Annotated in this window: 52 protein-coding genes and 1 tRNA gene (2 of these 53 cut by a window edge); 17 read left to right on the top strand and 36 right to left on the bottom strand. The window is 64.6% G+C overall.

Translation table 11 applies throughout. The annotated features are described in order from the left end of the window. On the top strand, positions 1-6 hold the 3' portion of the coding sequence (gene acnA, locus AC1MEM_RS10800) for an aconitate hydratase AcnA (protein WP_499477176.1). Its footprint begins 2,703 nt before the window's first position; 6 of the gene's 2,709 nt are visible here — the last part of the coding sequence; its start codon lies off the left edge, out of view; it ends in the stop codon at positions 4-6. Positions 7-256: 250 nt separating this feature from the next. Here the strand turns inward: acnA and AC1MEM_RS10795 are convergent, their stop codons facing one another. The 3 genes from AC1MEM_RS10795 to AC1MEM_RS10785 all read right to left on the bottom strand — a co-directional run bounded on the left by AC1MEM_RS10795 (position 257) and on the right by AC1MEM_RS10785 (position 3,889). Continuing rightward, positions 257-781: a GNAT family N-acetyltransferase gene (locus AC1MEM_RS10795; RefSeq protein ID WP_499477174.1), complete on the bottom strand. Its 525-nt coding sequence runs from the start codon at positions 779-781 to the stop codon at positions 257-259. Beyond that, positions 781-1,461 (bottom strand): Fe2+-dependent dioxygenase, encoded by a 681-nt coding sequence (locus AC1MEM_RS10790; protein ID WP_499477173.1) that lies wholly within the window; start codon positions 1,459-1,461, stop codon positions 781-783. Before AC1MEM_RS10790 ends, AC1MEM_RS10795 begins: the two co-directional genes overlap by 1 nt. Before the next feature lie 109 nt (positions 1,462-1,570). Continuing rightward, on the bottom strand, positions 1,571-3,889 hold the full coding sequence (locus AC1MEM_RS10785; RefSeq protein ID WP_499477172.1) for a TonB-dependent receptor: 2,319 nt from the start codon (positions 3,887-3,889) through the stop codon (positions 1,571-1,573). 304 nt (positions 3,890-4,193) lie between these two features. Here AC1MEM_RS10785 and AC1MEM_RS10780 point away from each other — a divergent pair, with 304 nt between their 5' ends. Beyond that, positions 4,194-5,456: a DUF2863 family protein gene (locus tag AC1MEM_RS10780; RefSeq protein WP_499477171.1), complete on the top strand. Its 1,263-nt coding sequence runs from the start codon at positions 4,194-4,196 to the stop codon at positions 5,454-5,456. Between the two features lie 90 nt (positions 5,457-5,546). On the opposite strand, the gene AC1MEM_RS10775 is transcribed toward AC1MEM_RS10780, so the two are convergent. The 4 genes from AC1MEM_RS10775 to AC1MEM_RS10760 form a co-directional block, all read right to left on the bottom strand. Further along, positions 5,547-6,017, bottom strand: a complete 471-nt coding sequence (locus AC1MEM_RS10775) for a CYTH domain-containing protein (RefSeq protein ID WP_499477169.1) — start codon at positions 6,015-6,017, stop codon at positions 5,547-5,549. Between the two features lie 3 nt (positions 6,018-6,020). Next, the gene (locus AC1MEM_RS10770; protein WP_499477168.1) at positions 6,021-7,142 is read right to left on the bottom strand and encodes a M14 family metallopeptidase; all 1,122 of its coding nucleotides are present in this window, start codon (positions 7,140-7,142) and stop codon (positions 6,021-6,023) included. 104 nt (positions 7,143-7,246) lie between these two features. Next, positions 7,247-7,609: a hypothetical protein gene (locus AC1MEM_RS10765; RefSeq protein ID WP_499477166.1), complete on the bottom strand. Its 363-nt coding sequence runs from the start codon at positions 7,607-7,609 to the stop codon at positions 7,247-7,249. A 206-nt stretch (positions 7,610-7,815) separates the two neighbouring features. After that, a complete protein-coding gene (locus AC1MEM_RS10760; RefSeq protein ID WP_499477165.1) occupies positions 7,816-8,106 on the bottom strand; it encodes a KGG domain-containing protein in 291 nt (96 codons plus the stop codon). Between the two features lie 352 nt (positions 8,107-8,458). Between AC1MEM_RS10760 and AC1MEM_RS10755 the strand changes: the two genes are divergently transcribed. The 8 genes from AC1MEM_RS10755 (at position 8,459) to AC1MEM_RS10720 (ending at position 17,312) form a co-directional block, all read left to right on the top strand. After that, positions 8,459-9,355, top strand: coding sequence for a hypothetical protein (locus AC1MEM_RS10755; RefSeq protein WP_499477164.1), 897 nt, complete (start codon positions 8,459-8,461; stop codon positions 9,353-9,355). Between the two features lie 337 nt (positions 9,356-9,692). Next, positions 9,693-11,468, top strand: coding sequence for an ABCB family ABC transporter ATP-binding protein/permease (locus tag AC1MEM_RS10750; RefSeq protein WP_499477163.1), 1,776 nt, complete (start codon positions 9,693-9,695; stop codon positions 11,466-11,468). A gap of 59 nt (positions 11,469-11,527) precedes the next feature. After that, positions 11,528-12,535, top strand: a complete 1,008-nt coding sequence (locus AC1MEM_RS10745) for a glycosyltransferase family 2 protein (RefSeq protein WP_499477162.1) — start codon at positions 11,528-11,530, stop codon at positions 12,533-12,535. A 7-nt stretch (positions 12,536-12,542) separates the two neighbouring features. Next, a complete protein-coding gene (locus AC1MEM_RS10740) occupies positions 12,543-13,511 on the top strand; it encodes a glycosyltransferase family 4 protein (RefSeq protein WP_499477160.1) in 969 nt (322 codons plus the stop codon). Beyond that, positions 13,508-14,845, top strand: a complete 1,338-nt coding sequence (locus tag AC1MEM_RS10735) for a glycosyltransferase (RefSeq protein ID WP_499477158.1) — start codon at positions 13,508-13,510, stop codon at positions 14,843-14,845. Before AC1MEM_RS10740 ends, AC1MEM_RS10735 begins: the two co-directional genes overlap by 4 nt. Then, entirely contained in the window at positions 14,842-15,642 is an 801-nt protein-coding gene (locus AC1MEM_RS10730) for an SDR family oxidoreductase (RefSeq protein WP_499477156.1), read from the top strand. Before AC1MEM_RS10735 ends, AC1MEM_RS10730 begins: the two co-directional genes overlap by 4 nt. Before the next feature lies 1 nt (position 15,643). Continuing rightward, on the top strand, positions 15,644-16,207 hold the full coding sequence (locus AC1MEM_RS10725) for a D-glycero-alpha-D-manno-heptose-1,7-bisphosphate 7-phosphatase (RefSeq protein WP_499477155.1): 564 nt from the start codon (positions 15,644-15,646) through the stop codon (positions 16,205-16,207). After that, the gene (locus AC1MEM_RS10720; protein WP_499477153.1) at positions 16,194-17,312 is read left to right on the top strand and encodes a glycosyltransferase family 9 protein; all 1,119 of its coding nucleotides are present in this window, start codon (positions 16,194-16,196) and stop codon (positions 17,310-17,312) included. Before AC1MEM_RS10725 ends, AC1MEM_RS10720 begins: the two co-directional genes overlap by 14 nt. A gap of 88 nt (positions 17,313-17,400) precedes the next feature. Here AC1MEM_RS10720 and AC1MEM_RS10715 read toward each other — a convergent pair. The 8 genes from AC1MEM_RS10715 to AC1MEM_RS10680 form a co-directional block, all read right to left on the bottom strand. Then, positions 17,401-17,477, bottom strand: a tRNA-Pro gene (locus AC1MEM_RS10715). Positions 17,478-17,679: 202 nt separating this feature from the next. After that, positions 17,680-19,566: an MFS transporter gene (locus AC1MEM_RS10710; protein WP_499477152.1), complete on the bottom strand. Its 1,887-nt coding sequence runs from the start codon at positions 19,564-19,566 to the stop codon at positions 17,680-17,682. A 188-nt stretch (positions 19,567-19,754) separates the two neighbouring features. After that, the gene (locus tag AC1MEM_RS10705) at positions 19,755-20,798 is read right to left on the bottom strand and encodes an AbrB family transcriptional regulator (RefSeq protein WP_499477628.1); all 1,044 of its coding nucleotides are present in this window, start codon (positions 20,796-20,798) and stop codon (positions 19,755-19,757) included. Between the two features lie 47 nt (positions 20,799-20,845). Then, positions 20,846-21,922: an ABC transporter ATP-binding protein gene (locus tag AC1MEM_RS10700; protein WP_499477151.1), complete on the bottom strand. Its 1,077-nt coding sequence runs from the start codon at positions 21,920-21,922 to the stop codon at positions 20,846-20,848. Positions 21,923-21,949: 27 nt separating this feature from the next. After that, positions 21,950-23,764, bottom strand: coding sequence for an ABC transporter permease (locus AC1MEM_RS10695; RefSeq protein ID WP_499477150.1), 1,815 nt, complete (start codon positions 23,762-23,764; stop codon positions 21,950-21,952). 100 nt (positions 23,765-23,864) lie between these two features. Further along, a complete protein-coding gene (locus AC1MEM_RS10690) occupies positions 23,865-24,962 on the bottom strand; it encodes an ABC transporter substrate-binding protein (RefSeq protein WP_499477149.1) in 1,098 nt (365 codons plus the stop codon). Between the two features lie 40 nt (positions 24,963-25,002). Continuing rightward, complete coding sequence (locus tag AC1MEM_RS10685; protein ID WP_499477147.1) at positions 25,003-25,962, bottom strand: Bug family tripartite tricarboxylate transporter substrate binding protein; 960 nt, start codon at positions 25,960-25,962, stop codon at positions 25,003-25,005. Between the two features lie 50 nt (positions 25,963-26,012). Next, on the bottom strand, positions 26,013-27,071 hold the full coding sequence (locus AC1MEM_RS10680) for a porin (RefSeq protein WP_499477146.1): 1,059 nt from the start codon (positions 27,069-27,071) through the stop codon (positions 26,013-26,015). A gap of 149 nt (positions 27,072-27,220) precedes the next feature. On the opposite strand from AC1MEM_RS10680, the gene AC1MEM_RS10675 reads away from it, so the two are divergent. The 3 genes from AC1MEM_RS10675 to AC1MEM_RS10665 all read left to right on the top strand — a co-directional run bounded on the left by AC1MEM_RS10675 (position 27,221) and on the right by AC1MEM_RS10665 (position 29,737). Then, the gene (locus AC1MEM_RS10675; RefSeq protein WP_499477144.1) at positions 27,221-27,913 is read left to right on the top strand and encodes a response regulator; all 693 of its coding nucleotides are present in this window, start codon (positions 27,221-27,223) and stop codon (positions 27,911-27,913) included. A 5-nt stretch (positions 27,914-27,918) separates the two neighbouring features. Beyond that, positions 27,919-29,409 (top strand): sensor histidine kinase, encoded by a 1,491-nt coding sequence (locus AC1MEM_RS10670; RefSeq protein ID WP_499477142.1) that lies wholly within the window; start codon positions 27,919-27,921, stop codon positions 29,407-29,409. A gap of 118 nt (positions 29,410-29,527) precedes the next feature. Further along, positions 29,528-29,737: a hypothetical protein gene (locus AC1MEM_RS10665; RefSeq protein ID WP_499477141.1), complete on the top strand. Its 210-nt coding sequence runs from the start codon at positions 29,528-29,530 to the stop codon at positions 29,735-29,737. Between the two features lie 7 nt (positions 29,738-29,744). Here AC1MEM_RS10665 and AC1MEM_RS10660 read toward each other — a convergent pair whose 3' ends face one another. Continuing rightward, positions 29,745-31,064, bottom strand: a complete 1,320-nt coding sequence (locus AC1MEM_RS10660; protein ID WP_499477139.1) for a homoserine dehydrogenase — start codon at positions 31,062-31,064, stop codon at positions 29,745-29,747. Between the two features lie 20 nt (positions 31,065-31,084). Further along, positions 31,085-32,311 carry a pyridoxal phosphate-dependent aminotransferase gene (locus AC1MEM_RS10655; protein WP_499477138.1) on the bottom strand — a complete coding sequence of 409 codons (1,227 nt, stop codon included), beginning with the start codon at positions 32,309-32,311 and terminating at the stop codon, positions 31,085-31,087. Between the two features lie 188 nt (positions 32,312-32,499). Between AC1MEM_RS10655 and AC1MEM_RS10650 the strand changes: the two genes are divergently transcribed. The 3 genes from AC1MEM_RS10650 to AC1MEM_RS10640 all read left to right on the top strand — a co-directional run bounded on the left by AC1MEM_RS10650 (position 32,500) and on the right by AC1MEM_RS10640 (position 35,558). After that, positions 32,500-32,886 (top strand): Mth938-like domain-containing protein, encoded by a 387-nt coding sequence (locus AC1MEM_RS10650; RefSeq protein WP_499477136.1) that lies wholly within the window; start codon positions 32,500-32,502, stop codon positions 32,884-32,886. A 247-nt stretch (positions 32,887-33,133) separates the two neighbouring features. Further along, a complete protein-coding gene (locus tag AC1MEM_RS10645) occupies positions 33,134-33,556 on the top strand; it encodes a peroxiredoxin (protein ID WP_499477626.1) in 423 nt (140 codons plus the stop codon). A 223-nt stretch (positions 33,557-33,779) separates the two neighbouring features. Then, complete coding sequence (locus AC1MEM_RS10640) at positions 33,780-35,558, top strand: PhoH family protein (RefSeq protein WP_499477134.1); 1,779 nt, start codon at positions 33,780-33,782, stop codon at positions 35,556-35,558. Positions 35,559-36,456: 898 nt separating this feature from the next. Here the strand turns inward: AC1MEM_RS10640 and AC1MEM_RS10635 are convergent. From AC1MEM_RS10635 to rpsF, 9 genes are all read right to left on the bottom strand, one after another. Next, a protein-coding gene (locus AC1MEM_RS10635; RefSeq protein WP_499477133.1) for an IS3 family transposase occupies positions 36,457-37,634 on the bottom strand; the annotation gives its coding sequence in 2 pieces (ribosomal slippage) (positions 36,457-37,367 and positions 37,367-37,634; 1,179 coding nt in all). Between the two features lie 693 nt (positions 37,635-38,327). Beyond that, on the bottom strand, positions 38,328-41,066 hold the full coding sequence (locus AC1MEM_RS10630; protein WP_499477131.1) for a bifunctional diguanylate cyclase/phosphodiesterase: 2,739 nt from the start codon (positions 41,064-41,066) through the stop codon (positions 38,328-38,330). Positions 41,067-41,181: 115 nt separating this feature from the next. Next, positions 41,182-42,192, bottom strand: coding sequence for an inorganic phosphate transporter (locus AC1MEM_RS10625; RefSeq protein ID WP_499477129.1), 1,011 nt, complete (start codon positions 42,190-42,192; stop codon positions 41,182-41,184). Between the two features lie 23 nt (positions 42,193-42,215). Beyond that, a complete protein-coding gene (locus AC1MEM_RS10620; protein WP_499477128.1) occupies positions 42,216-42,842 on the bottom strand; it encodes a DUF47 domain-containing protein in 627 nt (208 codons plus the stop codon). A gap of 73 nt (positions 42,843-42,915) precedes the next feature. After that, the gene (locus tag AC1MEM_RS10615) at positions 42,916-44,301 is read right to left on the bottom strand and encodes a replicative DNA helicase (protein WP_499477127.1); all 1,386 of its coding nucleotides are present in this window, start codon (positions 44,299-44,301) and stop codon (positions 42,916-42,918) included. Positions 44,302-44,442: 141 nt separating this feature from the next. After that, the gene (rplI, locus tag AC1MEM_RS10610; RefSeq protein ID WP_499477126.1) at positions 44,443-44,895 is read right to left on the bottom strand and encodes a 50S ribosomal protein L9; all 453 of its coding nucleotides are present in this window, start codon (positions 44,893-44,895) and stop codon (positions 44,443-44,445) included. A 36-nt stretch (positions 44,896-44,931) separates the two neighbouring features. Beyond that, the gene (gene rpsR, locus AC1MEM_RS10605) at positions 44,932-45,222 is read right to left on the bottom strand and encodes a 30S ribosomal protein S18 (protein WP_056332995.1); all 291 of its coding nucleotides are present in this window, start codon (positions 45,220-45,222) and stop codon (positions 44,932-44,934) included. Positions 45,223-45,258: 36 nt separating this feature from the next. After that, a complete protein-coding gene (gene priB, locus AC1MEM_RS10600) occupies positions 45,259-45,552 on the bottom strand; it encodes a primosomal replication protein N (RefSeq protein ID WP_499477125.1) in 294 nt (97 codons plus the stop codon). Positions 45,553-45,596: 44 nt separating this feature from the next. After that, the gene (rpsF, locus tag AC1MEM_RS10595; RefSeq protein ID WP_499477124.1) at positions 45,597-45,992 is read right to left on the bottom strand and encodes a 30S ribosomal protein S6; all 396 of its coding nucleotides are present in this window, start codon (positions 45,990-45,992) and stop codon (positions 45,597-45,599) included. Positions 45,993-46,223: 231 nt separating this feature from the next. Here rpsF and lexA point away from each other — a divergent pair, with 231 nt between their 5' ends. Then, positions 46,224-46,859, top strand: coding sequence for a transcriptional repressor LexA (lexA, locus tag AC1MEM_RS10590; protein WP_499477123.1), 636 nt, complete (start codon positions 46,224-46,226; stop codon positions 46,857-46,859). Between the two features lie 49 nt (positions 46,860-46,908). Here the strand turns inward: lexA and AC1MEM_RS10585 are convergent, their stop codons facing one another. The 10 genes from AC1MEM_RS10585 to AC1MEM_RS10540 form a co-directional block, all read right to left on the bottom strand. Further along, the gene (locus AC1MEM_RS10585; protein ID WP_499477121.1) at positions 46,909-47,673 is read right to left on the bottom strand and encodes a sel1 repeat family protein; all 765 of its coding nucleotides are present in this window, start codon (positions 47,671-47,673) and stop codon (positions 46,909-46,911) included. 105 nt (positions 47,674-47,778) lie between these two features. After that, positions 47,779-48,558 (bottom strand): tetratricopeptide repeat protein, encoded by a 780-nt coding sequence (locus AC1MEM_RS10580; protein WP_499477120.1) that lies wholly within the window; start codon positions 48,556-48,558, stop codon positions 47,779-47,781. Positions 48,559-48,724: 166 nt separating this feature from the next. After that, a complete protein-coding gene (locus AC1MEM_RS10575) occupies positions 48,725-49,528 on the bottom strand; it encodes a tetratricopeptide repeat protein (protein ID WP_499477119.1) in 804 nt (267 codons plus the stop codon). 97 nt (positions 49,529-49,625) lie between these two features. Then, positions 49,626-50,867, bottom strand: coding sequence for a cystathionine gamma-synthase family protein (locus tag AC1MEM_RS10570; protein WP_499477117.1), 1,242 nt, complete (start codon positions 50,865-50,867; stop codon positions 49,626-49,628). 15 nt (positions 50,868-50,882) lie between these two features. Further along, the gene (purF, locus tag AC1MEM_RS10565) at positions 50,883-52,409 is read right to left on the bottom strand and encodes an amidophosphoribosyltransferase (RefSeq protein ID WP_499477116.1); all 1,527 of its coding nucleotides are present in this window, start codon (positions 52,407-52,409) and stop codon (positions 50,883-50,885) included. Between the two features lie 65 nt (positions 52,410-52,474). Then, positions 52,475-52,963: a CvpA family protein gene (locus AC1MEM_RS10560; protein WP_499477115.1), complete on the bottom strand. Its 489-nt coding sequence runs from the start codon at positions 52,961-52,963 to the stop codon at positions 52,475-52,477. Positions 52,964-52,979: 16 nt separating this feature from the next. Then, complete coding sequence (locus tag AC1MEM_RS10555) at positions 52,980-54,023, bottom strand: SPOR domain-containing protein (protein WP_499477114.1); 1,044 nt, start codon at positions 54,021-54,023, stop codon at positions 52,980-52,982. A gap of 11 nt (positions 54,024-54,034) precedes the next feature. Then, entirely contained in the window at positions 54,035-55,333 is a 1,299-nt protein-coding gene (gene folC, locus AC1MEM_RS10550) for a bifunctional tetrahydrofolate synthase/dihydrofolate synthase (RefSeq protein ID WP_499477112.1), read from the bottom strand. Positions 55,334-55,414: 81 nt separating this feature from the next. After that, positions 55,415-56,287, bottom strand: coding sequence for an acetyl-CoA carboxylase, carboxyltransferase subunit beta (gene accD / locus AC1MEM_RS10545; protein WP_499477111.1), 873 nt, complete (start codon positions 56,285-56,287; stop codon positions 55,415-55,417). A gap of 94 nt (positions 56,288-56,381) precedes the next feature. Then, positions 56,382-56,438, bottom strand: partial view of a hypothetical protein gene (locus tag AC1MEM_RS10540; RefSeq protein ID WP_499477110.1) — the 3' end only. Its footprint extends 219 nt past the window's final position; 57 of the gene's 276 nt are visible here — the last part of the coding sequence; its start codon lies off the right edge, out of view; its stop codon occupies positions 56,382-56,384.

The raw sequence follows: 56,438 nt of genomic DNA, 5'->3' as shown, positions 1-56,438 counted from the left end.
GCGTAATTGTTTCAGGCCCGCCTTGTGCGGGCTTGGGATGACAAAAAGGGCTGGAACCTTCACGGGTTCCAGCCCTTTTTCAATGTTGCGATGCGCGCCGGACGTAGGGTGGGCGCCCCGTGCCCACGCGGGACGATGCGTCACGTTTGCCCTTTTCCAGCCGCTCGGGCAGCTTCTCGCGACCGTGTTGGCCAATCAGCCTTCAGCTTCCAAACAGTGCCAACACGATGCGAGCTTTCGCGTGGGCATGCCCACCCTACACCCCCGGCGCATGGCACTCGAAATGCAGGCGGTCGAACCATTCGCCGCCAAGCTCGAAGCTGCGCCGCGAGTGCCCGAACTGGGTGAACCCATTGCGCATCAGGACCCGCGACGAGGCCGCGTTTTCGACCCGGCAGTCGGCTTCGATCCTGCGCAGGCCCAGCTCGCCGAACGCGAGCGCCAGCACCTGGCGCACCGCCTCCCCGGCATAGCCCTTGCCGCAGGCGGCTTCGCCGATCCGGTAGCCGAGCACGGCGCTATGGAAATGCGCGCGCCGCACACCGCTCAGGTTGACACGGCCGACGATCTTCCGCCCTTCGTCTTTCACGAGGTATTGGTAGCCCAGGTCATCGGCCGCATCCTGCACCGCGCGCGCGACCGCCTCCGTCACGCCCGCGATTGCATAGTAGGAAGCAGGCCGCGCGTTGATCGCTGCTTCAAAGAAGGCCCGGTTTTCCTGTTCGAAGTCGAACAGCGCTCCGGCGTCGGACAGCGTCGGCGGGACCAGGGTCAGCGCCATCAGAGCTCTGCCCACATCCTGAGCAGGTTGTGATAATGCCCGGTCAGGCCGACCGTGGCTTCCGACTCCCCATGCGCCGCGCGCAGCTTCCGGATGTTGTTGTCGAGCTCGAACAGCAGTGCACGCTTGCCGTCGTCGCGCACCATGCTCTGGGTCCAGAGGAAGGAAGCGATGCGCTCGCCCTGTGTCACCGGCAGCACTTCGTGCACGCTGCCCGACGGGTAAATGATGGCGTCGCCCGCCGGCAGTTTCACTTCATGCGTGCCGTAGGCGTCGACCACGACCAGTTCGCCGCCTTCGTACTCATCCGGCTCGCTCAGGAACACGGTGGCCGAGACGTCGGCGCGGATCGCAGGCAGGCCGGGCCGCTGGGCGCGGATCGCGCCATCGACATGCAGGCCGTAGTGCTCGCCGCCGCCATAGCTGTTGAAATAAGGCGCCAGGATGCGCAGCGGCAGCACGCTCGAGAAGAACAAGGGGTGCGCCATCAAGGCGGCGCTGACGATCTGGCCCAGTTCGGCGGCGAGCGGCGAACCCTCCGCCAGTTGGCGGTTGCGTTTCACCTGCGCGCCCTGCGGGCCGACGCTGGCGCGGCCATCGATCCAGTCAGTGTCCTGCAAACGCTTGCGCATCTGCGCAAGCTGTTCCTGGCTCAGCACGCCCGGGATGTGGAGCATCATGGTGTCGGTCCTTACAAAAAGGCACGGCCCTCCCCGCTTCAAGCAGGGAGGGCCGTGCGAAACAGGCTCGAGTGTACCGGCACCGGTGGCAAACCGGTGCCGTCTCCCGTTAAAATTTCAGGTTCGCCGTCAGGCTTGCCGAACGCCCCGCGCCGACGCCCGCATAGTGCGGCGACGACACGCGGTCGAAATACAATCTATCGCCCAGGTTCTGGATATTCAGCTGGAAGGACACGTTCTTGTTCAGGTTATAGCTGGCCATCGCATCGAAACGGGTGTAGCTCGGCGCGTATTTCGTGTTGTTGACGTTAGCGTAGACCTTGTCGACATAGTTCATGCCGATGCCGGCGCTGAAGGCCTTGCTGAACGCGTACGAGGTCCAGAGCGAGGCGCTGTGCTTCGGCGTGGTCGGGAAGATATTGCCGCTGTACGGGGAAGGCGCGTACACGGGCGCGGCCGTGGTGCCGACGTTCACATAGCCATTGTCCTTCAGGACCGCATCCAGGTAGGTGTAGCCGCCGAACACTTGCCACGCATTGGAGAGCTTGCCCGAGAAGCCCAGCTCCAGGCCTTTGAGATCCTTGCGGCCGACGTTCTGGGGTGTGCCGTCCGGCGCCGTCACGCGGGCATTGTTCATCTTGCTCTGGAACAGGGCCGCGTTCAGCGACAGGCGGCCGTTCATCACTTCCCACTTGGTGCCGAGCTCGACGTTCTTGCTCTCCTGCGGTTTCAGATTCTGCACGGCGACCGTCAGTGCGTCGAGCCCGTCGCCGCCATCGTTGCCGGGCGGCGTGGCCGAGGTGGCGTACGACACATAGATGCTGCCGTTCGCGCTCGGCTTGTAGACGAGGCCGGCCTGGTAAGTATCGAAACTGGTGTCCACGCGGGCGTTGGTCGCTGCCGCGGTGGCGGTCGCGTTCACGCCGAGCGTCGTCTTGAACGCGTCCCAGCGCGCGCCGATGTTCAGCATCCATTGCGGATTGAATTCGATGGTGTCGAATGCGTAGACGGCGCGGGTGTCGGTGTTCACCTTTGTCAGCGCCGGCGACACGCTGCGGGAATAGACCCACGGATCGTAGGGATTTGGATTATCCAGCGGCGCGCAGTTGTAGCCGGTTTCCGCGCCCGAAGTCGGGCAGCTAAAGGTGCCGGTCAGCAGGTTGCTGGTGCCTGGCGTGAAGACGTAGGCACTGCGCTCGGTCGACTCGCGGCTGATCTCGACCCCGGCATTGAAGCTGTGCTTCATCGAACCCGTCGTCAGCTTGCCGGACAGGCTGGTCGCGTTGGCCATCGTTTCGGTGTCGGTGACGCGGGTGTTGGCGCGGCGCCAGACGGTGCCGTAGGCGACCGTGTTGCCTTTCGAATCGTCGGGCTGGGTCCAGACGAAATCGTTCTTCGATTTGCCGTAGCGCGTGACGTTGCGCAGCACCAGCTTGTTGCCGAAATCGTGGCGCAGGTCGACCGTGCCGATGTCGATGTTGGTGTCGCGGAAGTCGCGGTTCACGAGGCCATAAAAGGTTTCGCGGGCGACCTTGAACGGGGTTCCGTCGCCATTCTTCGCCACGTTGGCGCCGGTCGTGAACGGGTTGTTGAACGGGATGCCGGTGTCCGGGATTTCGCTCGACTGCATGTGGTAATAGCTGAGGATGGCTTTGGTCGGACCGTTCAGGCCGAAGGTGATCGTCGGTGCGATGCCCCAGCGGTCGCCCCCGACGACGTCGCGTCCGGCCACATCGGCCTCGTGCGCCATCACGTTCAGGCGGAAGGCGGCGTTGTCGCCCAGCGTGCGGTTGAGATCGCCCGTCACGCGGCGGTAATTGTCGGTGCCGATGCCGACGCTGGCGTTGCTGAAGTTGTCCAGCTGGGCCGATTTGCTGATCAGGTTGATGCCGCCGCCCGCCGAGGAACGTCCGCCGTAGGCCGAGTTCGGACCTTTGACGACTTCGACCTGCTCGAGGTTGAAGATTTCGCGCGACTGCGAACCGGAATCGCGGATGCCGTCGACATAGGTGTCGGTCTGGGCGTTATAGCCGCGGATGAACACGTTGTCGCCGACCGGATTGCCGCCCTCGCCCGCGCCGATGGTGATGCCCGGCACCGAACGCAGCGCGTCCGTCAGCGATACGGCCGCCGTCTGCGCAAGCACTTCCTGCCCGATGACGGTGACCGACTTCGGCGTGTCGAGCAGCGGCGCCGTGAACTTGTCCGAGCCCGAGGCGACCGGAGCCTGGACGTCGCGATGCGCGGTGCCCGTGACCTGGACCTTGGGAATGGCCTGCTCGACCTCCTCGCCGCCCGCCTGGGCCAGGGGCGAGGCCAGCGTCGCCAGCACCGCGAGCGCGGAACCTGTCAGGCTGGGCGCGGCCGCACGCGCATGCTTGCGGCTGCGGATGAAAGGGGTGGCGCTCGGGACTGCTGGATTGGTCATGGTCATGGTCATCGCTGGTATGTTTGCTTCCGCGGGCGCCGGCTGCATCGGGTGGCGGAACCGAAAAATAAATGAGAACGATTCGCATTATGATTTGTATTGGCGGCTTTGGCAAGTATTGATGGGCCACCCGTTTGTCTCGTGCACTACAGCATTTACGGTGCAGGCTTTGCACCACGTCTCCCCCTTCCCCTTGTGTTCGTGGCATGTGGCCGAATCAACTACAATACCGGGGATAAGGGTTTATCATGGCCCCTCGCATCTCGATCATTGCCCTTCGATCCTCACCTATTTACAAGAGACTATGCGTCGTCCTTCCAAAGATTCACCCAATAAACTTTCCGCAGAAAGCCAGCGTCTCTCCAGCATTGCCCAGGCCATTGTGCAGTCTGCCAGCCGCGTCGAAGAACGCACCTGGGAACGCCAACTGGATACGCAACTGCAGAAACTGCTCAAGACCAACCACCAGGAAAGCATCGACGCCGCGCTCAACGCGCTGTTCAAGGACGACCTCGCCGCCTACGATGTGCTGATGGATGGCGTCGAGGCCGTCAGCGAATCGTCGACGATGGTCGAGCAAGCCAACGATGGCGCCGAAGTCAGCTGGCAAGCGCTGCTGGTGGCCGCGCCGATCCTCGCCTGGACCCGTTTTTCGATCGGTTCCGGCACGATTCCCGCGGAACTGGTCAGCACGCTGTCGGCGCATTTCTCGGCCCATTTGCTGGCCGAAGGCACGCAGATGGCGATGGCCCCGACCCTGTATGCGATCGACCAGTTGCCGCGCACCCATGCCGACACCTATGCGCTGACCCACAAGCTGGCCCAGGCCGCGCACAAGGGCACGACCATCAAGCCGGCCGTGCGCACACCGGAAACGGCGCCCTTCCTGGCCGACACGCGTTACTTGCTGGTGACCATCGTTGCCCCGGTCGGCGCCCCGCTGTTCCGCTGGCAGGAACCGCAGCACCAGATCGATTTCGAGAAGGAACGCACGAACGCCCTCGCCGCCTGGCGCGAGCAGGCCACCGCCAACGTGGCGCGCCTGCTGCCGGGCTGCGGCGTCGAGCTGCTGTTGCCGGAAGCGTATTACGTCGGCTGCCGCGAGGCCGACAAGGCGATCCGCCCGGTCTCGATCCGCGCCGCCGTGCACTACCTGACCAACACCCTGGACCTGGAAGCATCGGACCTGCGCGCCGTGATCGCCGGCTTCGGCGAGGAAGCGGCCGACGGCCAGCTCGACGAATACCGCGTCGGCTTCACCCTGCGCCAGTCGGCCGAAGTGGTGTACGGCATCGTCTGGCCGCTGTATGGCCAGGAAGACGAGGAAGGCACGCCGATGGACGGCCCCGGCGCGGGCGGCCTGCTGCCGGCGCCTTTGAGCCCGATCGACGAGATCATCGCCCACCTGAACGAAGCGGGCGTCACCCACGTCAAACGCATCAACGAACTGTATGTCGCCGAGTATTGCGACGACTGCGGCGCGCCCCTGTTCGCCGATCCGACCGGGGAACTGGTGCATGCGGAAATGCCGGAAGATACGCCGGCGGGGACGGAGCACTTCCACTGATCGTTTGGTCGACGGATCTATGAAAAAACGGCGCCTGTGAGCGCCGTTTTTCATGTTGTATCGTTCTGAATCGCGGGATTGCCCGTCGCCTCAGTCCTTCCAGGCGCAATACGGGTGGCGTATCAGGTTCGAATTGAAATAGCGCGCGTCGTGCGTGACCTCCGCGCCGATCCAGCCCGGCTTCTCGAAGGTTTCGTCTTCGCTGGCCAGCTCGATCTCGGCCACGACCAGCCCGGCATTCGCGCCCAGGAACTCGTCGACTTCCCAGGTATGCGCGCCGACCTGGACGCGCCGTCGGTGCTTCTCGATCAGCGGTGCCGGGCACAGCGTGTCGAGCAGCTCGGCCGCCTCGAGCACGGGAATCGGGTATTCCCATTCACCGCGCGTGGCGCCCTGGCTCTTGCCTTTGATCGTCAGGAAAGCGGAATCGCCTTCGATGCGCACGCGCACCACGCGCGCCGGGTCGCTGCTGAGGTAGCCCTGGCGCAGCAGCACCGGTTCACCAAGCTCCCGCCAGCCGTCGCCGGCCAGCAGGAACTTGCGTTCGATCTCGACGCCCACTATTTAGTCCAGCGACTGCAGGATCGGCTGCAGGATGGCCGCGCCCAGCGCCGCGCTGCGGGCGCCGTTCCAGCCGGTGTAGCTATTGGGCAGGTCGGCATTGTCCTTGAACGGCATTTCCAGGGTCAGCGACAGGCATTTGAAAGTGTGGCCGACATATTTCGAGGCCAGGGTCAGCAGTTCCTCGTTGTACTTGCTGGCCGCATAGCCGTACACGTTCTGGAAGTCGGGGCTGGCCGCCATGTATTGGTCGATAAAGGCTTTTTGCCTTGCCTGGCGCTCGGGCGTGAAATCGGCCAGCATTTCGTTGCCCGCCACGAAGTTGTACGGCAGGGCTTCGTCGCCATGGATGTCGAAGAACATGTCGACACCGGTTTCGTGGATCTTGTTCTTCACGCACAGCACTTCCGGGCTGCGTTCCGGCGTTGGCGTCATCCACTCGCGGTTCAGGTTGGCGCCGGCCGCATTCGTGCGCAGGTTGCCGCGCACCGCGCCGTCCGGATTCATGTTCGGCACGATATAAAACACCGCGCGCTGCAGCAGCTTGCGAGAAACCGGATTGGCGTCGTCGAGCAGCGCATCCATCATGCCTTCGACAAACCACTCGGCCATCGTTTCGCCCGGGTGCTGGCGCGCGATGACCCAGATCTTTTTCTCGGCGGCCGGATTGCCGATCACCACCATGTTCATGTCGCGGCCATCGATCGTGCTGCCGATGTCAATCACGCGTGCGATCGGATTTTCCGCCACTTCGCCCAGCAGGCGCAGGTGACGCTCCCAGGTGTAGGGTTCGAAATAGGCGTAATAGATGCTGTCGAGCTCGGGCGTGTGGTGGACCGTCATGACCTTGCCGTCGAAGCTGGTCGGCACGCGGAACCAGTTCTCGGTGTCGTAGCTGGCGGCGACCTGGTAATCCTCGAAGCCCTTCGGATAGGTTGCCTGGCCGGCATTCAGGAAACGGATCGTGCAGGCCTGGCCGCGCGCACCTTGCAGGCGGAAGTGGAACCACTGGTGAATGTCCGCGTTATTGTCGCGGCGCAGGTTCAGGTCGATCTGTTTCGCGCTGTCCGCTTGCACCACCTCGATGGCGCCCGAATCGAAATGCTGGCTGATTTTGATAGGCATGGCTGATCCTTTGTTGGCCTGTTCGCTAAGTAAACGATGATACCGGATTTGCCGCCGCAGCCTGCTGCCGGGGCAGCGCGCGGCGGCGCCTGGAGCCGGGCCTGTTACGCGTCGAGGTCGATCAGCTCGGGGCTGTACACGACCATGATCTGGCGCATCAGCTCGACGTTGCTGCGGTCGAGGAGCAGGACCAGGTTCGGCGTGCGGTCGAGGTCGAACGCCATGCGCAGCTTGCCGGGCAGTTCGCGGCACTTGAGCGTCAGGGCACGCGGGTTCGCCGGGTTCTCCCAGTCCTGCTGGGTGATCTGGGGCGCCGCTGGCGGTGGTTGCAGGCTCGGGTCCTGGTTCACCGGCATGTGTTTCAGCAGCCAGAAGACGATGGACGCCGGAATGTGCAGGCAGACGTCGGCCGCGCCTTGCGTGGAGAATTTGGCGAGCAGCGAATTGCCGACGCGATCGCACGACATGGACATGCTCTTGACTTCACGAATGACCGCTTCTTTCACGACGAAATTCCCTGGAGTAGTTTAAAAGGCGCAGCGATTCTACCCCATCCCATTGGAATTTAGTGTGGCCCTGACAAGAAAACGGGGAGCATCGCGCTCCCCGTGCAATTTCGTTGTTGCGCCCGTATCGGCCGGAGTTCGCAGCCGGCGAGACGCAGTGCCGGGCCCTACTCTTTCGAGCCGCGGCCGCCGCTCTTCGACGAGCTGCGCGAACTGCTGCCCGAACCGGCGCTGGCCGATTGACGGTTACCGTGGCTCATGCTGCCGGCGCGGCGTGCTTCCTCGGATGTGAATTCGTGCGCGGTACCCTTCTGGTGGGCTGCCTTGCCACCCTGGCTGGCGATTTCGCGCTGGCGCTGTGGATCCATCGATGCGAAACCGCGATTGCGGGTGCCGCCTGCGCTCTGGCTGTTGGATTGGTTACCGCCCTGTTTGTTACCCTGGTTACTCGAAGCCATGATGCGTTCTCCCTGTTCACATAGTAAACCGCCGCGTCCTGCGGCAGGCTCTGCCCCCGCCCATCTGGCTGACGCCGATGAGCGATCGGTTGAATTCATAGTAGGCATGCGAATTAGATGAGGGTATAGGACATTTTCAGATGACTTTGTAGGACAACAGGCGACAGAAAATGCACCTACGAAATAGGGTTCTTTTGATCACTTTTCCCATCAGTTATTGTCCTACATACTACCGATGCGTCTTCCTATACTGGAACTGCGCAGGCGGGCGCAAGATGGCAGGATGGGGCGGCGTCGACAGACGGCTGTCGAGCAATTCCCGCCAGCAAATCGATATTTGAAAGGAAACGCCATGGATGCGAATCAACGCAGCGAAATGAACAACCAGACGAATAACGGCGGCAACGAAAAGTGGAACAAGAACGCCAAAGGCAAGACCGCGCCCGACGCGCCGCTCGACCATACCTACCCGCAAGGCGCCTCGCAGCAGCAGGGCCGCCAGGGCATCGACCAGATGGGCACCCAGCAAAGCGGCATGGGGCCGGGCCAATTCGCCGAGGACAGCAGCCGCTGGGACTTGCCTGGCGGCTCGATGCAAACCCAGCAAAGCGGCGGCAGCGGCCCGCAGCAGGGCATTACCGACAGCCACCAGCGCCAGATGGAGCAACACTCGGCCGCCTATGGCGAACTCGAGCAGCCGGTTGGGCGCCGCCCGCTTGACTCTGGCACCTCGCTGCTGCGCCACGAAGGCGAGCACGCCGGCAACACCCAGGCAACGCACCAGATGAATCCACAGGATCCGCGCCAGCCGGAACTACAGGGCGGCTCGCTCGGCCACCACCACGGCCAGGGCCAGTCGACGCAATCGATGCAGTCAGGCCAGTCCGGCCAGTACGGGGGCGGCGAAGGGAGCCGCGGGGCCTCGCAGCAGGCCACGACGCAGGGAGCGCAAGGGAGCACCGACCGTGCCGGCTCGCAAACCGGTGCGGCGGGGAACGAAGCGGGCAGTGATACGGCGGAAATGCACGAGTCGAACGACACCATAGGCGGCCTGCCGCGCAGCCCGGGCAATTCCGGCCCGCGCGGCGACAATCCCGGCTGGAAACCGGGGGGCAGCATGAATCAGGACCCGAACGGCGTGCACGAATCGAACGATGCCGCCGGCGGCTATCCGAAGAGCCCGGCCGGCGCGAACAAACTGGCGGGCGACCGCAAGATGGACGACGACACCGGATTTTCGCGCGGTTGAGCGCCTGCGCCTGGCGCTGTGAACCTGGCCCCGGCAGCGTGAGAGCGCTGTCGGGCATGGACAAGCCCGCTTGACGCGGGCTTTTTTTCGTCCGATCGATTGTGCTTTGCCGCCTCGCCACACTGCTCGACTATAAGACCACTCCTACACACCCTGAGCAATACTTTCGGAGTTTCCGATGCGCCGCGACGGGGCGCCCCTCCCCTCTCAAGCCCGCGACTGTCGTCCTGCCGGGTTCCCGGAAATAACTGGACCGTATTTGACCCACCACAGCAATCCCGTGTAACCGGAAGGACGCCGCGCCGGTCAAACTCCCAGGGTCCTCGAGGGCGGGACGATGGATGCAGGCAGCAACAGCACAAGCGAAACGCGCATCGGCTCCGAGCTGTGGCAGGTACTCGCCCGCCATCGCGGCCGCATCGCCGCCGCCGTGGTCCTGCTGCTGGTGGCCAAACTCGCGACCGTGGCCGTGCCCCTGCTGCTCAAGCGCATCATCGACGCCTTCTCGGGCAGTACGCTGCCTCCTCGCCTGCCGCTCTACCTGCTGGCGGGCTACGCCGTGCTGCGCTTTTCCGCGACCCTGTTCAACGAATGGCGCGACCTGCTGTTCGTGCGCGTCACGCTGACGGCCGTTTCGGCCTATGCGCAAAAAACCTTCGCCCACCTGCATGCGCTGGGGCCGCGCTTCCACGCCAACCGGAAGCTCGGCAGCCTGCTGCCCGACATCGACCGCGGCACGAGCGGCATCGCCTTCCTGCTCGGGGTCGGCCTATTCACCATCGTGCCCACCATGGTCGAGATCGGCCTGGTGCTGGCCATCATGCTCAGCCGCTACGAGGCCGGCTTCGCCGCCATCATCTTCGTCACCTTCCTCGTCTATGCCGGCTTCACGCTGGTCTTCACGGCGTGCCGCGTCGTCTACCAGCGCCGCGTGAACAAGCTCGACTCGCGCGCCAAGGGACAGCTGGCCGATAGCCTGATCAACTACGACACCGTCAAGTACTTCACCAACGAAGCCTTCGAGGGGCGCCGTTTCTCGGCCATCATGAACGACTGGGGCGCGGCGGGCGCGGCCAACCAGCGCGCGCTGTTCACCCTGCACGTGGGCCAGAGCGCCCTCATCGCGCTGGGCGTGGCGGCCATCATGGTGCTGGCCGGCCAGGCCGTCATGGCGCGGCGCATGAGCGTCGGCGACCTGGTCCTGATCAACGCCTACGCCCTGCAGGTCTGCCTGCCCCTGAACGCCCTCGGCTTCGTCTACCGCGAGGCGCGCGATGCCTGGGTCAATGCCGAGCGCCTGTTCGACCTGCTGCGCGAGCGTCCAGAGATCGTCGATCCGCCGGGCGCCCCAGGACTGCGCGTCGGCGCCGGCGACATCGTGTTCGAGCATGTCCACTTCCATTACGATCCGGGACGGCCGGTGCTCGTCGACCTCAACCTGCACATCGCGGCCGGCACCACGGTGGCCGTGGTCGGACGCAGCGGTTCGGGCAAATCGACGCTGGCGCGCCTGCTGCTGCGCTATTACGACCCGGGCAGCGGGCGCATCCTGGTCGACGACCAGGATATCGGGCTCGTGCGCGCCGCCAGCGTGCGCGAAGCGATCGGCGTCGTGCCGCAGGACACCGCGCTGTTCAACGACACGCTCGGCAGCAATATCGCCTATGGCCGGCTCGGAAGCACCCATGGGGAGGTCGTGGCCGCCTCCCGCGCGGCCCAGCTGCACGAACTGATCGCCGCCCTGCCCCTGAAGTACGAGACGCCGGTCGGCGAGCGCGGCGTGAACATTTCCGGCGGCGAGAAGCAGCGCATCGCGATCGCCCGCGCCCTCCTCAAGGATCCGCCCATCCTGATTTTCGACGAAGCGACGTCGGCACTTGATTCAGATTCAGAACACGCGATCACGCAGGAACTCGACCGTTTGTCCCGCAATCGAACCACTCTGATCATCGCGCACCGCCTGTCCACGGTCGTCAATGCCCACCTGATCGTCGTCATGGACCGGGGCCGCATCGTCGAACAAGGCAGCCATGCCGAGCTGCTGCGGCGCCGGGGCATGTACGCGCGGCTGTGGCTGCTGCAGCAGCGGATGGACAAGGAAACGCCCCATTAACAACACCTGGAGCGCCTGGCAAAAGCGGGTTTTGTCAGGGGCGCATTACCGGAGAAACTATGTCAGCGATTACGCCAGCGACAGCCAGCAGCGCGATCCGCGTATCGGTCGTGGTGCCGACCTGCGGGCGCATGGACTTGCTCGACCGCTGCCTCGACGCGCTCACCCGCCAGACCCTGCCCGGCGCTTCCTTCGAGGTCATCATCGTCGACGACGAGCCCAACCACAACACCCTGCACCTGGTGGCCGGCTGGCGTACGCGCACGTTCGAGCGCGGCCCGCGCCTCGTCTACCTCCCGAATTCGAACGAGCACGGCCCGGCCGCCGCACGCAACCTCGGCTGGCGCAGCGCGCTGGCGCCGGTGGTGGCCTTTACCGACGAGGACGCCGTGCCCTCGCCGTCCTGGCTGGCGCAGGGCCTGGCCGCCTTCGGCGACGAGGTCGACGTACTCTGCGGCCGGCTCGACGCGCCGCTCCCCGCGCGGCCGACCGCAGCCCAGCGCGCCGCGCGCCAGGCCGCGAACGATGCCTTCTGTGTCGCCAACTGTTTTTGCCGGAAGCGCCTGCTCGAACGGCTCGAGGGCTTCGACGAGCGCTTCAGGCAGGCCAGCTACTCCGACGCCGACCTCCACTTTCGCCTGTTGGCGCTCGACGCGCGCATCGTGCGCGCACCCGGGGCGCTGGTGGTGCAGCCGGTGCTCCCCGCGGCCTGGGGATCGAGCCTGGCCCGCACGCGCGAAGCCGTGTTCGACGCCCTGCTCTACAAAAAGCATCCGCGGCTCTACCGCGAACGCATCGCCGCGGCGCCACCCTGGGACCACTATCTCGCCGTGGCCGCGCTCGTGGTCGCGCTCGGCGCATTGCTTGCCGGCACGGGCGCCGTCGCGCTGCTTGCGCGCGCCGCGTGGCTGGCGCTCACGGCGCGGCTGTGCCTGCAGCGCCTGCGCGGCACGGCCCATACCGTATCGCACATCGCCGATGTCGTCGTCACCTCGGTCCTGATCCCGCCGCTGGCCGTGTTCTGGCGCCTGGCGGGGGCCGTCCGCTACCGCGTCCGTTTCACCTGAGGTCCCCATGCGCCGACTCAATATCCTCACCTGGCATACCCACGGCAGCTACCTGTACTACCTGTCGCAGGCGCCGCACGAATTCCATGTCGTCTCCAAGCCCGGCCGGCCGCCCGGCTATGGCGGGCGGGCCGGCCATTTCCCCTGGGGCGACAACGTGCACGACCTGCCGGTCGAGGCGGCGCGCGAGCAGCAATTCGACTGCATCCTGTTCCAGGACGACCACCAATGGGAGCACGACCAGTACGCCTTCCTCACGCCGGCCCAGCGCGCCTTGCCGCGCATCTACCTCGAGCACGACCCGCCACGTGCCCACCCCACCGATACGCCCCACCTCGTCGACGATCCGGGCGTGCTGCTCGTGCACGTCACCCCTTTCAACGAGCTGATGTGGGACAACCGGCGCACGCCTACGCGCGTGATCGAGCATGGCGTGCTGGTCCCGGACTCGGTGCGCTATCTCGGCGCCCTCGAGCGCGGGCTGGTGATCAGCAACCACCTCGGCCGCCGCGGCCGGCGCATGGGACCCGACCTGTTCCTGCGGGCGCGCGAGCAGTTGCCGCTCGACCTGGTCGGCATGGCGGCCGAAGAACTGCAGGGCATCGGCGAAGTGCAGCATGGGCAGCTGCCGGCGTTTGCCGCGCGCTACCGCTTCCTGTTCAGTCCGATCCGCTATTCCAGCCTCGGCCTGGCCGTCATCGAAGCGATGATGGTCGGCATGCCGGTGGTCGCGCTCGCCACGGCCGAGATGGCCACCGTGATCGACGACGGCGCGAACGGCTTCATCGACACCCGCTTCGAGCGCCTGGTCCGCTGCATGCGCGAGCTGCTGCGCAGCCCGTCGCTGGCGCGCGACCTGGGCCAGGCCGCCCGCCGCCGTGCCCAGGAGCGCTTTTCGATCGAGCGCTTCAGTGCCGATTGGGATGCCGCCTTTCGCTACGTCACCGGCAACCCGGACAAGGGGAGCGCGCCATGAGGCTGAACGAACAGCTGGCGCGCATATCGTCCCGCCTCCCTCTCGGCAGCCCGCCGGGGCGCATCGCCCTGATCAGCGAACACGCCTCGCCGCTCGCGCCGCCTGGCAGCGTCGACTGCGGCGGCCAGAACGTGTATGTCGCCAACCTGGCGCGCGAACTGGCGCTGGCCGGCGCGCGGGTCGACGTCTTCACGCGGCGCGACGGTGCCGGACAGAAGCAACTTGTCCCCCTGTGCGACAGGGTGCGCGTCATCCGTGTGCCGGCCGGGCCCGCCCGGTACGTGCCGAAGGAACAGCTGCTGCCCTGGATGCCCCACTTCGCCCGTTTCGTGACCCGCTTCGCGCGGCGCCAGGAAACGCCCTACGACATCGCCCACGCGAACTTCTTCATGTCAGGCCTGGTCGCCCAGCAGCTCAAGCGCGCGCTCGGCATTCCGTTCGTGATCACCTTCCATGCGCTCGGCCAGGTGCGCCGACTGGCCCAGGGCGCGGCGGACGCCTTCCCGCCCGAGCGCACGCAAATCGAGACGGCGCTGATGCGCCAGGCCGACCGCATCATTGCCGAATGCGCGCAAGACCGGCTCGACATGGAGCAGCTGTACGGGGCGGCCCCCAGCCGCATCACGGTCGCGCCTTGCGGCTTCGACCCGAACGAGTTGTGGCCGGTGCCGCGCGCCGCGGCGCGGGCGCAGCTGGGGTTGGCGCCCGGGCGTTTCACCGTACTCCAGCTCGGGCGCATGGTGCCCCGCAAAGGGGTCGACACCGTGATCCAGGGCCTCGCGCTGCTGCGCGAACGGCATGGAGTCGACGCCGAATTGCTCGTCGGCGGCGGCGGGCAGCCCGGTCTCGACGGCAGCGAAGACCCGGAGCTCGCCCGCCTCGGCGCGCTCGCGCAGCAGCTGGGCATCGACAGGCAGGTGCGTTTTGTCGGCCAGCAGGCACGCGCGGCCCTGCGCCTGTGGTACGGCGCGGCCGACGCCTTCGTCACCACGCCGTGGTACGAGCCCTTCGGCATCACCCCGGTTGAGGCGATGGCCTGCGCCCGTCCCGTGATCGGTTCCGAGGTCGGCGGCATCAAAAGTACCGTCGTCGATGGCCTGACCGGCTTCCTGATTCCCTCGCGCGACCCGCGTGCGCTGGCCGAGCGCCTGGCCCTGCTCCATGCCGATCCGGCGCTGGCAACGCGCATGGGCGAGGCAGGCCTGCAGCGTGCCTATCGCCACTACACCTGGCGCGCCGTCGCCCGGCAGGCCTCGGCCGTGTATGCGGCGGTCCTCGACGAAACCCGGACCGATACCGCGTCCGGCATCACCACTCTCCAGGAGCGAACATGAATTCGATGCAGCAAGCGCACGACACCCAACACGCGCGCCAGGCGTCGCAGGTGCACGAACCGCAAGACGCCGGCACGCGCCTGCGCGGCAAAACGGTTTTCATTACCGGCGCGGCCGGCGGCCTGGGGGCAGCACTGGCCGGGGTGCTGGCGGCAGCCGGCGCCGACATCGTCGCCACCGACATCCGCACGCCGGCGCTCGAATCGATGGCCCGGCAGCTGCGCGCCGGCGGCGCACGCGTGCATACCATCGGCTTCGACGTGGCCGATCCGGAAGAAGCACGGCGCGCCGTCACAGAAGCGGTCGAGACCATGGGCCGGTTTGACGTCCTGATCAACAATGCCGGAACCGACGTCACCCTGCCGATCGACGAACTATCCGAAGAGAACTGGCTGCGCGTCATCGGCACTAACCTGAACGGCCCCTTCCTGCTGGCCAAGCATGCGGCCGCGCACATGCGCCAGGCCGGCGGCGGCCACATCATCAACGTGACCTCGACGGCCGCCAAGCGCGCCTGGCCGAATGCGTCGGCCTACCACGCCAGCAAATGGGGCCTGCTCGGCCTCTCGCACGCGCTGCATGCGGAACTGCGCGCGCACGGTATCCGCGTCACGGCCGTGGTGGCCGGCGGCATGCGCACCCCCTTCCTGCTCGATCGCTTTCCCGACCTCGATCCAGCTGCCCTGCAAGACCCCGTGAATGTTGCCGAGGCCATCCGCTCGCTGCTGCTCATGCCGGAGGACAGCGTCATCGCCGAACTGACCGTGCTGCCGATGCGCGAAACTTCCTGGCCCTGACATGAAAGCGATTTTTCTCGACAAGGACGGCACGCTCGTCGACAACGTGCCGTACAACGTGGAGCCGCGCCGCATCCGGCTCAGCAGCGGAGCCGGGCCCGCCCTGCGCCTGCTCGCCAGGCTCGATTACCGTTTTATCGTCGTCAGCAACCAGGCAGGAATTGCCCTCGGGCGCTTTCCGGAAGACGCGATGGGTGCGGTGAGCGACCGCCTCGCCGACCTGCTGTTTCGCGAAAACCTCAGCCTCGACGGCTTTTATTACTGCCCGCACGATCCCGAAGGCACGGTCGCGCCCTATTCCATCGCCTGCCATTGCCGCAAACCCCTGCCCGGCCTGTTGCTCAAGGCTGCCGTCGAACACGACATCGACCTGCGGGCCTCCTGGATGATCGGCGACATCCTGCACGACATCGAAGCCGGCAACCGCGCAGGCTGCCGGACCGTCCTGCTCGACAACGGCAACGAAACCGAATGGCGGCTCGGCCCGCGCCGCATCCCCACCCGCATGGCGCCCGATTTATACGCCGCTGCCGTCCTGATTGCCGGCCACCATGACCAAGCTTAGTGCCACAATGAATGCCTGGAACGACGCGCCCCACCTGCTGTGCGTGCGCCTCGATTCGCTGGGCGACGTGCTGATGTGCACGCCGGCCATGCGCGCCCTGCGCGCACAATGCCCGCAGCGTCGGGTGACCCTGCTGACCTCGCCCGCGGGCGCCGCCCTGGGCCCCTACCTGCCCGACGTCGACGCCGTACTCGCCTATGAAGCGCCGTGGATGAAAAGCAGCGCGGCCGACTCACCGGCAGCACACATCGAATCGATTGGGAAGCTGGCCGCGCAGCATTTCGATGGCGCCGTCATCTTTACCTGCTACAGCCAGAGCGCCCTGCCCGCGGCCCTGCTGTGCCAGCTGGCCGGCATCCCCTTGCGCGCCGCCTACTGCCGCGAAAAACCCTACCAGTTGCTCACGGACTGGATTGCCGATCCGGAGCCCGGCGCCATGGTGCGCCATGAAGCGCAGCGCCAGCTCGACCTCGTGCGCCACCTCGGCGCCGAGATCGCGGACGAGCGCCTCTCCTTTGTTCCAACGAGCGAGGACATGGCGGCCGTGCGTGCGCGCCTGCGCCAGGCCGGCATCGATCCCGCTGGCCGCTGGCTAGTGCTGCACCCCGGCGCCAGCGCCCCGGCCCGGCGCTATCCTCAGCGCCACTGGCGCACCCTGATCCGCGCGTTAAGCGAGCGCATCGGCTGCCCGCTGGTGCTGACCGGCGGCATGCACGAAACGGCGCTGATCGATGCGATCGACGTCCCGCCCGGTGCGCGCGTGCTGTCGCTGGCGGGCCAGCTCGGCATCGGCGAACTGGGCGCCCTGCTGGCGCAAGCCTCGCTCGTGGTCAGCAACAATACCGGGCCGGCCCACATCGCGGCCGCCGTCGGCACGCCGGTGGTCGACCTGTATGCGCTGACAAACCTGCAGCACACGCCCTGGCGCGTGCCCAGCCGCGTGCTGAACCACGACGTCGCATGCCGCAACTGCCACCGCAGCGTCTGCCCCGAGGGACATCACGACTGCATGGAAAAACTGGCGCCGAGCCAGGTGGTCGATGCGGTGTGCAGCCTGCTCAAGCAGACCGAGGGATATCGAACGAGGGAGGTGGCGCTGGAGTGACCAGGGTTTTATGCGCAGCCGGAAACCTGCAAGGGGCACCCAAACGAAAAAGGCCAGTCCGAAGACTGGCCTTTCCGATTGATTCTCTTGGTCGGGGCGAGAGGATTCGAACCTCCGACCCCGTGCACCCCATGCACGTACGCTACCAGGCTGCGCTACGCCCCGACTAGGCCGGAATTATACCTGAGGCAGAAATTTTTTCTCAGGTTTTTGTGATGTCTAAAGCAAGTTCCTGGTGCAGTGGCGATCGCGATCAAACCGCACGCTGCCCCTGGCAGCGCGCAATGCGCACTGCCCGCCTGCCCCGGCACCACTCGCGAGGCATCACGCAACTCGCGCGCAGCGCCGGCATGCCGTCTCCACGGGCCTACTTCCACTCACCCCGCAGCACCCTGACCTGCTCGGACAGGTATTCCGGCGTCGCCTCCTGCGGCGCCACCGGTGCTCCAACGGCCAGCGCCAGTTTCGAACGCCAGCCGCGCGCGAACGCGCGCTCGAAGACGTTGCCCGGATCGCGCGTAAACACGCTGCCCCAGAGGCCGCGCAGCGCCATCGGAATCACCGGCACCTTGCTGCGCTCGACGATTTTCGCGATGCCGCCGCGGAACTCGTTCATCTCCCCCGTCGAGGTCAATTTCCCCTCCGGGAAAATGCAGACCAGGTCGCCTTCGTGCAGGGCTTCGGCGATGTCGATGAAGGCGCGCTCCATCAGGAAGGGATCGTCCTTGGCGGGGGCGATCGGGATCGCCTTGGCGGTGCGGAAGATCCAGCCCAGCAGCGGCATCCTGAAGATACGGTGGTCCATCACGAAGCGGATCGGGCGCGGGCTGGCGGCGCCGATGACGATGGCGTCGACATAGCTGACGTGGTTGCAGACCAGCACCGCCGGCCCCTCCTCGGGGATGCGCTCCACATCCACGGTGGCGACGCGGTGGATCGTGTGGATCAGCATCCAGGCCAGGAAGCGCACCAGGAATTCCGGCACCAGCGAGAAGATGTAGACGGCCACTAGCGCATTCAGCAAGGCCGTGACGAGGAACATTTGCGGGATCGAAAAGCCCTGCCCCAGCAGCAGGATCGCGACGCCGGCCGCGGCCACCATGAACAGGGCGTTCAGGATATTCATGCCGGCGATCGTGCGCGAAACGTGTTTCGGGTCGCAGCGGGTCTGGATCAGCGCGAACAGCGGCACGATGAAGAAGCCGCCGAAGACGCCGATCAGCACCAGGTCGGCGAGGATGCGCAGCGAGCCCGGCAGCGCGACCAGCGCGAACGCGTCCACGAGCGCCGTGTTCGTGTACGCCAGGCTGGCGAAATACAGGTCGATGCCGAACAGCGACAGGCCGATCGAACCGAAGGGAACCAGGCCAATCTCGACCTTGCGTCCGGAAAGCTTTTCGCACAGCAGCGAGCCGATGCCGATGCCGAGCGAGAACACGGTCAGCAGCAGCACGAAGACGCTGTGGTCGCCGTGCAGGTAGTCCTTGGCGTAGACCGGGAATTGGGACAGCACCAAGGCGCCGTAGAACCAGAACCAGGAGTTGCCGAGCATCGACAGGAAGACGGTACGGTTCTGCGCGGAGAAACGCAGATTGCGCACCGATTCGGTGACGAAATTATGGTTGATCTTCAGCTCGGGCGCGGGCGCCGGCGAGCTTGGGATACGCCAGCTGGCGGCCAGGCCCAGCAGCGCCATACAGAGGCTGGCGCCGGCGACGAGTGCGATGCCGAAGGGCTTGTGGGCCACCAGCAAGGCGCCGGCGACCTCGCCCAGCAGGATGCCGACAAAGGTCCCCATTTCGATCACGCCATTGCCGCCGACCAGCTCTTCCGGCTTCAGGTGCTGCGGTAAATAAGCGTATTTCACGGGCCCGAACAGGGTCGAATGCACGCCCATGCCGACCACGGCCGCGATCAGCAGCCACAGCGTGTGCGTCATCCAGCCGAGGCAGGCGACGAGCATGATCACGACTTCGAGCAGCTTCACGAAGCGCGCCAGCTTGCCCTTCTCGACCTTGTCGGCGATCTGGCCGGCGGTAGCGGAAAACAGGACATAGGGCAGGATGAACAGGCCGGGGATCAGGTTGTTCAGCAGACCCGGCGCGATCGTCGTCCATGACAGCGCGTCATAGGTCAGGGCGACCAGCAAGGCGGTCTTGAACAGGTTGTCGTTGAAGGCGCCGAGGAACTGGGTCCAGAAAAACGGCGCGAACCGGCGTTGCGACAGCAGGGAAAATTGGCTGGATTGGCTCATGCAAGGTCTCGTTGGGCAGGCGGTGGCGACGGGCGCTGTGTAATTTACACTAAGCTACAACACCGGGCCGGGCTTGGAAACAGATATTTACCGAGAAGCAACACAGTACAGATACTAGCCCTCCCGGTAGCGTCAGGCGATACCGTGACCAAGCTGTCTTGCGTTGGCTTGATGTCGAACAAGCCGCCTTAACGGAGCCGGGTAAACAGGCGGAACAATGGCCCAATGGCGAGCACCACCGCCACCATGCGCGAGACATGAAAGGCAGTCACGATCGGCACGCCCAGGTGCAGCACCCGCGCCGTCAGCGACATCTCGGCAATGCCTCCAGGCGAGGACGCCAGGATCGCCGTGCCCGGATGGATACCGGTCAGCCGCGCCAGCGCCAGCGCGAACCCGGCCGCCAGCAGCAGCGTGACGACGGTGCAGGCAGCCACGCTGGCCAGGTAGCGCGGCGCCGTGCGGGCGAAGGTGGGGGTAAAACGGGTGCCGAGCGACACGCCGATGAACAGCTGGCCGCAGCGGATCATCCACTCGGGCAGGCGCGAGAGCTGGATACCGGAGGCGGTCAGCATCAGCGCCACCGCGAGCGGGCCGATCACCCAGGCATTCGGCACGCCGAGGCGCTTGAGCAGCAATGCACCGCAACTGGTGAGAAGAATCAGCAAGGCCAGCCCGGGATAGCTGACCATGGAAGCGAGCGGCACGAACAGGTCGTGGCCGGGCGTGCTGCCGTGGGTGCTCCACCAGCGCAGCGCGAAGGGGATGGTGCCGACGACGAGCATGATGCGCAGGCTGTGCGCGGCCGCGACGCGGTCGACCGCCGCGCCGTGGCGCTCGCCCTGCACCGCCATTTCGGAGGCGCCGCCGACCGCCATCGCGAAGAAGGCGGTTGCGCGGTCGACCCCGGACAGGCGCCGCAGCAGCCAGGCGCCGGCTGCGCCGAGCGTCACCGCAAAGGCGACGGCCAGCGCGATCCAGCCGGCGTAGCGGGCCAGTACCGCCAGCACCGGGGCGCTGAAGTACAGGCCGAGGGCGGTACCGATCGCCCACTGCCCTGCTTCGCGCGCCTGCACCGGCGTCGCCAGCCGCGCGCCCAGCATGCAGGCGGCAGCGGTCGAGAACAGCGGGCCGATCATCCACGGCAGCGGCGTGTCGAGATACAGGCATAGCTGCGTGGCGGCCAGCGCGAGAAGCAAGGCAGGAACGAACCGGCGCAGCAGCGACGCCAGGACAGCGTGCTGCTGCGCGCTCGTGACGCTGCGCGGCGGTGTCACGTTCAGAACACCCAGAGCTTCTCCGGCGGCATCTCGAGCCAGTAGGCGCCCGGATCGACGCGGTTGCGCGAGTAGGCGCGCACGCTCGTGTCGCCGGCCTTGAACAGGCACTCCCAGCGGTCCCCCAGGTACATGCTGGTCACGAGCGGCAACTGCACGCCGTTGCCGACGCGCTCGCGGCTGATCTTCACTTCTTCCACGCGGATCAGGGTCGAGACCTCCGCCCCGGCGTCGGCGCCGGCACTCGCGCCGCGCGCGCTGCCATGCAGGTCGATGCCTTCGATTTGCAGCTGGACCGCGCCGCCGCTGCGCTTGACGACCTTGGCCGGCAGGCGGTTGTTCGAGCCCATGAATTCGGCCGTGAACAGGGTGTCCGGCGTTTCGTACATGCTTTGCGGCGTGCCTTCCTGCTCGATCTTGCCGTTATTGAGCAAGAGGATGCGGTCGGCGATCGCCATCGCCTCGTTCTGGTCGTGGGTCACCATCAGCGCCGACAAATTCAGGCGCAGGATCAGCTCGCGCAGGAAGACGCGCGCTTCCTCGCGCAGCTTGGCGTCCAGGTTCGACAGCGGCTCGTCAAGCAGGATCACCGGCGGGTTGTAGACCAGCGCACGGGCGATCGCCACGCGCTGCTGCTGGCCGCCCGAGAGTTCGTGCGGGAAGCGTTTACCGAGGTGGCCGAGGCCGAGCTGGGACAATACTTCGTTGACCTTGGCGTCGATCTCGGCCTTGCCGGTCTTGCGCAGCTTGAGGCCGTAGGCGACGTTGTCGAACACGGTCTTGTGCGGCCACAGCGCATAGGACTGGAACACCAGTCCCAGGTTGCGTTCCTCGGCCGGCTGCTCGTGGTGGCGCGCGCCGTCGAACACGCGGCGTTCGCCGATGTCGATCGTGCCCTGGCGCGGGCTTTCCAGGCCGGCCACGGCGCGCAGCAGCGTGGTCTTGCCGCTGCCCGATGGCCCCAGCAGGGCCACCACTTCACCGCGTTTCAGGTGCATCGACACCCCCTTCAGGATCGGGTTGGCGCTGGCGCCGCTGCCGTAGTCGAGGTGCAGGTCGTTGACGGTCAAAACGTTCATGGTCATGTCTCGTATCTATCTATATGTTTAATTATGCAGCTTGACGCCGAAGCGCAGCGCGATGCCCAGGCCGATCGCGACCAGGGTGATGTTGATGAACGAGAGCGCCGCCACCAGGTCGGTCGAGCCGGCGGCCCAGAGCGACACCAGCATTGCGCCGATCACTTCGGTCCCCGGCGAAAGCAGGTACACGCCGGTCGAGTATTCGCGTTCGAAAATCAGGAACACCATCAGCCAGGCGCCCAGCACGCCGTACTTGATCAGCGGGAGCGTGACGTCGCGCGTCACCCGGGCGCGGCTGGCGCCGACGGCGCGCGCCGCTTCTTCCAGTTCCGGGCCGACCTGCAGCAGCGCGGTCGATACCAGGCGCATGCCGTAGGCCAGCCAGACCACCGAATAGGCCAGCCACAGCGCGAAGATCGTCGAGCGCACCGCGCGCAGTTGCGGAATCAGGTGCGCCGACAGCCAGGCGGCGACCGGGTTGTCCATCATGTGCAGCAGGCCGTCGAGCCAGCTCGGCACGAACAGGAAGACCCACAGGAAGGACAGGCCGGCCAGCAAACCTGGGATGGCGCGCGGCACCAGCACGGTGTAGTCGAGCAGGCGCGTGATGCCGTCAGGCTTGCGGTGCATCGCCAGCGCGATGGCGGTGTAGCACACCACGGCCAGCGCCCCGCCGATCACGCCGATCAGCACGGTGTTGACGATGCCGCGAATCAGCGCAGGCTGCTCGAGGATGTCGCGGAAGTGCTGCAGGGTCAGCACGTCGGCCAGGTTCACGCCTTCGCCCCAGTACTGGACGAAGGAGCGCAGCACGATGCCGGTCAGCGGCAGCACCACCGTCACCAGCACCCAGCCGGCCAGCAGGGCCAGCGCCAGCCACTTCCAGCGGCCCAGGGCCAGCGGCTTCTGGCGCGCGCCCTTGCCCTTGATCGACACGTATTTGTTGGCCGTTTTCAGCAGGCGGCGCTGCAGCATCACCAGCGGCATCGTCACCGCCACCAGGCAGACGGCAACCGCCGCCATCAGGTGGTAGGAAGGCGTGCCCAGTTTATTCGTCAGTTTGTACAGGTAGGTCGGCAGCACCAGGTGGCCTTCCGGGTCGCCCAGCACCAGCACCAGGCCGAACACCTCGAAGCCGAGGAAGAACACCAGCACGCCGGCGTAGGCCAGGGCCGGCATGATCATCGGCAGCGAGACGTTGAGCATCACCTGCAGCGGCGAGGCGCCCGAGACGCGCGCCGCTTCCTCGACGTCCGAGCCGAGGCTCTTCAGGGCCGACGAAGCGTACAGGTAGACGTGCGGCACGTGCGTCAGGCCGGCGATGACGACGATGCTGGTGAAGGAATACACGTTCCACGGCACGAAGCCGATCAGGTTCTTGACCAGGACCGAATAGAAGCCGACCGGTCCCATCGAAACCACGTAGCCGAAGCCCATCACCATCGGCGAGACGAAGATCGGCACCAGCAGCACCGGCGCGATCCAGCTGCGCCCCGGGAGGTCGGTGCGCACCATCAGGAAGGCGAGGACGCCGCCCAGCGGGACCGCGATCGCGGCCAGGCCGGTGGCCAGGATGATGCCGTTGCGGAAGGCGACGACGAAGTCCGGATCGTCGAAGATGAAGCGGAAGGCGTCCAGGCCGAGCGCCTTGTCGGGCATGAAGAAAGGCGCCGTCAGGACGCTCTGGTAAAAAATGAGGAACAGCGGGACGAACACCGCCAGGGCCGTCAGCGTGACGACGAGGCCGCGTGGCCAGTTAAGGCGCTTGCCGCGCGAGGCAGGCAATGCGGCGGCGCCGTCCGGGGTCGCTTGCGCGCCGGGCAGGGATACAGAAGACATGGGAAGATCCGATTCGAGAGGGGTGGAACAGGCGAAAAACGTGGGAAGGAACAGGCCGATGACCCGGCCCTCCCCGCGTTCAGTCCTTACTGCTTACGGCTTACTTCTTGCCAGCCGTTTCCTTCCAGGTCTTCAGGAAGGCCATGCGCTTGGCCGGCTCCAGGTATTGCAGCACCTGCGGGCCGACCGGGATCGGCTTGATGTTTTTCTCGCCGACCTGTTCGATCAGTTCGGTCGACGTGGTCTCGCCCTTGACGTCGCCGCGGATCGCGAACAGCTTCGAGTCGTTGGCGATGATGGTCTGGCCGCGCTGCGACAGCAGGTAGTCCATCCACAGCTTGGCGGCGTTGACGTTCTTCGCCGTCTTGCTGATGAACTGGACGCGCGACATGATCAGCGTGTAGTCCTTCGGCAGCACCACGCCCAGCGACGGGTCGGTCTTCGCGCGCACCAGCGCGTAGGAGCCGAGCACGTTGTAGCCGATCAGGTTTTCACCCGACGAGATGCGCTCGAGCATGGTGCCGGTCGACGATTGCACGCGCAGTTTGGCGGTGCCGAAGGCCTGCTGCAGGGCCGCGAAGTCCTTGTAGTCCTGCGAATCCTGGGTCATGAACATGAAGCCCACGCCCGACTTCTCGATGTCGTAGCTGGTGACCTTGTCCTGGAACTTCGGCTGCGTGATCAGCTTGGCGAATTCGGCGTGCGTGTGCGGCACTTCGGCTTCGGTGACGAGGCGCTTGTTGTAGACGATCGCCGCCGGCTCGAAGGTGGTGCCGTAGGCCATGTCCTTCCATACCGCCCAGCCCGGGATCTTGGCCGCTTCGACCGAGCGGTAAGGCAGCGCGTAGCCACCCGAGGCCAGCTTGATCTGCAGGTCCATCGCGGACGACCACAGCACGTCGGCGGTGCCGCCGCCAGCTGCCACTTCGGAAATGAAGCGGTTGTAGACTTCGGTCGAATTCATGTCGTTGTACTCGACCGTAATGCCCGGGTACAGCGCGTTGAAGTCCTTGACCAGGGGCTGCGCGGCCTTGCTGTCGGTCGCGCCGTAGATCACCAGCTTGCCCTCTTTCTTGGCCGCGTCGACGATCTGCTTGTAATTGGCCGGGTAGCCGGCCGGCACCTGGGCCAGTGCCGGGATGGCGGTGGCGAAGGTGGCGGCAATGACGGCACCGATGATGGTTTTCGTGGTTTTCATGTTTGTCTCCTTGGGTGATCGAATCTCAGCTAAGCTCCGGCTAGCGCACGAGGTGGAACTGTTCGGCTTGCCGGTTATAGTCGGATACTGCTTTTTTGATGTGTTTTGTCAGGGCGTCGCCGGTCAGCGAGAACGGATACAGGCCGGCTTCGGTGCGCAGGCGCGCAAAATCGGGCGAGGCTTCGATGCGGTCGAATGCGGCAACCCAGCGGCGGTAATCCGCCTCCGGTACGCCCGGTCCCATCCACACGCCGCGGATCAGGGGCCAGACCACGTCGATGCCCTGCTCGCGCGCGGTCGGGACGTCTTTCAGCACGCCGGGCAGGCGTTTTTCCGCCAGCACCGCGAGGATGCGCACCTTGCCTTCGCCGGCATACAGCGTGGCCTCCGACGCGTCACCCGAGACGACCTGCACGAAACCCGCGCCCATCGCGGTGAAGCTTTCGCCGCCGCCTTCCAATGCCACGAAGCGCAGTTGTTTCGGGTCGACCTGCGCCTTCTGTGCAAGCAGCGCCATCTTCAGCCAGTCCTGGCTGCCGATGGTGCCGGACACCGCGATCACCACCGACTGCGGATCGCGCCGGATGGCGTCGAACAGCTCGCGCAGCGTGTGCCAGGGCGAGTCGGTGCGCACGGCGATCATGCCGTAGTCGGCGCCGACGGCCGCGACCCAGCGCACGTCCTCGACCTTCGCCTTGCCGAACTTGCCCTGCGCAAGGTTGAGCAGGGAACCGCCCGAAAAGGTGACCAGCGTGTCCGGTTCCGCGCGCCGCTGCGACACCAGCGTATGCCAGGCCACCGCGCCGATCCCGCCGGGCATGTAAGTCAGCTTCAGGCGCGGGCCGGCCGGTTGGGCCAGCAGCGCCTTTTGCGCCAGCTTGCAGGTCAGGTCCATCGCCCCGCCGGGTTTCGACGGGACGATGCACTCGGCCGCCTGCGCGCATGCCGGCAAGGCGCATGCGAACAGGATCGAAGCAAGCTGGATGCGCGATGTCTTCATGGCGCGGCTCAGGGAACGGGTCGGCGCTGCGTGGAAGCGGCGGTCCAGGATCAGAAGCGGTGCTGGATGCCTGCGGTCACGCCGGTTTGCGAGGTGCCGAAGCCGGCGTCGTCGCGCGACAGGCCGACCAGCTGGCCGTGCTTGCCCTTGACGTGCGCGCCGACCAGGTACAGGTCGGTGCGCTTGGACAGCGCGTACATGCCGCGCAGGACCAGCATGGTCGGATCGGCGTCGGTATCGGCCGCGACGTTCTTGACGTTGACGTGGTAGACGGCGCCGGTCAGGGTGACCTTGCCCATCGTGTCGACGATGCCGCCCCAGTAGGTGTCGGCGCGCACGTCGGCGGCGCCATTGCCCCGCTCCTGCTTGTAGCCGCGCATCGCTGCGAAGTACTGGAAGTTGCCGCCCTTGTAGTTGGCGCCGAGGTGGAAGACGCGGGCTTCGTCGCGGTTGCCGGTGGCGGGAAGCACGTTGCCGTTGACCTGCTCGAAGGCTGCCATCAGGCCCAGGCCGCCATGGTTCCAGGCGCCGGCGACGGCGTATTTGCGCGAGTCGGCGGCGCTGTTCGCCTGTTCGCCCAGGCCGATGGTGGCGCCGTAGGTGAAGTCGCCGGCCTGGCCCGAATATTTGATCAGGTTATCGAAAGCGGTCGTCATGCCGTATTTCGACGGGCCGGTCGCATTGCCCGAGGTGGCCCACGAGTAGTTCGGCGCAAAGCCCATCGGGTCGTACTTGATGACGAAGTCGTAGACCGTGGTGAACGAGCGGCCGATGACTGCGCGGCCGAATTTGCCGTCCAGGCCAACATAGGCCTGGCGCTTGAACAGCGCGCCGTCGGCGGCGCCGGTATCCATCAGGATGCCGCCTTCCAGGCCAAAGATGGCCTTCGTGCCGCCGCCCAGGTCTTCGCTGCCGCGGAAGCCCCAGCGCGAGGTGTTCTTGCCACCCGAGACGACCTTGACCACGCTGTCGCCGGCGGCGTTGGCATGATTCAGGTACTCGACGCCGGCGTCAACCAGGCCGTAGACCTGGACGCTGGTTTGCGCCTGTGCCGAGGTGCCGAGGGTAAGCGCTGCCAGCGCGGCGAGGGAAAGGGCCGTTTTCTTCATTACAATCTCCAAGTTTCGTTATGTTTTTGACCTGCAGCATTCACTATATGGGCGCCTTCCTTTCAATTAGCTTTCAGCCTGCACCGCCGTGGAGCGTTGCAAAAAAGCCACAGTGGCCCGGCTCACTCTTTGCGCTTACACTTGGCGCCATGCGAATACTGTTAGTTGAAGACCATGTCGAACTCTCGCACTGGCTGTCGAAAGCCCTGCGCGATGCCAACCTCACCGTCGAATGCGCCGCCACCGGCGCCGACGCCGACGCCCTGCTCCATACCCAGGACTATGCGCTGGTGATCCTCGACCTCACCCTGCCCAAGATGGACGGGCTCGACGTGCTGCGCCGCCTGCGCGCGCGCGGGGGACCACGCGGCAAGACGCCGGTGCTGATCCTGACCGCGCGTGGCGGCCTCGAGGAAAAAGTGCAGGGCCTGAACCTGGGCGCCGACGACTACCTGCCCAAGCCCTTCGAACTGGCGGAACTGGAAGCGCGCGTCAAGGCACTGCTGCGCCGCAGCGTCGGCAACGAGGCGCTGGTGCACCAGTGTGGCGCACTCGCCTTCGACACCGTGACGCGCATGTTCGCTTACGGCGGCGAGCCGCTGGCGCTCACCCCGCGCGAACACGCCGTGCTCGAAACCCTGATCGCCCGTCCGGGCCGTGCGGTGTCGAAAGAAAAGCTGTTCGACGAAGTCTTCGCGCTGGACGACGACGCCAACATCGACGCCATCGAGCTCTACATCCACCGCGTGCGCAAGAAGCTCGACCGCCGGGTCGAGGGCGAGGTGGCGATCACCACGCTGCGCGGCATCGGCTACCTGCTGCAGCCGCGCAGCACGCCCTGAACGCGATGCCCTCCTTCGCGGCCCTGGGCCGCTTCGTCGGCGGCGCTCATCTGCTCACGAATCGGCTCGGCACGCCACTCGGCAGCCTGCGCGGCCAGCTGCTGCGCTGGCTGCTCATTCCGCTGCTGGCGCTGGTCGCGATCAATTCGGTCTCGCTCTACAGCGACGCGCTCGAGGCCGCCGACATCGCCTACGACCGCTCGCTGCTGGCCTCCACCCGCGCCCTGGCCGAACGGGTGTCGGTGCGCGACGGCAAAGTCGTGGCCGACGTGCCGTATGTGGCGCTCGACAGCTTCGAGACCGATACCCTGGGCCGCATCTTCTACCGCGTCACTGGCCTGAAAGGCGAGACCGTGTCCGGCTACGCCGACCTGCCGCCGGTGCCGAAAGACGTGCCGCGCTCCGAACTGTACCCGGCGCTGGTGCGCTTCTACCAGGCCGACTACAACGGCGAGCCGGTGCGCATCGCCGCCCTGCTGCAGCCGGTATTCGACGATTCGATGCGGGGGATCGCGCTGATCCAGGTCGGCGAGACGCTGGACGCGCGGCGCGCGCTGTCGCGGCGCATCCTGGTGAATACGCTGGCGCGCCAGGCGCTGCTGGTGCTGGCAGTAGGCACCCTGGTCTGGTTTGCCGTGCGCCTGGTCCTGCAGCCCCTGATGCGCCTGAAGAACGAGGTGGAGACGCGCCCGCTGTCGGACCTGTCGGACGTCGACCCTGCATTGGTGCACCGCGAAGTGCGTCCGCTGGTGGGCGCGATGAATGGCGCGATGGGACGGCTGCAGCAGCTGATCGCCGGCCAGCGCCGCTTCATCGGCGACGCCTCGCACCAGCTGCGCACGCCGCTTACGGTGCTGAAAACCCAGGCCGAGCTGGCGCTGCGCGAGAACGACCCGGAGGCCATGCGCGAAATCGTGCGCTCGATCGCCGCCACCACCGATTCCACCGTGCACCTGGCGAACCGCCTGCTGAGCCTGGCGCGCATCGAGCATGGCGGCGACAGCGCAGCCATGGCGCCGGTCTCGCTGCCGGACGTGGTGCGCCAGGTCGGGCTTGAACTGGCGCTGCCGGCGGTGCAGAAATCGCTCGACCTGTCGCTCGATGCGACGGGAGAAGCGCTGGTCGAGGGCCAGGCCTTGCTGCTGCACGAGATGGTGAGCAACCTGGTCGACAACGCGATCCGCTACACCCCGGCGGGCGGCACGGTGCTGCTGCGGGTGGCGCAAGAGGGGGACGCAGTGCATCTGGAAGTTTGCGACAGCGGGCCAGGCATCCTCGAGGACGAACGCGAAAAGGTATTCGCGCCCTTCTACCGGGCCGGCGCCACCCTGGAAAAGAATCCCGGCGGCACCGGGCTCGGCCTGACGATCGTGCGCGATATTGCCGCGCTGCACCGCGGCACGGTCAGCCTTGACGCGGCCGGTGCGAGCGGGGGTTTGAAGGTGCTGGTGACGCTGCCGGCGGCGCCCAGGGGGAGGCCGGGAAGCGAAGGCTGAACGGTGTTTCCGGAACTTGGTTCCCGGCTAGAATTGACGCGGATCAACGCCGTTGAGACACCACAAGCGGCCTTCACGCGAGGCTCCTTGTGCAGCGCAGCGTGAGTAGAATGCTCGGATGAATTCGCCCAAGCTCCCCTCCATCCTGCGCGGCGCACCCGATGCGCTCTACGACGACATCGAGCACGCGCTGCTCGATCTCACCACCGCTTCGATCGACGACGAGGATGGCGTTCCCGCCCCCACCGTCGATGAATTCGCGCTCGATTTCCTGATCGAGTGCAGTCGCCCGCCCTACCCCCCCTGTCCGGGCGGCCTCGGATCTTGACCCGGCCTTAGCTCAGGGTCTCCAGCCTGATCCGGATCACCTTCCCGACCACCGAACCGAGTGCCTCGATGCGCGCAATCGCCGCATCGACTTTCTTCTCGCGCGTCTGGTGGGTGATCATGATGATGTCGGTGCGCTGGTCGCCGCGGTTGCCCTTTTGCAGGACGGCGTCGATCGAGATGCCGGCGTCGGCCAGGATGCGCGTCAGGTCGGCCATCACGCCGAGCTGGTCGTTCACGTACACGCGCAGGTAGTAGCTGGTCGTGATGTCTTCCATCGGCAGGATGGAAACGTCCGTCATTTCGTTCGGCTGGAAAGCCAGGTGCGGCACGCGGCAATACGGGTCGACGGTGGCCAGGCGCGTGACGTCGACCAGGTCGGCGATCACGCTTGACGCCGTCGGCTCGGCGCCCGCGCCCTTGCCGTAGTAGAGGGTCGAGCCGACCGCGTCGGCTTCGACCAGCACCGCGTTCATCGCGCCCTCGACGTTCGCGATCAGGCGCGCTGCCGGGATCAGGGTCGGGTGCACGCGCAGTTCGATGCCTTCGACGCCGTCCACCAGCGAACGGCGCGTGATGCCGAGCAGCTTGATGCGGTAGCCGAGTTCTTCGGCGTAGCGGATGTCGTCCGCCTGCAGCGCGCTGATGCCCTCGACGTGGGCCTTCCCGAACTGCACCGGAATGCCGAAGGCGATCGCCGACATGATGGTCAGTTTATGCGCCGCGTCCACGCCCTCGATGTCGAAGGTCGGGTCGAGTTCGGCGTAACCCAGTTCCTGGGCCGTTTTCAGCACGTCGGCAAAATCGAGTCCCTTGTCGCGCATCTCGGACAGGATGAAATTGGTGGTGCCGTTGATGATGCCGGCCACCGACTCGATGCGGTTCGCGCTCAAGCCTTCGCGCAGCGCCTTGATGATCGGCACGCCGCCGGCGACGGCCGCTTCAAAAGCGACCATCACGCCCTTTTCCTGGGCGGCGGCGAAGATTTCGTTGCCGTGCAAGGCGAGCAAGGCCTTGTTGGCCGTGACGACGTGCTTGCCGTTGGCGATGGCGCGCAGCACCAGTTCGCGCGGGAGTTCATAGCCGCCGATCAGTTCGACGACGATGTCCACGTCCGGGCTGTCGACCACGAGGTAAGGATCGTCGACGACCTGGCACTTGCCTCCGGTCAGGCGCGCGGCACGTTCAAGGTTGCGGGCCGCGACCATGGTGATTTCGATGCCGCGGCCGGCGCGGCGCCGAATGTCTTCCTGGTTACGTTGCAGCACGTTGAAGGTGCCGGCACCGACGGTGCCGATGCCGAGGAGGCCAACTTTGATGGGTTTCATGGTGTTCTGGAGTGAAATGTTCAGCGCGCGTGGCGTCGTCGGTAACCGTCGAGGAAGCGTGCGATGCGTCCGCAAGCGTCCGTCAGGTCGTCGGAATTGGGCAGGAACACGAGCCGGAAGTGATCCGGCGAGTGCCAGTTGAAGCCGGTGCCCTGCACCAGCAAAACCTTTTCCTCGCCCAGCAGTTCGCAAATGAACTGCTGGTCGTCGGCGATCGGATACATCGCCGGGTCCAGGCGCGGGAACATGTACAGCGCCGCTTTTGGCTTGACGCAGGACACACCCGGTATATCGGTAAGCAGTTTATGCGCGAGGTCGCGCTGCTTGAGCAGGCGTCCGCCCGGCGCCACCAGGTCGTTGATGCTCTGGTAGCCGCCGAGCGCGGTCTGGATCGCGAACTGCCCGGGGGCGTTCGCGCACAGGCGCATCGAGGCCAGCATGTTCAGGCCATCGATGTAATCCCTGGCGTGGCGCTTTTCGCCCGACACCACCATCCAGCCGGCGCGGTAGCCGCAGGAGCGGTAGTTCTTCGACAGCCCGTTCAGGGTGACGAACAGGACGTCGTCGGCCAGCGAGGCGATCGAATCGTGCTGGTGGCCGTCGTACAGTACCTTGTCGTAGATTTCGTCGGCGTAAATGATGAGGCTGTGCTGGCGTGCCAGCTCGACGATCTCGAGCAGGATCTCGCGCGGGTACAGGGCGCCGGTCGGGTTGTTCGGGTTGATGACGACGATCGCGCGCGTGTTCGGCGTGATCTTCTTGCGCATGTCGGCGATGTCCGGCATCCAGTCCGCTTGCTCGTCGCAGACATAATGTACCGGGGCGCCGCCGGCCAGGCTGACGGCGGCCGTCCACAGCGGGTAGTCGGGCGCGGGCACCAGCACTTCGTCGCCATTGTTCAGCAGGCCCTGCATCGCCATCACGATCAGTTCGGAGGCGCCATTGCCGAGATAGATGTCGTCGATCTTGACGCCGGCGATCTTCTTTTGCTGGGTGTAATGCATGACCGCCTTGCGCGGCGCAAACATGCCCTTCGAATCGGTATAGCCGGCCGCGCCATGCATATTGCGGATCATGTCCTGCATGATCTCGTCGGGCGGATCGAAACCGAACACGGCGAGATTGCCGATGTTGAGCTTGATGATCTTGTGGCCGTCGTCTTCCATCTGGCGCGCCTGCTCCAGCGCCGGGCCGCGGATCTCGTAGCAGACGTCGTCGAGCTTGTTCGATTTCAGAATCGGTCGCAAATTGTCACCCTTTTTTGTCACCAACGATTGCCCGCATGTTGCAGTGCGAAAAATACCATTCTGCCGAAAGCGCCCGATTTAAGCAACCTGGGTCTGCCCCGTAGCGTAACAACAGGCGGGAGAGGCAAGAATGACGGAAAGGTTACAATGGCAGCCCGTTTCCGCTTACAGCCACTGCGCTCATTACGATGAAGCTCCATTCCGACAGCACCCAACAATACCAGACCGTCACCGGCTACGATGCCTCGGGCGTGGAAATCAACGCCCAGCGTTTCGATTACAGCTTGCTGGTGATGCCGGAAACCCCGCCCCGCCCCTGGGAGGTGACGCGCTTCGAAGACTTGCAGGCCGCGCATTTCGAGCAGATTGCTGCGGATGCACCGGACGTCGTCATCCTCGGCACCGGCGAGCGCCAGCGCTTCGTGCACCCGCGCCTGGTGCAGGCCCTGTCCGCGCGCCACATCGGCGTCGAGTCGATGGATAGCCAGGCCGCCTGCCGCACCTATAACGTGTTGATGGGCGAAGGACGCAAGGTGACGCTGGCGCTGATCCTCGAAGGCGGCGCCGCGGCCTGAGGCGGCCGCGCGCCTGCTTGCCCCGAATTGCTGGGTTGAACGGCATTGCGCTATTGAAAGGCAACGTTTCGGCCGCATATTCCGTCGACCCTTACCATATCGGCATGCCACAGTAGCATCCGCCTCGATAGCCGATTATGATGAGCGCACTGCGGGATGGCACGAGGCCGATCCTGCCCTACCAGTCCAGGAGAACCCCGTGGCCGACAGCCCCAGCGCAGCAAGCGTAGAGAACTTTTCCGCCGCCATGACCGGCGGCCAGACCTTCCAGTTCGAAGGGCGTCCGGCCAAATATACGGTGCTGTACTTCTACCCGAAGGACAACACGCCCGGCTGCACCACCGAGAGCATGGCCTTCCGCGACCATCACGATGCATTCCTCGCCGCCGGCGCCGAAGTCTATGGCATCAGCCGCGATTCGCTGCGCTCGCACGAGGGCTTCAAGTCGAAGCTGGGCCTGCCGTTCGAACTGATCTCCGACCCGGACGAACTGGTGTGCAACCAGTTCGGCGTCATGAAGAATAAGATGATGTATGGCAAGCAAGTGCGCGGGGTCGAGCGCAGTACGTTTGTCGTTGACGCTCACGGCCGATTGGTGAAAGAATGGCGTGGCGTGAAAGTCAATGATCACGTCGATGAAGTGCTCGAATTTGTGAAGAGCCAGCCGTAACAGGTGGCTCAAGTCCAACAACTTTCTGGACAAACCCCGTTATTTTGAGTCGACCCGTTTTATCTCAGCATCATTCCAATCTGGCAGCCTGCCACGCCGGTTCTTCCGGCCCTGGCCCGCGCCTCGCTGTATTTCCAGTTGCTCTCCAGTTGCATCTTCCGCCCGCCAGCCCGTCCCGACGTGCTGGTGCGAGCGTCCTCCACTTTTCTAGATTGAGAACCTGATGCCACTACCAAAAATGCCCACCAAACCGGCCACACTGCTGCCGGTCAACGAATACCCGAAAGCCGAACCCGGCAAGTCTCCCGTGCGCGCCATTGCCGCAGCGCCGGTCGAGGCCGATCCCGTCGAAGACCTGATCAGCGGTAAAGCCGTTCCCACTTCCACATCCAGCCGTGCGCGCAAGGGCAAGGCCACGCCGCTGGCCGCCGTGCCGGTGCCGCCAGCCGATTCGCAGACCTGGCCGGCGCGTGCCGAGACCGGCACCGTCGCCAAGCTGAAGGAAACCGACATGGCCGAACCGCATCCGGCCAAGCACAAGCCGGTCGAGGTCAACGTCAAGTCCTCGACCAGCCGCCGCGCCGATCGTGCAGGCGGCACCAAGGTCTTCGTGCTCGATACGAACGTCCTGATGCATGACCCGACAAGCCTGTTCCGTTTCGAGGAACACGACGTCTACCTGCCGATGATGACGCTCGAAGAACTCGACGACCACAAGAAAGGCATGTCCGAGGTTGCCCGTAACGCGCGCCAGGTCTCGCGCACGCTCGACGCCCTGATCGCCGACATCGACGACGACGGCATCGAAGCCGGCATCGCGCTGGCCAAGCTCGGCAACAAGGATGCCAAAGGCCGCCTGTTCTTCCAGACGAAGTTGCAGAACGGCCCCCTGCTGCCGGAAGGCCTGCCGGTCGGCAAGGCAGACAACCAGATCCTGGGCGTCGTGAAAGCCCTGGCCGCCGAGCAGCCGGAGCGCGCCATCGTGCTGGTGTCGAAAGACATCAACATGCGCATCAAGGCGCGCGCGCTGGGCTTGCCGGCCGAGGACTATTTCAACGACCACGTGCTGGAAGACACCGACCTGCTGTACTCGGGCATCGTGCAATTGCCGGACGACTTCTGGGACAAGCACAGCAAGAACATGGAGTCCTGGCAGGAAAACAAGAATGGCAACAACGCGACGTTCTACCGCGTGAATGGCCCCTTCATTCCAAGCCTGCTGACCAACCAGTTCGTGTTCCTGGAACCGTCCGCCGGCGAGGCGCCGATGTATGCCCAGGTCAAGGAGGTCAACGGCAAGACCGCCGTGCTGCGCGTGCTGCGCGACTACAGCCACACCAAGAACAGCGTCTGGGGCATCACCGCGCGCAACCGCGAGCAGAACTTCGCGCTGAACCTCTTGATGGACCCGGAGTGCGACTTCGTCACCCTGCTCGGCCAGGCCGGTACCGGTAAAACCCTGCTGGCGCTGGCGGCTGGCCTTGCGCAGGTGCTGGAGACCAAGCTCTACAACGAGATCATCGTCACCCGCGTGACGGTGCCGGTCGGCGAAGACATCGGCTTCCTGCCGGGTACCGAGGAAGAGAAGATGTCGCCGTGGATGGGCGCTTTCGACGACAACCTGGAAGTGCTGAACAAGTCCGACACCGACGCCGGCGACTGGGGCCGCGCCGCGACGCAGGACCTGATCCGTTCGCGCATCAAGATCAAGTCGCTCAACTTCATGCGCGGCCGTACCTTCGTGAACAAGTTCCTGATCATCGACGAGGCGCAGAACCTGACGCCGAAGCAGGTCAAGACCCTGGTCACGCGCGCCGGTCCCGGCACCAAGATCCTGTGCCTGGGCAACATCGCGCAGATCGATACGCCCTACCTGACCGAAGGCTCGAGCGGCCTGACCTATGTGGTCGACCGCTTCAAGGGCTGGTCGCATAGCGGCCACGTGACGCTGGCGCGCGGCGAGCGTTCGCGCCTGGCGGATCACGCGAGCGAGGTGTTGTAAGCGTTTTTCGCTTCACCGAAACCTGCGCGCCTTGCGGCCCGCAGGTTTTTTTTCGTCCGTTGGCGGCTGCGTAACGTAGGGTGGGCATGCCCACGCGGTACGGTGTGTGATCGGTGATGACGCGTCCACGTGGGCGATTATTCGCATTGCGCGCCATGTTCGGGCGGCGCCGCGCATCAACCGGCGTGACCGCGTGGGCATGCCCACCCTACGGTACGCATCGGCCAACAATAGCCTGCGCGCGGTGCGGTCCGCAGGTTTTTTTTCGTCCGTTGACGGCTGCGTAACGTAGGGTGGGCATGCCCACGCGGTACGGCGTGTGATCGGTGATGACGCGTCCACGTGGGGGATTATTCGCATTGCGCGCCATGTTCGGGCGGCGCCGCGCATCAACCGGCGTGACCGCGTGGGCATGCCTACCCTACGGTACGCATCGGCCAACAATAGCCTGCGCGCGGTGCGGTCCGCAGGTTTTTTTTCGCCCGTTGGCGGCAGCGTAACGTAGGGTGGGCATGCCCACGCGGTGCGGCGTGTGATCGGTGATGACGCGTCCACGTGGGGGATTATTCGCATTGCGCGCCATGTTCGGGCGGCGCCGCGCATCAACCGGCGTGACCGCGTGGGCATGCCTACCCTACGGTACGCATCGGCCAACAATAGCCTGCGCGCGGTGCGGTCCGCAGGTTTTTTTTGTCCGTTGGCGGCTGCGTAACGTAGGGTGGGCATGCCCACGCGGTACGGTGTGTGATCGGTGATGACGCGTCCACGTGGGGGATTATTCGCATTGCGCGCCATGTTCGGGCGGCGCCGCGCATCAACCGGCGTGACCGCGTGGGCATGCCCACCCTACGATACGCATCGGCCAACAATAGCCTGCGCGCGGTGAGGTCTGTAGTGGTCAAGTAATTTCGGACACGACGATAGGTTCTTTTGCTGCCATGGTGCGTTCATAGACGCTGGGCGGCAGATTGCCCAATACAGAATGCAGGCGCTCGCAGTTGTAGAAGCCGGCGATGTAATTGGCCACATCAAGCTTGGCTTCGGCGTGGTTCTCGTAACTGCGCTGCCAGACGCGCTCCATTTTCAGGTTCAGGAAGAAGCGTTCAGCAACTGCGTTATCCCAGCAGTTCCCTTTGCGGCTCATGCTGCAGACGAAGCCGTGTTCGGCCAGCAAGGCCTGGTACTGGTCGCTTGCATATTGACTGCCGCGGTCGGAATGAACAACCAGTCCGGCGGCTGGCCGGCGCGCCTGGATTGCCATGCGCAAGGCATCGCAGACCAAGGTGGCTGGCATGCTCGGCGCCATTGCCCAGCCCACGACTCTGCGCGAGAATAGGTCGAGCACGACAGCCAGATACAGCCAGCCGGCGCCGGTCCGGATATACGTGATATCCGACGCATAAGCCAAGTTGGGCGCTGGTGGATTGAACTGCCGGGCGAGTACGTTTGGTGCAATCGGCAGTGCATGCTTGCTGTCGGTCGTGTGCACGAATTTGCGTTTCCAGACTGGTTTCAGGCTGGCCTGTTGCATCAGGCGGCGCACCTTGTAACGGCCTACCTGAAGGCCGCTATTGGCCAGTGCCGTAACCAGGCGACGGCTGCCGTAACTCTGGCCGCTGCTCATGAACGCGGCACGCAGATGCACGCTCGCTTTGCAAAAAGTCGGCGTGGCTGCACGACGCTTGGCTTCGTAAAATCCGGCCCGGCTCACGCCCAGCAGGCGGCAGGTTTGTGCGACAGGTACGGCCTTCATTTGCAGCTCGTCAATGAGCCGATAGCTCACTTGAGCTCGCGGGCAAAGAAGGCCGATGCCTTTTTTAATACGTCTACATCACTACGAAGCTGGCGGTTTTCCTGCTCCAGTTGCCGAATACGCTGCTGCTCAGCCGTCAGCGGTTTGCCGATGCCTGGCTGGCCTTGTTGCTCGGCCTCGTACTGCTCCATCCAACGACGGATTGCGGTCACACCGATATCCATCGTCTGGCTGACATGCGAGATGCTAAGGCCTTGTTCTTTGATCATACGGACGACCTCGAGCTTAAAGCTGGGGTCAAAATTGCGGCGTTGCCTGGTCATGTAAACTCCTTCGAAGGTGAATTATCCACCTATCGAGGTGTCCGGAGACATTAGACCACTACAGTCCGCAGGTTTTTTTTGTCCGTTCGCGGCTGCGTAACGTAGGGTGGGCATGCCCACGCGGTACGGCGTGTGATCGGTGATGACGCGTCCACGTGGGGGATTATTCGCATTGCGCGCCATGTTCGGGCGGCGCCGCGCATCAACCGGCGTGACCGCGTGGGCATGCCCACCCTACGGTACGCATCGGCCAACAATAGCCTGCGCGCGGTGCGGTCCGCAGGTTTTTTTCGCCCGTTGGCGGCAGCGTAACGTAGGGTGGGCATGCCCACGCGGTACGGCGTGTGATCGGTGATGACGCGTCCACGTGGGGGATTATTCGCATTGCGCGCCATGTTCGGGCAGCGCCGCGCATCAACCGGCGTGACCGCGTGGGCATGCCCACCCTACGATACGCATCGGCCAACAATAGCCTGCGCGCCGTGCGGTCCGCAGGTTTTTTTTGTCCGTTGGCGGCTGCGTAACGTAGGGTGGGCATGGCCACGCGGTACGGTGTGTGATCGGTCATGACGCGTCCACGTGGGGGATTATTCGCATTGCGCGCCATGTTCGGGCGGCGCCGCGCATCAACCGGCGTGACCGCGTGGGCATGCCCACCCTACGATACGCATCGGCCAACAATATCGGCTTGCCTCACGACTTCGGCACGATCGCCGGCTGGAACTCGCGGCTGCTTTGCGCCTGGCGTTCCCCCGCAGGCACCGGACGCGAAAAGAAATAGCCCTGCCCTTCGTCGCAGCCAAGCGTCCTGAGCATCTGCATCTGCCTGCGGTTCTCGACACCCTCGGCCACGACCCGCATGCCGAGCGCGTGCGCCATCGCGATCATCGAAGCGATCAGGGTGCCGCCCTCCGGATGTTCGATGCGCAGCACGAAGGCGCGGTCGATCTTGAGCACGTCGAAGCGCATCTTCTGCAGCTGCGAGAGCGACGAATAGCCGGTGCCGAAGTCATCGATGCACAGCTTGATCCCCAGTTCGCGCAGGCGCCTGAAGACCGCCGAATCGACGATCCCTTCCTGCATCATCGACGATTCCGTCACCTCGATTTCCAGCAGCGCCGGGTCGATGCCGTGGCGCGCAGTGGCGCTGCGAAATACGGCCAGGATGTCGGACTGGCTGAACTGGCGCGGCGACACATTGACCGACACCGGCACCAGCACCGCCCCATCGCGCGCCCAGTGCGCCAGCTGGCGGCAGACGCTGTCGATCACCTGCTCGCCGAGGCGCACGATGAGGCCGGTTTCCTCGGCCAGCCCGATGAAGCGGTCCGGACCGGTCAGGCCCTTGCCGGGGCGCTCCCAGCGCACCAGCGCTTCCATGCTCGAGGCGGTACCGGCGGCGAGGTCGATGCGCGGCTGGTAATGCACGACGAACTGGTGCTGGTCGAGCGCGCGGCGCAACTCGATTTCCGTTTCCAGGCGGGTGCGGATGGCCTCGAAGAAACGCGACTGGAAGAAGCGGAAATTGCCCTTCCCTTCGGTCTTGACGGAATACATCGCAATGTCCGCATTCTTGAGCAGGGTCTCCGCGTCCTCGCCGTGTTCGGGGAACAGGCTGATCCCGATCGAGGCGTTCAGCACATGGGTCGAATGCTGGACGTGGAAGCCGTCGCGGAAGGCGCCGAGCACGCGCCCGGCGACATGCTCGACGTCATCCGGACTGCCGGCGTTTTCCAGCACGACCACGAACTCGTCGCCGCCCAGGCGCACCACGTGGTCGCGCGGGCGCACCGCGATGCGCAGGCGCTTGCCGACCGTGCGCAGCAGTTCGTCGCCGGCCGCATGCCCGAGCGCGTCGTTGACGGTCTTGAAGCCGTCGAGATCAATGAACAGCACCGCCAGGCGCCGGCCGCCGGCACGTGCGCTGTCGATCGCCTGCGGCAGGTAATTCTGGATCCAGTAGCGGTTCGGCAGGCCGGTCAGCTCGTCCGAGTTGCTCCTGCGCTCGAGCTCGGTCATGTGGGCCTTGCTCTCGCTGATGTCGCGGATCGTGACCGCGAGGTCGCCGCCGGCACGTACGGCCTTGCAGCGGATCCATTGGGCCTTGAGCAATTGGTCCGGCGACGAGCCGACCCGGATCTCGCTGTCGTGCATGCCGGTGTCGAGCGCCTCGCACAGCCGCGCGCAGGCCGCGCGGAACAGCTCGCCATGATAGAACTCGGACAGGCGGTGCCCGATTAATTCCTGAGGCTGCTTGCTGAACATGTCCGCCCCGTGCTGGTTGCAGTCGACGATGTCGAAGTCGACCACCTTGCCGTGCAGGTCGCGCAGCGGCCGGTTGATGAAAAAGCCCTCCCCGGCATCCTCGGTCGCGAGGCGGTAGGCGGCGCGGATGGTCTCGATCTGGTGCTGCTTCCACCTGGCGTGCACGTAGAAGCTCGTTGCCAGCAGTGCGGCCAGTGCCAGCCAGGCGGTGTTCCACCAGGCGCCGGCCAGCGCCGCCCGGCGGTCGTTCCGGTAACCCGCCATGGCCGTGTACTCGTCCACGCCGACGATGCCGATCAGTCCCAGGTCCGGCATCGTCTCCCAGCCGACCACGCGCGTGCGCCCGTCGGCAAACCAGCGCCTGCCCTCGAAGCGCGCCACGCCCTCCGGTTTATCGGCAGGCAAAGGCCTCAGCATGAAGGGGGTCCGGAACGAGTGGACGACATCTCCGGTGCGGCTGGCACGCACCACGCCGTCCAGCCCCGTCAGGCCGACGAAACCGTAGTCGCGCAGGATGGGCTCGGCGTAATGCTGGGTGAAGAACGAAGGCGACACCGAGAGCAGGACGACGCCGTCGAAGTGCCCGGCGGCCGACAGCAGCGGGCGTGAAAACGCAATGACCTCGCGCTCCGACAGCTGGCCGTCCAGCGGGCCGCTGAGGTAGAGCCGGTCGGACTTTGCGTGCTGCTGCGCGGTGAAATAAGGCCGGTCCGCCAGGCGCCTGCCGACGGCGGCCGGACTCGAGCTGGTCAGGACGACGCCGTTGCGGTCGAGGATGCCCACGGCCCCGATATACTGCGTGGAAAAGATGCCTGCCTCGATGGTGCCGGTGAGGCTGGTGTGGTGGCCTGACACTTCCCAGTTATGGCGCAGCAGCAACAACAGCCGGTCGGTATCCCCGATCGAGCGGCGCGTGCGGATGGCGAAGCTGCGCGTATAGGCGTCGACCTGTTGTACCAGTTCGCCCTGGCGCACCCGCAGCTCGTCCTCGAGGTCGCTCAGCACATAGCCCCAGAGCGCAGCGCCGCCGGCGAGCATGATCGCGGGCCACAAGAGCAGCAGCCAAAGGCGCTCGCGCAGGAAGGCCAGCAGCGAGCGCAGTGAACCGCTCGCCGAAAGGCCGATCGAGGTGGAGGCTGGCGCTGCCTTGTCGATACGCGGGTCCATCTGGTCTCGTGGGCGGAAATGGGCAGACGGGAGCCGAGTATAACCCGCGAGCCTCGCCACGCGACGCGCATAAAAAAAACCCGGCGGCGCCGGGCTTTTCGAAGAACAATTGCACTTACATGATCTTGGTACCGATCCACCACGCCACCGCCGACATGAAGGCGGCCGCCGGAATCGTGAATACCCAGGCCCAGACGATGCTGCCGGCCACGCCCCAGCGCACGGCCGAGGCTTTTTGGGCCGAGCCCACGCCGACGATGGCGCCGGTAATCGTGTGCGTCGTCGAGACCGGGACACCCATGAAGCTGGCCATGAGCAGCGTGATCGTGCCGCCGGTTTCGGCGCAGAAGCCGCCGACCGGTTTGAGCTTCGTGATTTTCTGGCCCATGGTCTTGACGATGCGCCAGCCGCCGAACAGCGTACCGAAGCTGATCGCCGCATAACAGGAGATGATGACCCAGGCCGGCGGGTGCGCATCGCCGGCGCTGACGTAGCCGGCGGCGATCAGCAGCATCCAGATGATGCCCATGGTCTTTTGCGCGTCGTTGCCGCCGTGGCCCAGCGAGTAGCCGGCGGCCGAGATCAGCTGCAGCCGGCGGAACCAGACGTCCACTTTACGCGGCGTCGACTTCACGAAGATCCAGGACACGAGGAGCATCATGATCGAGCCGAGGATGAAACCGAGCAGCGGCGCGAGGACGATGAACACGACGACCTTGATCAGGCCCGCCGACACCAGCGCGCCCGTGCCCGACTTGGCAACCGCGGCGCCGACCAGGCCGCCGATCAGGGCGTGCGAGGACGAGGACGGGAGACCGTAATACCAGGTGATGACGTTCCAGACGATGGCGCCCACCAGGGCTCCGAAGATCACGTAATGGTCGACGATGTGGGGATCGATGATGTCCTTGCCGATCGTCTGCGCCACCTTCATGTTGACGACAAAAATCGCCACGAAGTTGAAGAAGGCCGCCATCGCCACGGCGGTTTGCGGTTTCAGCACGCCGGTCGAGACGACGGTCGCGATCGCGTTCGCCGAATCGTGGAAGCCGTTCATGAAGTCGAATACCAGTGCGAGCAGCACGAGCATACCCAGCACATAAATGCTGATGTGAAGAGAATTCATAGTTATTCTTGTTGTGGGAAAGCTTACGCGTTCTCGACGATGATGCCTTCGATGATGTTCGCCACGTCTTCGCAGCGGTCGGTGACGGTCTCGAGGATCTCGTAGATCGCCTTCATCTTGATCAGGTTGCGCACGTCCGGCTCGTCGCGGAACAGCTTGCTCATGGCGGCGCGCATCACGTGGTCGGCGTCGGACTCCAGGCGGTCGATCTCTTCGCAGATGGCGACGATCTTCTGGGCGTTGCCCATGTCGTGCAGCAGGCCCACGGCTTGCTGGACCTTCTGGCAGCAGGCCAGGCACAGCTCGGCCAGGCGCTTCGCTTCCGGCGTGACGCCGTGCAGGTCGTACAGGGAGACGGTCTGGGCCGCGTCTTCCATCATGTCGAGGATGTCATCCATGCGGGTGATCAGCTTGTGGATGTCGTCGCGGTCGATCGGGGTGATGAAGGTCTTGTGCAGCAGGTCGACGGTGGCGTAGGTAATCTTGTCCGCCTGCTTTTCGATGCTCTCGACGGCATGCGTGCGATTTTCCAGGTCGTCGAAGTTGGTCATCAGGCCAACCATTTCTTGCGCACCCTTCACGCACAGCGCGGCGTGCTGGTTGAACAAATCAAAAAACTTGCCCTCGGTGGGCATCAGGCGTCCAAACATTCATTTCTCCGTGATAAAACTCTTGGGACTGCGAAGGGCCGGAACCGACAGGTCCCGGCGACGCAATATCGGCTTAATCGCCCTGGTAGACGGCGAGGTTACCGCTGTAGTTGCCAAACTTGGTGTACTGGCCGATCCAGGTCAGGCGAATCGCACCGATCGGACCGTTACGCTGCTTGCCGATGATGATTTCGGCGGTACCTTTATCCGGCGAGTCGGGGTTGTAGACCTCGTCGCGATACAGGAAGATGATCACGTCCGCGTCCTGCTCGATTGCGCCGGATTCGCGCAAGTCGGACATCACGGGACGCTTGTTCGGGCGCTGCTCCAGCGCGCGGTTCAGCTGCGACAGCGCGATCACGGGGCAATGCAATTCCTTGGCCAGGCCCTTGAGCGAACGCGAGATCTCGGAAATCTCGGCGGTACGGTTATCGCCCGGCTGGCTGCCCTGCATCAGCTGCAGGTAGTCGACGATAATCAGGCCGAGCTTGCCACACTGGCGGGCAAGGCGGCGCGCGCGTGCGCGCATCTCGATCGGGTTCAGCGCCGGTGTCTCATCGATGTAGACCTGGGCATCGTTCATTTTCTGGATGGCGTGCGTCAGGCGCGGCCAGTCCTCGTCGTTCAGGCGGCCGGTACGCAGGCGGTGCTGGTCGAGCTGGCCGACCGAGCCGAGCATACGCATGGCCAGCTGGGCGCCGCCCATCTCCATCGAGAAAATGGCGACCGGCAAACCCGCTTCGATGGCGACGTTCTCGCCGATGTTCACGGAGAATGCGGTCTTGCCCATCGACGGACGGCCGGCGACGATGACGAGGTCGCCCGGCTGCAGGCCCGAGGTCATGCGGTCAAGGTCGATGAAGCCGGTCGGCACGCCCGTGATTTCGCCCTGGTTTTCGCGCGAATAAAGTTCGTCGATGCGCTCGACGACCTGGGTCAGCAGCGGCTGGATCGGATTCCAGCCCTGGGCACCGCGTGCGCCGGACTCGGCGATGGCGAAGATTTTCGATTCGGCTTCGTCAAGCATCTGCTTGACTTCCTTGCCTTGCGGATTGAACGCATTGCCCGAAATTTCGTCGGCAACGGTGATGAGTTTGCGCAGGATGCCGCGGTCGCGCACGATCTCGGCGTAACGGCGGATATTGGCGGCGGACGGCGTGTTCTGCGCCATCGCGTTCAGGTATTGCAGGCCGCCCACGTCATCGGCCTTGCCCAGCGAGACCATGGCCTCGTAGACGGTGATCACGTCGGCCGGCTTGCCGCCGTTAATCAGGCGCACCATCTGCTCGAAGATGATGCGGTGGTCGTAGCGGTAAAAATCGTCCGCGTGCATGAAGTCGGCAATGCGGTCCCAGGCCGCATTGTCGCGCAGGAGGCCGCCGATGACGGACTGTTCTGCTTCGATGGAATGCGGGGGAATGCGCAGCGATTCGATTTGCGGATCTGCGGGGGTATTCATGGCCGGCATTATAACCCCTCCCGTCCCACGGCTGAAATAATTGGTTAGTTTCCACGCATAAAAAAAGCCGGGCGAACCCGGCTTTTTCTTTTAAGCAACAACGACTTACGTGCTGTGCTCAGTGCTTGCTCAGTTGCTTTATCAAGCAGCTTCGCCCACGACAGCGACCGTGATTTCCACGACGACGTCGGTGTGCAGAGCGACGGCAACCGGGTGCTCGCCGGTGGTCTTCAGGGGACCGGTCGGCAGGCGAACCTGTGCTTTTTCAACTGCGAAACCTTGCTTGGTCAGGGCTTCGGCGATGTCGAAGTTACCAACCGAACCGAACAGACGACCGTCGACGCCGGCTTTCTGGGCGATGGTGATGGTCATGCCGCCCAGCTTGTCGCCTTGGGCTTGCGAAGCCGACAGCTTTTCAGCTGCTGCTTTTTCCAGCTCGGCGCGCTTGACTTCGAACTCGGCGACGGCCGACGAGGTTGCGCGGCGGGCCATCTTTTGCGGGATCAGGAAGTTACGCGCGTAACCGTCCTTGACCTTGACCACGTCGCCCAGGTTGCCGACGTTAACAACTTTTTCCAAAAGGATAACTTGCATATTTTTCTCCAGGATGTTCTGAACTGTACGACGCGATTAAGCGTTGTGCAGGTCGGTGTACGGCAGCAGCGCGAGGTAGCGTGCGCGCTTGATCGCGGTGTCGACCTGGCGCTGGTAGTGCGCCTTGGTGCCGGTCAGACGTGCCGGCATGATCTTGCCGTTTTCCTGGACGAAGTCCTTCAGGGTGTCGACGTCTTTGTAATCGACCTGTTCCACGTTTGCAGCGGTGAAGCGGCAGAATTTCTTACGCTTGAACAGCGGGTTCTGCTGTTTGCGCTTCAGTTTTTCTTTGGCTTTGTTTTTGTCGAACTTTTTACCGAATGCCATTTGAGGCTCCTGTATCTAAATGGTGGCCGCTAATAATTAAGCGGCGGCACTGAAATCAATGATGTGAAACACCAGGGCTTTGCTGTTGCGATTCTTCCTGGCCAAAAATCCCGTGAACTGGTGCGCGGCGCCTAACTCTGCGCTGGCGAAGCGGCCCGAAATCTCACCCGCGGCGAACGCGGCAATTTCGAACTCGACCAGCCTCTCGACCCCTGCCTCGACCTGCTGCGAACTGTGCATCAGGATTGCCGAGACGACCGGCACGCCGGCGGGGGTATAGCGCAGTACGTCGCGTTCAGCAATCGTCGCGACGACTTGTAGCTGGTTCACTTACGCTGGTTCACTTCCAATTAACGATTTCTGGCAAGAAAAATTTAAGCAGCAGCGGCGGCCGGGGCAGCAGCAGCCGCTGGGGCTTCTGCGCGGTGGCTCTTGGCTGCGTCTTCGCGCTGGACCGACTTCATCATTGGCGATGGCGTGGTTTCAGCTTTCTTCATTTTCACGGTCAGGTGACGCAGCACGGCATCATTGAACTTGAATGCGGTTTCCAGCTCGACCAGGGTCTCGTTGTCGCACTCGATGTTCATGCAGATGTAGTGTGCCTTCGGCAACTTCTGGATCGAGTAAGCCATCTGGCGACGGCCCCAGTCTTCGACGCGATGGATGTTACCGCCGCGCGCGGTGACGCTGGCCTTGTAACGCTCGATCATCGCCGGGACTTGCTCGCTTTGGTCCGGGTGGACGATAAAAACGATTTCATAATGACGCATGCAACACTCCTTGAGGACGTTTAAACAAATGCCCACCTCGGCGTCAAGACGAGTGTGGGAAGGGAAAGCCGGCAATTATAACGCGGATGGCACGGCTGCGCAATCTCCCGCCCTCGTCGCTGCGCCGCGACACCCTGGGCGGCGCGAATCGTTAAAAATCATCGATTTCCCTTGCATTCCCCGAAATACTGTACAAAAATACAGTCTGAATCATCAACCCGTGCCAGACCCATGCTCAAGCTCACCGCAAGGCAAGAACAGATCCTGAACCTGATCAGGGAAGCGATCGACAATACCGGCTTCCCGCCGACCCGCGCCGAAATCGCCAGGGAGTTGGGCTTCAAGTCGGCCAACGCGGCCGAAGAACACCTGCAGGCCCTGGCTCGCAAAGGCGCCATCGAGATCGTCTCGGGCACCTCGCGCGGCATCCGCCTCATCGGCGCCTCGCTGCCGCAGCCGGTGCCGCATGTCCCTGCCGCCCTGCTGATGTCGTTGCCCCTGGTCGGCCGCGTCGCGGCGGGTTCGCCCATCCTGGCGCAGGAACACGTCGAAGCGACCTACAACGTCGACCCGGCCATGTTCGGCGCGCGTCCCGACTTCCTGCTGAAGGTGCGCGGCTGGTCGATGCGCGACGCCGGCATCATGGATGGCGACTTCCTCGCCGTCAAAAAAGTCGACAGCGCCAAGAACGGCCAGATCGTCGTCGCCCGCATCGGCGAGGACGTCACCGTCAAGCGCTACCGTAAGACGGGCGACACCATCGAACTGCTGCCGGAGAACCCGGACTTCAAGGTGATCCGCGTCGAGCCGGGCGACGAGTTCGCGCTCGAGGGACTTGCGGTCGGTTTGATGCGCAGCTGGCACTGAGTTTGCCGACGTAAAAAAAGCCGCTCGCGCGGCTTTTTTTACGTCCGCCCTATTTTCCGGCGGGACCGTAGTTGCTCCTGCGCGCCTCGATGTCGCGTGCGCGCTCGGGAGAAGGCCCGCTCTCGACAATGGCGTTGTGTTCCTTCACGTACGCCTCGGTCGCGCTGCGCCATGCGGCAACGTCCGCCAGTACCAGCTTGGCCGCCACCTTTGCCTCTTCCGACAGGTTTTGCTGCACCTGCTCCAGGTGCGCCTGCGCACGTTCGGTCTCGCGGGCGTTCATCAGCTTGACGACGTCGGCCGGAATGCGCTTGACCAGCGGCGAGGATGCGTTCAGGTTTTCCACGAAACCGTTGTAGCAGTCTTGCCAGGTGGCGATGGCCCCGGACACGCGATCGATCTCGTCCGCCTGCTTCGACATCGCGGGGATCCGCGGCGCGGGGCAGTAATACTTTCCGGTTTTCAGGTCGCTGCCATCGTAGCCGCCGATCCAGTAATCGATGTCGGCCCGGCGGTCCGTGCGCTGCTGCATGACGACGAGCGAACTGGCGGCCACCGCATTGCCCCGGGCAGCCGCCTTGCGGAACCAGGCCTGGGCTTTTGCCTCGTCCACTGCCCCTGCTTCGCCATACCAGTACATCTGGCCCAGCTGTTGCTGGGCATCGACGTTACCGGCGTTCGCCAGTTTCGTGTACAGCGTCAGGGCCTCGGCATATTTCTTTTGCTCGAACAGGGCGTTGGCAGAGGCGAGATCGTTCGCGGCCGCGGCGGGCAGGCTCGCGAGCAGTAAGGCACAGTAAAGGAATTTTTTCATGGCGGTAACAAAATGAGCGAGGCCCATCATACTGCGAGACGCGGGCCTGCTCAACTGTCGCTCAACCGCCGCTTACTTGCCGCTTACTTGCCGCTCACTTGCCGCTTACTTGCCTGTACTCACGCGCGCGTCGGTACCGCCATGCAAACGCACTTCATTGTCGCGGACGATGCGGGTCGTTTCCAGTTCGATCTGACGCTTGCGCCGCAGGTTCTCCTCCTTGACGAAGGCTTGGGTCGCCTTCTCCCAGGCGTCGCGTTGCGCCAGCGTCGCCTCGGCCCGGGCCTGGGCGTCGAGCAGGATCTTCCGGTACTGCGGCTCGATATGGGCGCGTACGCGCTCGAATTCGGCCGGGCTCATCATATCGAGCACGTCCTGCGGAACGACTTTACCTGCCGGCATCGCGGCATTGAAGTTGCTGACGAAACCGTTATAGCAGGCTTGCCAGGAGGCGACAGCAGCCCGGGTCGCCTCGATCTCTTCGTTGGTCTTCGACAGGACGGGAATCGACGGCGCAGGACAGGCATACTTGCCCGACTGCAGTTCCTCGCCGCGGTATTCGTTCATCCAGTAGGTGATTTCGTTGCCGCGGCTCTTGCGCCGCTCGAGGATCGCCAACGATTCCTTCGCATCGGGGATGCCGGCAGCTGCGGCTTTTCCGATCCATTCGCGCGCCGCGTTCAGGTCCTGTACCGTGCCGTCGCCATACCAGTACATCTCGCCCAGCCGAAACTGCGCTTCCGGGTTGCCCGCTTGCGCAGCCTTTGTGTATAAGGGCAGCGCCTTGCCATAGTCCTTCGCGGCGAGCAGCCGGTTAGCTTCGGCAAGATCGTCGGCGCGGGCGCAGAGGCAAACGAACAGCAGGGAAAACACAAACCGGCGCATGGCATCGTCCTTTCAGGGATGTTGTAAAACGATAATAAAACCGTTATGTCGGCGATGCAATGCGGTTTGCATCGCCATTACGTAGTTTTTTTACATCAGTCTGCCAGCGCCGCGCGAAGGCCGGGATTGCCGCCGCCACGCAGTGCGCCGGGTTGCGGCATTAGATTCAACGGCTTTCCCTGCGCGTCACTGGCGGTGGCGGCTCCCGGCGATTCAGGATGGCGTAATCGTTGTTCCGTCGCTGGGAGTCGATGGCGAGCCGTGTCTGTTCCGCGTTCTCACGCTCCAGACGGGCGTTCTCTTCCTTGACGAAACGTTCGGTCGCCGCTTCCCATTGAGCCTGCTGCGTTCGTACGGCGTTCGCTTCGCGCTGGGCTTGCGCGAGCGTGTCGCGATACACCGCCTCGATGTGGATGCGTGCGCCTTCGATTTCCTGGGGAGTCATCATGTCGAGCACGTCGGCCGGGATGCGCTTCGCGACAGGCGCCGTGGCGTTGAAGTTGGCAACGAAGCCGTTGTAGCAGGCTTGCCAGCCTTCGATGCTTTTGCGGGTGGCTGCGACGTCCTCGTTGGTCTTCGAGACGGCCGGGACCACCGGAGGCTTGCACTCGAGATTGCCGGAGCGGAGGTCGTCGCCCTTGTATTCCTTCATCCAGTAGCCGATCTCGCCACCGCGCGTGGTGCGCCGGTCGAGGGCTGCGATGGCGGCCCTGGCGTCTGCATTGCCGGCGGCGGCGGACTTCTCGAACCAGCGGTGGGCAGCCTGCAGGTCTTGCGGCGTACCGTCGCCATACCAGGTCATTTCGCCGAGACGGAACTGGGCGTCGGCATTGCCGGCGTTGGCAAGGCGGGTGTACAGCGGAAGCGCCTTGCCGTACTCCTTGGCCATCAGGAATTTGTCGGCGTCGATCAAATCGTCCGCCATCGCAGCACTACTGACGAGCAGCAGGGAAATCAGGAAACGTCGCATACCACCCCCAATGAATGTATATGGAGCCAATAGTAGAACGTTAATATCTTTCGCGCAATTCCTTTTGCTTGCGAAGGCGGACTGCCCTCAGCTTCCCTCAGCTGCCCAACGCCGCGCGGAAGTCGTCCAGCAGGTCTTGCGTGTCTTCGATACCCACCGAGACCCGGATCAGCGACTCGGCAATGCCCATGCTGGCGCGGCGCTCGGCGCCCATTTCGAAGAAGATGGTGTGCGCGACCGGGATGACCAGGGTGCGCGTATCGCCCAGGTTGCTCGCCGGGATGGCCAGCTGCAGCCGGTTCAGGTAGTCGAAGGGGTCGATGTCTTCGCGCAGTTCAAAGCTCAGCAGCGAGCCACCACTGCGGAACAGTTCGGTCGTCACGCCGTGCTGGGGATGCGACTGCAGGCCCGGATAATGCACGGCCGACACGCGATCATCCGCTTCAAGCATCTGCGCCAGCGCCAGCGCATTCGCGCAGGTGCGTTCCATGCGCAAGGCCAGCGTCTCGGCACCCACGGCAATGTGGTGCGCCGCTTCCGGCCCCAGGGCCGCGCCGAAGTCGCGCAACGCTTTCGCCCGCAGCTGGGCCATGCCCTGGGCGGCGGCCGGCTGCTTGCGGAAGTTGGCCGCGATGTTCGGGAAGGCGCTCCAGTCGAACAGGCCGGTATCGGTCAGCGCGCCGCCGAGCGCAATGCCGTGGCCGGCGATCGACTTGGTCAGCGAATTGACGACCAGGCCGGCACCGACTGCTTTTGGACGGAACAAATAGGGCGTGGTCATCGTATTGTCGACCACGTACAGGATGCCGCGCGCGCGGCACAGTTCGCCGATACGCGCCAGGTCGGCCACCTGCGTGCGCGGATTGGCGACCGTCTCCACGAACACCAGGCGCGTGTTCGCCTTCAGCACCGCTTCGACATTGGCGACATCGGTCGCATCGACGAAGTCGACATCGACGCCCTGCCCCGCCACCGTCTGCCACAGGCTGTTCGTGTTCCCGAACAGGAAGCTCGATGAGACGATGTGGTCGCCTTCGCGCAGCAGCGCCTGGAACAGCGCGCCGATGGCCGCCATGCCGGTGCCGAAACACAGGCTGGCCACGCCGTCTTCCATCTTCGTGATCTTGTCTTCCAGCGCGGCCACCGTCGGGTTGCCCTGGCGGCCGTAGCGGAAGCCCGGCTCCTTGCCCTGGAAGACCGAGGCGAGCTGGCGCGCATCGTTGTAACCGAACGCGACCGACGTGTGGACGGGCTTGTGCAGGGAGCCTTGCTCGATCGCCTTGCGGCGGTCGTTGTGCAGGATCGTGGTCGTGAAACCGTAGTTCTTTTTTTCGCTCATGGCAGGTGCGTCCGGTTATTCGGCGGCGACGGCGGGATTCAGGTTCAGCTGGGTACGCACGACGTCTTCCTGCGAGACGCCCGTGCCGCCGTTATGGCGCGCGGTCTCCAGGTTGTCGAGGTAGGCCGGGGTCACGTCGCCCGTCACGTAGACGCCGTCGAAACACGAGGCCTCGAAATTGGTCAGCGCCGGGTTCACGTCCGAGATCGACCGTTTCAGGGCATCGATGTCCTGGTAGACCAGGCGGTCGGCGGTGATTTCGGCGCAGACTTCTTCCACCGTGCGGCCATAGGCGATCAGCTCGTCGCGGGTCGGCATGTCGATGCCGTAGACATTCGGGAACAGCACCGGTGGCGCGGCCGAGGCGAAGAACACTTTGCGGGCGCCCGCTTCGCGCGCCATCTGCACGATCTCGCGGCTGGTGGTGCCGCGCACGATCGAGTCGTCGACCAGCAGCACGTTCTTGCCCTTGAACTCGGCGCCGATCGCGTTCAGCTTCTGGCGTACGGACTTCTTGCGCATGCCCTGCCCCGGCATGATGAAGGTGCGGCCGATGTAGCGGTTCTTGATGAAACCTTCGCGGTATTCGACGCCCAGCTTCAGCGCCAGCTGGATCGCAGCCGGACGCGAAGAATCCGGAATCGGCATCACGACGTCGATCTCCTCGACCGGAATCTCCTTGCGGATCTTATCGGCCAGGTATTCGCCCATTTTCAGGCGCGTGGCGTAGACCGAGGCGCCGTCGATCACCGAGTCCGGACGCGCCAGGTAGACGTATTCGAACGCGCACGGATTGAGCGACGGATTCTCGGCGCACTGGCGCTCGTGAAACTGGCCATCTTCGCCGATGAACACGGCTTCGCCCGGGGCGATGTCGCGCACGAAGCGGAAACCAATGCCTTCCAGGGCCACCGATTCGCTGGCGACCATGTATTCGACGCCGTTCTCGCCTTCGTTCATGCCCAGGCACAGCGGACGGATGCCGTAGGGGTCGCGGAAGGCAAGCATGCCATGGCCGGCGATCTGCGCCACGACGGCGTAGGCGCCACGCACGCGGCGGTGCACGATGCCGACTGCCTTGAAAACGGCCTCGGCGTCGAGCGAATAGCCGTTCGCCGCTTCCTGGATTTCGTGCGCCAGCACGTTGAGCAGCACTTCCGAGTCGGAATTGGTATTGATGTGGCGGCGGTCGTTGCGGAACAGCGCCTCCTTCAACTCGGCCTGGTTGGTCAGGTTGCCGTTGTGGGCGAGCGTGATGCCGAAGGGCGCGTTCACGTAGAACGGCTGCGCTTCTTCTTCGCTCGACGAGCCGGCGGTCGGGTAGCGGCAGTGGCCGATACCGGTATTGCCTTGCAGCGAACGCATGTTACGGGTGCGGAACACGTCGCGGACGAGGCCGTTGGCCTTGTACATCGAGAACATGCTGCTGTGATTGGTTGCAATGCCCGCCGCGTCCTGGCCGCGGTGCTGCAACAGCAGCAATGCGTCATACAACAACTGGTTGACGGGAGTTTGCGAGACGACGCCGACGATGCCACACATGGTGCGCTCCTAAGAACTGAATGCTGTTACGGGAGGATTCAAAAACGAAGAGTAAATTCGGATAGTCAAAAATTCAGGTGCTGCGCCAGCGCAGCAGGGAGAAAGGGCGTGACGGTGCGCGCTCCGGCCTCGGCCAGCGGGGACAGCAGCGCGTCTTTCCAGAATGCCTGTTGGGGAATGGCGGTCATGGAACACAATATGACGGCGGCCAGCACGATTACAATCCCGCGCGCCAGGCCGAACAGGCCGCCCAGGCCGCGGTCCGCCAGGCTCAGGCCAGCCGCGTCGACCAGCGCGCCGACGGCCAGGGACAACAGCCCCATTAAAATGCGCACGCCGAGGAACAGCGCGATGAAGGCAACGATCAGCCGCCCCGCCTCGCCGGGTATCATATCCGGCAATAGCAGCGCGAGGCGCGCGCCATAGGCATTGGCCACGACAAAGGCCACGATCCAGCCTGTCAGCGACAGGATTTCTTTCACTAAACCACGCATGGTGCTGATCACTACCGAGGCCACCAGCACGAACAAGACCAGATAATCGAAAATCGTCACGCAGCTTCGACGCCAATCAGATCGGGACCAGGAAACCGCCCAGGCCCAGCGAGCCCAGCTTTGCTTTTGTCCTGTCGGCTTCCTCGCGGCTGCCGAACGGGCCGACCTGGATCTTGATCAGGGCGCCGGACTTCTTCGTGAAGGAGCTGATGCCGCCGGCACGCAGGCGCGCCTGCAATTCGTCGACCTTTTCCTGGGTCGCCAGCGCGGCCACCTGCACCACGTAACGCTGGGACGCGTCGGCCTTCTCTTCGGTGCGTGGATGCTGCTCGGCCGCCTTGGCAGGCTTGCCCTCGAGCAGCGCCAACGCACGGGCGGCTTCACTGTCTTTCGGTTTCACGGGCGCCGGCTTTTCTTCCGGCTTTTTCACGGCAGGCTTGTCGGCCGGCTTCTCTGCGAGCTTCCGCTCCGGCTTCGATTCAGGCTTCGATTCGGGCTTGTGCTCGACCGCCTTTGGTTCGGGCTTGTGCTCGGCCGGCTTCGGCTCAGGCTTGTGCTCGGCGGCCTTCGGCTCCGCCTTGACCGTCTTGACTTCGCGTTCGCTGTACACGAGGGGCGGCGGCGCCTTGTCCACGGCAGGCGCTGCGGTGGCGGGACGCGGCTTGGGTGCGGCCGGCGGCGGGGCGATGATTTCCTCGTCCTGGTCGACGCTGTCGGCGGCCGGCACGGGCGAGGCCGGCATCGGCAGCGCGGGCGCCTTTTCTTTCGAGGGAATCTGGATGGCGATATCGCCGGCCAGCGGGCGCGGTTCGGAATCGAGCAGCATCGGCAAGCCGACGGCGGCGGCGAGCGCCAGCGCGACCGCGCCTACCAGGCGGCGCCGTGCGCGCTTTTTTTCCGGCAGCATGGGGTCGCCCCCGCTGCGGCTGCGCCGCGAACCGCCCTGCCCGCTTTCGTTCGCCTGGTTGGCGCGGTTGGCGCGGTTGGCGTGACTGGCGCGCTTGGACCTGGCCTCCTGGCCGAAGTCGTCATCGTCGCGGGCGAAGTTAGGCGAAATTCGGCCACTGTCCTGGGCGGCGCTTTCTTGCTTGTTTTTACCAAAGATCGAGAACAAGCCCATGCGTCTGTATGTCAGTGAAGAGAGTTTTTTCGGGCGGCCATCACGCCGGCGACGGTGTAGAACGAGCCAAAGACCACAATTCTATCATTCTCCTCGGCACGGCTCACCGCATTTGCATATGCGGCCGCCGGGTCGGCGAAAGTGGCCACCGAAAAATCGGTCTCTTTCGTCCCTGCCGGGCGCAGGGCGGCGATTTTTTCGGCCAGTTCGGCACTCTTTGCCGAGCGCGGCGACGGCAGGTCGGCCACGCACCAGTGGTCGACGAGGCCGGCCATCGGCGCCAGCACGCCCTCGATGTCCTTGTCTTCCATGATGCCGAAGACGCCATAGGTGTAGCGGTGAAAACCCATGTTGCCCAGGTTCTGGGCCAGCGTGGCGGAGGCGTGCGGATTGTGGGCGACGTCGAGTACCGTGGTCGGGCGTCCGGCGAGCACCTGGAAGCGTCCCGGCAGTTCGACCAGCGCCAGGCCCGTGCGCACTTCCTGGGCGCCGCAGGGCAGTTGCATGCGCAGGGCTTCCAGCGCCGCCAGGGCAGCCGAGGCATTGAGCAACTGGTTGGCGCCGCGCAAGGCCGGATAGGCCAGCGAATTGCGGCGCTGGGTGCGACCGCCATAGCTCCATTGCTGCTGGTCGCCCTGGAAATTGAAATCGCGCCCGATCAGCCACAGGTCGGCACCGATGTCGGCGGCATGCTGGGTCAGCGACTGCGGCGCCAGCGGATCGCTGCAGATCGCGGTTTTGCCGGCGCGGAAGATGCCGGCCTTTTCGAAACCGATTTCCTCGCGCGTCTCGCCAAGATAAGCCGTGTGGTCGATATCGATGCTGGTAACGATCGATACGTCGGCGTCGACCACGTTCACCGCATCGAGGCGCCCGCCCAGGCCCACTTCCAGGATCGCCACGTCCACGCCGGACTTCGAGATCAGGTGCATGATCGCCAGCGTCGTGAATTCGAAATAGGTCAGGTCGATATCGCCGCGCGCGCTTTCGACGAATGCGAAGGCGTCGACCAGCACGGCGTCGCTCGCCATTTCGCCGTTGATGCGGGCGCGCTCGTTAAAGTCGAGGAAGTGCGGCTTGATGTAGAGGCCGACGCGGTAGCCGGCGTGCAGCAGGACGGATTCGAGCATGGCGCAGGTCGAGCCCTTGCCGTTGGTGCCGGCGACCATGATCACCGGGCAGCCGAACTGCAGGTGCATGCGTTCCTTGACGGCGCGCACGCGGTCCAGTCCCATGTCGATATGGGTTTCGGCGTGGCGCGACTCGATCAGCGCCAGCCACTCGGGCAAGGTGGTGGGAAGCATGGACATGGATGTGATAGGTACGTTGAAACGAAAACCGGCGACCTGGGGTGCAGATCGCCGGCCGATAACTGTTCCGGAGCGTCGCGATTAAGCGATGACTTCGGCGGGCTGGTTCTGCAGCAGAGCCAGCAGGCGCGCAATTTCTTCGCGCATCTTGCGGCGGTCGACGATCATGTCGACGGCGCCCTTTTGCACCAGGAATTCGGCGCGCTGGAAACCTTCCGGCAGCTTTTCGCGCACGGTGTTCTCGATCACGCGCGGGCCCGCAAAGCCGATCAGCGCTTTCGGTTCGGCGATCACGACGTCGCCCATGAAGGCGAACGAGGCCGACACGCCGCCCATGGTCGGGTCGGTCAGCACGCTGATAAAGGGTAATTTCTTCTCTGACAGCTTGGTCAGCATGGCAGTGGTCTTGGCCATCTGCAGCAGCGACAGCAAGCCTTCCTGCATGCGCGCGCCGCCGGTGGCGGTGATGCAGATGAAGGGCACTTTCTGTTCGAGGGCGACCTGGGCGCCGCGTACAAAACGTTCGCCGACGACCGAACCCATCGAGCCGCCCATGAATTCGAATTCGAAGCAGGCCACGACGACCGGCAGGCTCATGATCGAGCCGCCCTGGACGATCAGCGCATCGGTTTCGCCGGTGGCTTCCATCGCCTGCTTGAGTCGGTCAGGATATTTCTTGCTGTCCTTGAATTTCAGGGTGTCAACCGGCAGCGCTTCCTGGCCGATTTCATAGCGCCCGCCTTCGTCGAGCAAGCCGTCGAGGCGCGCGCGGGCGCGGATGCGCATGTGGTGGTCGCACTTCGGGCAGACGTGCAGGTTCGACTCGAGGTCGGCGCGGTAGAGCACCGCTTCGCACGACGGGCACTTGACCCACAGGCCTTCCGGCATGGTCTTGCGGTTCGCGGCATCGGAGCGCTGAATTCTTGGGGGCAGCAGTTTTTCCAACCAACTCATGTTCTCTCCTTTGCGGCAATCTGAATGGGGCGTAGTGTAGCCGCTAGCGCCGGGCTTGTCACCGCTTGCCTGTCTGTCAATCAATCCTTGGCAATCAATCGTTGCCAATCTCGACAGTCGTGAACTCAAAGCCGCCCATGCGCGCTGCAAC

It is taken from the genome of Telluria sp. AIW5 (assembly GCF_056680575.1).
Note: the sequence above shows the minus strand (reverse complement) of the source record. Positions and strands in the feature narration are given on the sequence as shown.

Bases quoted from the DNA above. Each gene is read 5' to 3' on its own strand.
- AC1MEM_RS10740 (WP_499477160.1), top strand. From the start codon at position 12,543: ATGCGCCGACTCAATATCCTCACCTGGCATACCCACGGCAGCTACCTG.
- rpsF (WP_499477124.1), bottom strand. From the start codon at position 45,992: ATGCGTCATTATGAAATCGTTTTTATCGTCCACCCGGACCAAAGCGAG.
- AC1MEM_RS10685 (WP_499477147.1), bottom strand. From the start codon at position 25,962: ATGAAGACATCGCGCATCCAGCTTGCTTCGATCCTGTTCGCATGCGCC.
- AC1MEM_RS10695 (WP_499477150.1), bottom strand. From the start codon at position 23,764: ATGTCTTCTGTATCCCTGCCCGGCGCGCAAGCGACCCCGGACGGCGCC.
- folC (WP_499477112.1), bottom strand. From the start codon at position 55,333: ATGTCCATGCTTCCCACCACCTTGCCCGAGTGGCTGGCGCTGATCGAG.
- AC1MEM_RS10760 (WP_499477165.1), bottom strand. From the start codon at position 8,106: ATGGCTTCGAGTAACCAGGGTAACAAACAGGGCGGTAACCAATCCAAC.
- AC1MEM_RS10720 (WP_499477153.1), top strand. From the start codon at position 16,194: ATGACCAAGCTTAGTGCCACAATGAATGCCTGGAACGACGCGCCCCAC.
- AC1MEM_RS10660 (WP_499477139.1), bottom strand. From the start codon at position 31,064: ATGAAACCCATCAAAGTTGGCCTCCTCGGCATCGGCACCGTCGGTGCC.
- AC1MEM_RS10625 (WP_499477129.1), bottom strand. From the start codon at position 42,192: ATGAATTCTCTTCACATCAGCATTTATGTGCTGGGTATGCTCGTGCTG.
- AC1MEM_RS10765 (WP_499477166.1), bottom strand. From the start codon at position 7,609: ATGTCGTGCGATCGCGTCGGCAATTCGCTGCTCGCCAAATTCTCCACG.
- AC1MEM_RS10555 (WP_499477114.1), bottom strand. From the start codon at position 54,023: ATGGGCTTGTTCTCGATCTTTGGTAAAAACAAGCAAGAAAGCGCCGCC.
- AC1MEM_RS10700 (WP_499477151.1), bottom strand. From the start codon at position 21,922: ATGAACGTTTTGACCGTCAACGACCTGCACCTCGACTACGGCAGCGGC.
- AC1MEM_RS10680 (WP_499477146.1), bottom strand. From the start codon at position 27,071: ATGAAGAAAACGGCCCTTTCCCTCGCCGCGCTGGCAGCGCTTACCCTC.
- AC1MEM_RS10620 (WP_499477128.1), bottom strand. From the start codon at position 42,842: ATGTTTGGACGCCTGATGCCCACCGAGGGCAAGTTTTTTGATTTGTTC.
- AC1MEM_RS10785 (WP_499477172.1), bottom strand. From the start codon at position 3,889: ATGACCAATCCAGCAGTCCCGAGCGCCACCCCTTTCATCCGCAGCCGC.
- AC1MEM_RS10770 (WP_499477168.1), bottom strand. From the start codon at position 7,142: ATGCCTATCAAAATCAGCCAGCATTTCGATTCGGGCGCCATCGAGGTG.
- AC1MEM_RS10790 (WP_499477173.1), bottom strand. From the start codon at position 1,461: ATGATGCTCCACATCCCGGGCGTGCTGAGCCAGGAACAGCTTGCGCAG.
- AC1MEM_RS10570 (WP_499477117.1), bottom strand. From the start codon at position 50,867: ATGAGCGAAAAAAAGAACTACGGTTTCACGACCACGATCCTGCACAAC.
- AC1MEM_RS10730 (WP_499477156.1), top strand. From the start codon at position 14,842: ATGAATTCGATGCAGCAAGCGCACGACACCCAACACGCGCGCCAGGCG.
- AC1MEM_RS10615 (WP_499477127.1), bottom strand. From the start codon at position 44,301: ATGAATACCCCCGCAGATCCGCAAATCGAATCGCTGCGCATTCCCCCG.
- AC1MEM_RS10750 (WP_499477163.1), top strand. From the start codon at position 9,693: ATGGATGCAGGCAGCAACAGCACAAGCGAAACGCGCATCGGCTCCGAG.
- AC1MEM_RS10585 (WP_499477121.1), bottom strand. From the start codon at position 47,673: ATGAAAAAATTCCTTTACTGTGCCTTACTGCTCGCGAGCCTGCCCGCC.
- AC1MEM_RS10580 (WP_499477120.1), bottom strand. From the start codon at position 48,558: ATGCGCCGGTTTGTGTTTTCCCTGCTGTTCGTTTGCCTCTGCGCCCGC.
- AC1MEM_RS10675 (WP_499477144.1), top strand. From the start codon at position 27,221: ATGCGAATACTGTTAGTTGAAGACCATGTCGAACTCTCGCACTGGCTG.
- AC1MEM_RS10645 (WP_499477626.1), top strand. From the start codon at position 33,134: ATGACCGGCGGCCAGACCTTCCAGTTCGAAGGGCGTCCGGCCAAATAT.
- AC1MEM_RS10650 (WP_499477136.1), top strand. From the start codon at position 32,500: ATGAAGCTCCATTCCGACAGCACCCAACAATACCAGACCGTCACCGGC.
- AC1MEM_RS10795 (WP_499477174.1), bottom strand. From the start codon at position 781: ATGGCGCTGACCCTGGTCCCGCCGACGCTGTCCGACGCCGGAGCGCTG.
- AC1MEM_RS10725 (WP_499477155.1), top strand. From the start codon at position 15,644: ATGAAAGCGATTTTTCTCGACAAGGACGGCACGCTCGTCGACAACGTG.
- lexA (WP_499477123.1), top strand. From the start codon at position 46,224: ATGCTCAAGCTCACCGCAAGGCAAGAACAGATCCTGAACCTGATCAGG.
- AC1MEM_RS10780 (WP_499477171.1), top strand. From the start codon at position 4,194: ATGCGTCGTCCTTCCAAAGATTCACCCAATAAACTTTCCGCAGAAAGC.
- AC1MEM_RS10755 (WP_499477164.1), top strand. From the start codon at position 8,459: ATGGATGCGAATCAACGCAGCGAAATGAACAACCAGACGAATAACGGC.
- AC1MEM_RS10670 (WP_499477142.1), top strand. From the start codon at position 27,919: ATGCCCTCCTTCGCGGCCCTGGGCCGCTTCGTCGGCGGCGCTCATCTG.
- rplI (WP_499477126.1), bottom strand. From the start codon at position 44,895: ATGCAAGTTATCCTTTTGGAAAAAGTTGTTAACGTCGGCAACCTGGGC.
- AC1MEM_RS10665 (WP_499477141.1), top strand. From the start codon at position 29,528: ATGAATTCGCCCAAGCTCCCCTCCATCCTGCGCGGCGCACCCGATGCG.
- AC1MEM_RS10640 (WP_499477134.1), top strand. From the start codon at position 33,780: ATGCCACTACCAAAAATGCCCACCAAACCGGCCACACTGCTGCCGGTC.
- AC1MEM_RS10630 (WP_499477131.1), bottom strand. From the start codon at position 41,066: ATGGACCCGCGTATCGACAAGGCAGCGCCAGCCTCCACCTCGATCGGC.
- rpsR (WP_056332995.1), bottom strand. From the start codon at position 45,222: ATGGCATTCGGTAAAAAGTTCGACAAAAACAAAGCCAAAGAAAAACTG.
- AC1MEM_RS10745 (WP_499477162.1), top strand. From the start codon at position 11,528: ATGTCAGCGATTACGCCAGCGACAGCCAGCAGCGCGATCCGCGTATCG.
- AC1MEM_RS10710 (WP_499477152.1), bottom strand. From the start codon at position 19,566: ATGAGCCAATCCAGCCAATTTTCCCTGCTGTCGCAACGCCGGTTCGCG.
- AC1MEM_RS10690 (WP_499477149.1), bottom strand. From the start codon at position 24,962: ATGAAAACCACGAAAACCATCATCGGTGCCGTCATTGCCGCCACCTTC.
- accD (WP_499477111.1), bottom strand. From the start codon at position 56,287: ATGAGTTGGTTGGAAAAACTGCTGCCCCCAAGAATTCAGCGCTCCGAT.
- AC1MEM_RS10735 (WP_499477158.1), top strand. From the start codon at position 13,508: ATGAGGCTGAACGAACAGCTGGCGCGCATATCGTCCCGCCTCCCTCTC.
- AC1MEM_RS10575 (WP_499477119.1), bottom strand. From the start codon at position 49,528: ATGCGACGTTTCCTGATTTCCCTGCTGCTCGTCAGTAGTGCTGCGATG.
- purF (WP_499477116.1), bottom strand. From the start codon at position 52,409: ATGTGTGGCATCGTCGGCGTCGTCTCGCAAACTCCCGTCAACCAGTTG.